Below are 57,671 nucleotides of genomic sequence, written 5' to 3'. Positions count from 1 at the left end.
CCCCCTCCACGGAAATATTCAATAGATGCAGGTCGCCAAGAAGTGCTGTTAAGACATTGACGTGATTCCTCTTCTGTAATTTCCCAGAATGGCTTCATCACCGGTTGTCCATTGCGTTGTTGTTCTCCTGTTCCATCAAGAGAGGCGGATCCTGAGTTAATCAAATGCAAGATTCCGTTAGCAGCCATCCCCTCTAATTCATAGCCTGTCACTCTCTTCACTGAATCAGGACTCCAATACGTACGAACATCTGCAAAAATCTGGGCTGTATTGGTCAATAGATACCCAAATAACATTCCAACGCCATTCAAGCTATCATTCTCAGTAGCAACAATAAAAGGTGATCTGATTCCGTTCCAATCAAATGAACTATTCAGAATTGCTTCCATGAAATCACCATTTGGAAAATGATCTGTCCATTGTCTCTGGCCTTGGAATCCAGAAACGATAGCATGATGCCCTAATGCTTCTTCACCGAAACCTAATTCGGCAAGCCGTGGGTTTCCAATCATTAAATCTCGTGCGATGATCGTCATCTTAATGACCGTTTCCCAATCTTGATCTTTCTGTTCGCGAGAAGTCTGCATCGCTTCAGGATTGTTGTCAACACCCTCCACACAGTACTCCTTCACCCAGGAAAGCGCTTTCTCAAATTCCAATGGATCAACGATATTTTCATCCATACGACGCACAAACTCACTCATATCAATATATTCATTTCTCATACCTAAATATTCCTGAAAGAAGCGTTCATCCACTATAGAACCTGCAATACCCATAGATACCGATCCCATCGACAAATAGGATTGTCCTCTCATCATAGCTACGGTTAAGCCAGCTCTTGCGAAACGTAGAAGTTTCTCTCTTACATCTTCAGGGATGTTATTGTCACCTTCATCTTGAACATCGTTACCGTATATGCCAAAGGCAGGTAATCCTTTCTGTGCATGAGCAGATAGAACAGCTGCTAGATAGACCGCTCCTGGACGACCTGTACCATTAAATCCCCATACAGCCTTTGGAATGGAGGAGTCCGTATCCATCGTCTCTGTTCCATAACACCAGCAAGGGGTTACCGTAATCGAACAACCTACCCCTTCTTTTCGAAACTTATCTGCTGCTTGAGATGCTTCTGTCACACCACCGATACAGGTATCAGCCACCACACACACAACGGGTTCACCATTTGGATACTTTAATTGTTCGGAAAGGAGCCTAGCCACTGACTTCGCAAGGTTCATAGTCTGGTCTTCAAGAGATTCTCTCACGCCTTTGCGCCTACCATCAATTGTAGGACGAATACCAATCTTCGGAAAATGATTGCCCCAACGTTGCTCCATTGACATATCCAACCATCCTTTTCCATTATTTGATTTTATTGTGGATAAACCCAAATTATCAATAAGCTTCTTTGGTGTCAATTGTTTTTTATTTACGGTGACTAGTACTATTTACAATGTATAGATTCGAACAGAAAAAGTTGCCCAGAACATATCTGGACAACTTTTTTTTGAATGAGCACTCAAAATAAGTTATTAACAACCTTATACACAAACTTGATATACTTATCCACAAAATAAGCAGAGTTATTAACAATAGTGTTAGCAACTTTTATTTTGTGCACAAAAAGTAGCTTGAGCATCATCCATTATATTTCCACCGATGTTGATACTTTTCAAGATTGGGGTGTAAATCATGTGGCTCTTCTGTTAGTAACAATCGAATCTTAACAATCCATTCCTCAAAGGACGAGAACGAAGCGAAGAGATTAGCCATCTCTGGTGTTATGTACAGAAAATAGGGTGCCTTATATTTCTCCGTTAACAATCGAAGAGCAGAATCCATGGGTGTATACTTCTTCCGCTTTCCTTCCCATCCTTCAATCACCACTTTCGAGTACCCTCGATCACGCTTCCAATCGTGTAACCGTTGCTCTCGCTTGTGAAATGCACTTACCGGTTCCTTCCGCATCCTTCTTACAGTCTCCTCATGTAGAGGATACAGCACAAGCTTATCAAATGAATATCGCTCTATACTATCCACTGCAAGGTCTAATTCACCATCCGTTGTATTCTCAAAAGTATCATAGTAAATCAATGTGCCCTTTTGTTTCTCCTCTGGCGGTTCGTAGCCATAGGTTACGGACTGAACATTCCGATGCATGTTTATTCCCTCCTATAGCGAGTTCGTTAGTGGTGTTTATTGCTTAAGATAAGTGTTCTTTACAGAAGGTTGCCAGCAATTCAAGTTCATCCTCTTCCAGATCGAATTCTACGTACTTCTCAGAAGTTCTCTCTAGAAGTTCATACTTCACGATCCCTGTCCGTGTCTCATCTACCGTAAAAATAACTCTTGCATTTAACCCGTTCTCCAAATAAAGTTCATCATCTTCCGGAACATCAATTTCGAGAATAAACTCATAACGCTCTCCGGTCAAAATCTTAAATGGATCCTTGATTAACTTCACTGTATAATTCGTAATCGTTAACATATCTTCATCCTTTCAAATCATTAAAGTAGGAACAATATCTCATCATACCATACTCTGGTTCGAATTGAATAATAGATGTATCCACATAGAAAGACTTTCGTATAGTATTTGTTATTTTTCTTAAAAAAAACCTTGTTTTTTAATCCATCTCCAAATTTTCTTCATCCGCTATACTTTGAATATCCTCCGAGCTGACATTCATATAACTATATCCATCTTTGTCTTGTTTCTTTAATGCCTTCTCTTTAAAAAATCTAGGGCTTCCTTCGCCCGCGTCCTCATCATAGATAAGCAAAATACCATCTGTTTTTCTAAATAACAAATCGTCTCTAGCTGTGAATTGCCAAATTCCTTCATAAGGTTGCTTACTTACCGCGGCATAATAGTCCACACCCTGCAAAATTTGATGATAATAATCCTTTTTGGTGTCTTTCCATTTCTCCTCTTGATTCAAAAAAGCTGTGATGATAGAACATTTCAAATGCGGATACTGTTCTTTCAACTCGATGACGACCTCACAAGCCCATAAGTCGACACCGTACTGCCCAGGTGTTATCACCCATTCGAGCCCATCCTCTATGAGAGGAACCAACTTGCGTTTAATAGCTTTCTTTATATATGGAATGCCTTTATGTTTTTGATCATAAATATTAAGTTCGTGTGCGCGATAGCCTGTAACGAGAAGATTCTTCATCTCTAGCTCCTTTTGAATTGCTCAAATTCCACTTTCATTCAATCCTTTTAGTATAGATTCCCACTTCCTCACTGTCCATGTTTACAATGCTATTTTAGAGAAAGAACCTAGCCATAAGCTAGCTAGGTTCTCTTGCGTTTCATCATTTTGGCTTGAAACACTCTCAATGATGCAAGTTCTTTGGATGTCAGTTGTGGTGCATAAGATTTGGGAGAATGTTTCGTTTTCACTTTTTTGACAGTTCCTAATCCATTTGGACGAGCTATTTGGGTTCCAAATACCTGCATAGCCCAATTCACTGGGAACGAAATGGATATTCGGCCGTCTGAACTCCCTGCAAAGTTCATGGCTGCCGCATAATTATCTACAGTTCTTAGCCATACGGAACCTGAATCTCCGGGAAGTGATACCGGATTCACCCCTCGAACCACCGTCTGATTCTTAAAGCTAAGAATCCCCAGCTCTCCGTAATCGATTTGAATATCTGTATTTATGGAATCAACGATTCCATGCACCAGGCCGGTTGTTCTTCCTACTTTTTTTAAACGATCACCTATCCGATAAGTTGTTACATACCCCGGTAGTACACCAACCGTTGCATAACTCGGACTTAACAAACTATTTCTTAAGGGTTTGGATAAGGCAATATCAACACGATTGCTTTTGTTTTTCTCTAACTTCACATATCGATATAGTTTACCTACGTTATCCCTGCCTATTTGACCCTCATCAGCTGCACCAGGTTGCAATGTCCGAGTCATCATACTTGAATTCGTCGGATTTAAAACATGATTATTACTAATAATATACCGTTGCTTTGCCTTGGGAACATCCGTAACAATTAAACCTACCGAACCCGAACCGCTCGGAGTTCCTATACTATAACCAGCCGGGATCGGGCGAATCCTCGCCTTATAATCCACATAGGCGGCATGCATCTTTCCTGATTTCACGAATCGAACAGGTACAGTTACAGATTTACCTTTTGCCTTCATCGTTAGCGTCGATGAGATTCCAAGGAACTTAGGCGTAATGGTATTGGTGTAGATAATGACAGCGGCACCCTTCTTAGGGTTCTTGGGATCATAATAGCCTACCCCTATACCATGTACTTTAGATTTACCTAACATTGTGCGGGACATACGCTTCTTCATCGCATGTGCCTCTAAAAAAGTAGCCAACATCCATCACCTTTTTCCATTTGATACGTTATTGTATTCGCGGAAAGACAATTGTTTATGGGCGGTTTATAGGATTAAGCAATTCAATGAGAAACAAAGAAATAAGGCAGTTTCCTCATCCGAGGGAACTGCCTTATTTGTGTCATGAGATATATTAAACAATTCTCATGATTTAGCTATAAACGTAAATGCGATCTGTCTTGATATACTAGTAGGGTTATAGAGAACGATAACCCATTGATTGTCATTTAATGAGTAATTCGCTGTAGCGTATGCTGGTAATGAGTTATTTCTGTCAATCCACCAGCCACCACTTACAGGTTTCAGACTCCCCCCACTAAATGTGAATGTGAAGAATGTGTTCGGTGTTATTGTTCTGTAATACACGAATCTAAAAAAACCATTTCCTAGATTCTGTGTTGCTTTCGCTTTATTCGCGATAACTCTAACTCTTCTATTCTTTGCATCTGTTTTTTTCATTACGATTACTTTTTTCATATCCTCACCTCCTGCTTACAATAAATGCTAAGTAACGAGGATTAGCTTGGATACAAGACCCTCTCCATTTACACAAATTAATAGAGTTGTCATAATTTTGTTTACTTTTGTTTACTATTCATTGAATCCGCTTTCAATTCATCTAAAATGCGTATTTGTTTTTTGTCACAGAATGTTCAATAATTAACAAAAGACACATAATGTTCACAATTTTCATATCAATACATGAGGAGATGATCTGTATGGTAACCCCTAAAAGTAAACGTGAAAGCCAAATTTTTCTGATCTTTGTAGGTATCGGAGTCTTTTATGCCGTGTTTTATAGTGTATTCATCCTCTATTCCATTCATGGACAATAATTTATTCATGATCATGTTTGGATTACGTACCCTTCATAATCTATCCTACTTATGTGTCGCAAGTGATCTCTATAAAAGAGGTTAACGAATAAGTTATATATTCACTAACCTCTTTTATAGAGGTTGTTCAAAAATTCATCTTTTGATCACGAAGTATACCAAGAAGCTTATTCGACATCGAATATTGAATTCAGCCGGTCCTTCCGGTGCTCACGTAGGTACTGCCTACGCTACGCTCCGCTCCTCACTCCCTATCTTCATCCAATCTTCTTGGTGCTGAAAATCCGACTTTTTGAACACGCACTTATAGAATCGTTTTTTTTAGTAAAATTAGAGCTACACTTCGTTTCTAACCCTTAGTATAATGAACATATCTTACACCATTGAGGAGTACATATGTCTGAATCTCAACGTACTGATTGTATGAAATGTTCCTTTTATTATGTCACCTGGGATCCACAATTGCCTAAAGGATGTTCAGCATTTGGTTTCAAAACAAAAGTCATGCCAAGCGCTGCTGTTCTTTCTTCTTCAGGTAAGCCCTGCATGAGCTTCGAACTCAAAGAAAGATTCCGATAATTAGGTTACACTTTAATCTCACACTAAAATTCAAGAGGACAATCCTATGATGGATTGTCCTCTTCTTACTTCCTTATACTGAAATTACATACGTTGTCCGCCATCAACTGTAACAGCAGCACCATTCATATAGCTAGCTTCATCTGAAGCAAGGAATGCAATGACATTAGCAACCTCTTCTGCCTGTGCCAAGCGATCCAAAGGATATGCGGGATAATACTGACGGTCCAATTTCGGCATAGTCTTAGCTGCTTCAATGACCAGATTCGTATGGACTGTTCCAGGACATACTGCGTTTATACGTACACCTAATGGACCATATTCAACGGCAGCAGTCTTGGTCAATCCAACGACACCATGTTTGCTCGCCGCATAGATACTGTTAAGTGGCGTACTAAACAAACCGCCAATGGAAGCTGTATTAACGATAGCCCCTTTTTTCTGTTCAACCATAATCGGCAATGCATATTTCATACCAAGAAATACACTTCTAAGGTTAATTCCAATAATGCGTTCAAAATCTTCTAGGGATTTCTCTGCCAATGGAGTCGCCTTTTCAACTACACCTGCATTGTTCACCAATACATCAATTCTTCCGTACGCTTCCATCGTCTTCGTAATATAATTTTTCACATCTGACTCGGAGGAAACATCGGTTTTCACGAAAATCCCTTCCCCACCAGCACTTTTAATTTTCTCTAACCCTTCCAACCCGGCTGTTTCATTAAAATCCACTAATACTACTTTATAACCCTGCGAAGAAAACTTCTGAACCGCAGCAAAACCAATTCCTCCTGCTGCACCTGTAATAATAGCAACTTTATCTGACATGTTTATCACCCTTTTTGGTTAGTATATCTCAAATTGAGAACGTACAATTCTAACATAAATAACACTTTTAGAAAATAATTTGTCTAAGAAGTGCTAATGCGTGAGCTACGCTCCCTGCGCAATCCTTCCCATAAGTAAGATCATCACAAATGGAAAAAAAGCCGAGGAATGCAGGTATTACCCTAAACATCACTCGACTTTCCTTTATCTTTTGGTGGAATTAGAATGTCTCTGCATTCTTTACCGCATGATCCCAACTTGGAAAATAGAATAATGCATTTCGCATTAACTCGGGGTCACTTTGCTTTACTTGTTTCTTACCTATTGTTTCTCCACTGGATTGAAGTTTCCTGATGCGCTCAATAACCTCGTCGGCTCCTAGCGTAACTTCCATTAGGTTTCACTCCTTTCCTATTCAATTCCTCCTCCCTAATTTCTCCATCTGTCTCTTATTCTATACGCTGTGCTTTATCCAATGACAGTAGCTATAAGCGCAATCGTATTAAAGGCACTATGAATAATCATGCTAGGAAAGACTGACTTAGTTCTCTCATATGTCCAGGCAAACAGCAGTCCTGATATAAATGTCACTGGCAAAACATTATACGTTGGTATATGTACAATCATAAATATGAAAGAACTAATGATCATACCTGTCCTCACACCATATTTACTTCTGAACCACCGATACAGAAATCCGCGATACAAAATTTCCTCATATATGGGTGAAATCACCCCTGCAGATACCCAAGCAATGAATATGTGCATTACCGTCATCTGTGTTCGTATACTTTCAGTTTTACTATTCTCAGACCCTACCCCTAATAGACTCATAACGATAAGAAGCCCAATAGAACCAACTACTAATGCTATCGTCCAACCAACTATTGGCCCCCAATAACGTTTGTGAAATGGGTTCACCCCTACTGCATTCCATGACGAACTTATGTTCTTACTTTATCCTGCTTCAGAGTAAATTGGAAGTCGTTCTCTTAAATAAGACTAATAAACATTTTCTTTGTTCGCGAGTGCAACCTTTTAAGAAATAAAGTGTCTATAAGAATGTAATAATCACAACTTAAGAAAGAGGGTTTATTATGAAAACAGCTTTATCTGTTTTATCACTTATATTATGTTTAGTTTTTTTTGGACAATCACAAGTGTCTGCTGCAAAGCCTCTTCAGTTGAATGTAAATGGAAGTTTGTTGGCGGATCTGCCTTCTCCTTTGGTTAAGAACAACGTTAGTTATGTACCTATTCGAACGGTGGAATCTTTAGGATATAAGGTGGTTTGGGATAGTGCTTCTAAAACGGTTTCTATAATCAACCGTACTACTTCAGATATGTTAGTTTTGAAAGTTGGGAGTAATATTGCAATTAAAAATAAAGAAGAGCTAAAATTGGCTACGCCACCTCTAATCAAAAGCAATACCATTTACGTTCCTCTCCGATTTATTAGCGAAAATTTTGGGGCGGTTGTAGACTGGGATGTTAAGAATAATGGAATTGTCGTAGTTACTCCAGATCCTAATGCACAAAAGCAAATAAAAAGCGGTGACTTGGCAAAAGCAAGGTTGGCTGTTATTCCTTTGCCTGAAGTCCAATTCTATATTTCTCCTGTAAGTCCCGAAGGATCTAGCTTTAGCTACATTTTTACGGAAAAAGATTATTCCAAGTTGTATTTCATTTGGAACAGCAGTATCTACTATTACGAGCTGAAAAATGGCTATATGAGCCTTGTTTGGGAAGGTCAACTAACGGTTCCAACTAAGGACAATTCCTCTAGCCCACTAGCTAAATATCTAAATGGCGGTATCAAAACGATTTGGGGAGAACAGCCAACGTTGACTAAGCGACTGGTCTTCTTTAATAGTGTAAACGCTCAGGGAGAAGGAGGATATGGGATTATTGATACGAATGGATCTGTAGTCTTCTCCCATACCGTTCAAGAACCTAAACAACTCAGTGACATTATCGTTAACTTTCCAGAAGAAAATAAATAAATAAAAAAGCCCCAGCAATGATGCCGGGGCTTTTTTTTGTGCTCTTACGACTTAACCAATTTAGCGGTAAAGGAGCCGCCACTATACTGATGGCTGCCATTCGCACTGGTGAGATAATTAAGTGGTGCAGGTGTGTTAGCATCGGATACCGCGGTTGGTTGATGGAATGCATCCAATGTCCCTGATGTCATAGCCACCCAGTTATTAGAGGCGTCTCTATAGTAAATGTTCGATACTGTCACGTTATCATGGAAAATTCTCCATGCTGTCAGTGGTGCAGCGGTTCCTGATGCTTGACCAGCTCCAATAACAACACGGCAGTCGTCCAGGGTACCACTGTACACTTTATCACCGATGTATACAGGAGTAGCAGAGCCGTTAATGTAAAAATTAAGTTTGTTAGTGGGTCTTAAAGCAAGGAAATAAATGGCTATCATAAAAATAATAGACATGATAAAACCTACTAATGTTCCTGAATACAGGTCATTTTGAAACCATTTTAACAGCATATTTTTCAATAGAAATTCAACGAAAAATGGGACCGCAACCAACACAATGATAAGAATACGAATTAATTCTCTAGCTGACCACGACGTCTGCTTGAAATACAGCTCTCTCCAATTCACTTCTATCCCTCCAGAATATGTATGTGATGTGATACACTCAGTTTAAAAGGTGACGTTACGTCACCTGCAAGCACTTTTTTCTCAGGAGGTATGATTATGACATATTATTCAACAGGAGAAGTATCCAAGAAATTAGGAATATCCGTACGAACCTTACGCTACTATGACCAAATCAGCTTAATCACACCTTCATTCAAGAACGACAACGGGAACAGACATTACAGTGATGAAGACATTCTCATTATAGAGAAGATTACCATTCTTAAGAATCTTGCTTTACCTCTGGAAGATATTAAGAAAGTGTTATCTAAAGTGACCATTAAGCAATTGTTAAATGTGCATAGAGATTCATTAAAGGACAAGATTCATGAGCTTGAAGCTTCCGTATTACATACCAACACCTTGCTCAACATTCTACACATGGATGGGGATCTAAACTGGGAGCAACTTATCCTGATCATCAAAAATAGTGAGGGTAGTGAACAGAAAAGGGACATTGCCTGGAGCTCTTATTTTAACGATGATGAGCAAGCACTAATGACCACTCGTCTCCCCAAAATGGAACAGAATGACGGACAAACAGCTAAATGGATCAATATTATTAGACGAATAGAACTATGTCTAAGCAACAACACAAGCCCTACTTCAGAAGATGGGCAGATTATCGCCGAAGATGTTCTTTTATTATCTGAAGAAACATTTGGAGGGGATCGAGAATTAGAAGAAAAGTTCTGGAATGTGCGTAGGTCGGCAGCAGACTCAGAATCTTTAAACTTATATCCTATTCGAGAAGATGTCATTACTTTTCTAGAAGACGCAATGCGCAAAGAAGCCGATGAAGCCCACCAAGTGGGATCACCAGCCTAATCTACCTCATATACTCAATTAAGACTATGCAGAAATAACATACCATGAACGTAACGACGAGAAAGAGATTGGAAACATGATGTATGAACAGAGGTTAAGGCTACATGGATCGCTGTTTGTAGTGCTTCCTTTTGTTCATTCGATAGATCCCCTTTATCCGCCACATAATCCTCAGCTACCTCATTAATCATCTGGTCCCACTTATATACAAAATCTGTTCGTTCGCCCCCGTAGTTACGGTAACGTTCATCCAGTTGCTCAAATAATTCAGCATACGACGAATAGAAATCAAGTGGCTGAACCAGATGGCTATCTTGATGATCCTGCCCAGAGACTTGAAATATAATTTGAAAGAACTTGCGCATCGTGTCGTAATCCAAGGTTGACCTAAGGTCCTCTATGATAAAAAATAGAGCAACTTGTTGCAGCGAGTACTTCTTCCCTTCTTCTGCATGCCCAATAAACTCCTTGAAATCGCGCTTCACCCAGTTCTGGACAGAGGTAATAGAGAAGTGGGTGTATTCAATTTGTGTACCTAAGGAAACAATATCATGAAGAGAAAACGTAGGTCGGTCATCTGATTTAATCATTTTCTCGATGATAGGTGGAAGCGCCGTCGAGATGAACGCCGACATTGAACTACCTTGTGCTAATTCCCGCTCATGATTTGCTCTCCAGACATCTTGAATGACAGCTCGTGGTGATTTTGCTTCTGTCTTACCTACTTGTAGTGAAAGTAATAAGGTTGCCATATCCTTGCGTGTAAACGTTAAAGTTTCCATATAAACACCTTTCTATCTGGAGTCGTTCATATGAACTCATCATAAAATGTTTATGTGATGGTGTCAAAATGATATACCCAACGAGAATGACTTCTTTTATTTTATAAACGAGTTAAAATCGTCACTCACAGTCTAATATAGGCTCAACAGTCATTTGATACGGAGAGAATTAAGACTTATAATCAATATAAGTTCATAAGAACTATTTAAATGAACGACTCAGACAATAAAAAAAGGAGCTTGATATGGTACTCAATTTGTTTTTAGTAGCTTTATTAATTATCCTTACTGCTTTCTTCGTCGCTACCGAGTTCGCGGTCATTAAACTTCGTCCTAGCAGAGTGGATCAAATGGTTATGGAAGGTAAGAAAAATGCTTTAGCTGTAAAAAAGGTAACAAGTAACTTAGACGGTTATTTATCAGCCTGTCAATTAGGGATTACGATTACAGCCTTGGGACTAGGATGGCTCGGAGAGCCTACTGTCGAGGAAATTCTATACCCTCTATTCCAACAACTAGGCATTGGAGAAAGTACAGGACATCTTTTATCTTTCATTATTGCATTTGTATCTATTACATTCCTTCACGTTGTTATTGGTGAACTTGCTCCAAAGACACTGGCTATTCAGAAAGCTGAGCAAATTGCGGTGATTACAGCACCCCTTATTATCATATTTAATAAAATCATGTATCCCTTCATCTGGGCATTAAACGGTTCCGCAAATGGTCTAGTGAAAATGTTCGGAATTAAACCAGCTAGTGAACATGAAGAAGCCCACTCGGAAGAAGAGATTCGTATTATTCTCTCCGAAAGTTATGAAAGTGGGAAAATCAATCATACGGAATATGGTTATGTGGATCGAATCTTTACCTTTGACGAATTACTTGCCAAGGAAATCATGGTCCCACGTCCAGATATGATCTGTTTAGATGCCAACAAGACACTTAAAGAAAATCTAGCTATTATTAAAATAGAACAATATACACGCTTCTTGGTAACCAAAGGAAGTAGAGATCATATTGTTGGATATGTGAACACAAAGAAGTTCTTCCTGAACTATGATAACAATCCTAATTTTGACTTCAACTCTTTAATCCAACCTGTCTTAACTGTTCCTGAGACGATGCCTATTAAATTATTATTACTGAAAATGCAAGAAGAACGGGTTCATATTGCACTCTTAGTCGATGAATACGGTGGGACTTCTGGATTAATCACCATTGAAGATATCCTTGAGGAGATTGTCGGTGAGATTCGAGATGAATTCGATGCGGATGAGAAGAAACCCATTGAACTGATCAGCGAGGATCGCTATATTATTCAAGGAAATACTTCTGTTGATGAAGTAAATCAGGTGCTAGGTGTAGCGATTAAGCATGTCGATGTTGATACCATTGGTGGGTGGTTATATACTATGATGCCTGACCTTGGAAAAGGTATCGAGTGGCGTTATGGGCAACTAACCTTCATCATTCGAGAAAAAGAAAAATATCGGGTTCGCAAGATAGAAGTTCTACGTCATTATGAAGATGAACTTACACTCGAAGAACAATTATAAAAGCTAGTTGGCTTCTTAATAAGCAAAGAATAAAACCATGTTTTCTATACATTAGAAAACATGGTTTTTTATAATCATCAACTAAAACACGCTACGCACTAATCCTCCATCAATTCTTAATGCAGAACCATTAATGGCTGAGGAAAGGGGACTACTTAAAAAGACAACGAGATTTGCTATTTCCTCAGGTCGAATAAGCCTTTGAATTATAGAAGTGGGGCGATTCTCACTCATAAATCGCTTCTCCGCTTCTTCGACTGTTAAATTGTCATGAGGATAAAGAGAATCTAACATCGTCATTACCCCTTCTGTTAAAGTCGACCCTGGCATAATCGTATTTACTGTCACATTCGTTCCCCGAGTCAGCTCAGCTAAACTGCGAGAGAGCGAGAGCTGCATCGTCTTAGTTGCACTATAATGAGCCATTTCCTGAGATGGCATAATCGCTGCCTCACTAGCAATAAAGATGATTCTCCCCTCATTATGAGGAATCATTTGTTGGAGGTAGTGCCTTGTAAGCCGAACACCACTCATGATATTAACTTCAAAAAATTTAAACCATTCTTCATCAGGGATATCGAAATATTCTGCAGGTTCAAATATTCCAAGATTGTTTATCAGAATATCTACCTCAGGATATTTCTTTATAAGCTCCTGACATCCTTGTTCTGTACCCAAATCTGCTACTGCCGATTGAAGAATCGCTTCCGGATATTGTCCTTGAATTTCATCAATCGTTTGCCTTACCTTCCCTTCATTGCGCCCATTAATAAGGACTGTTGCACCCTCCGCAACTAAAGATATAGCGATTGCTTTACCAATACCAGCTGTAGATCCAGTAACTAACGCCGTTTTCCCTTTTAAATTAAGTTCCATACAAGACCGCTCCTTAGAAATCGAAATTTTCTGGATCTGGACCTACTCGAAGGTTCTGGTTCAATCCATCGATTCGCTCCATATCTTCTTTAGTCAATTCAAAATCAAACACGGATGCATTCTCAATAATACGATGTTCCTTGGTCGATTTAGGAATCGTTACAATACCATTCTGTAAATCCCAGCGCAAAATCACTTGAGCAATCGATTTACCATACTTAGCACCAATTTCTTTTAAGTCTGGATGATCTAATAAGTGCCCTTGCATTAACGGAGACCATGCTTCGAATTGAATGCCATTGTTTTTACAAAATGCTTGTACATCTTTTTGTGTCAAACGTGGATGATGTTCTAATTGATCTACCATCGGCTTAATCTCCGCATCTTTCATTAACTCTTCAAGTTGATGAACAAGGAAGTTACTGACTCCGATTGCCTTTACACGTCCTGCTTTATAGAGGGTCTCCAATGCTCTCCAAGCTTCTTTGAATTTACTCTCTACTGGCCAGTGGATCAGATATAAATCTAAATATTCCAATCCCAGCTTTTGCAAGCTCGTCTCATAAGCGGCAATCGTTGACTCATAGCCTAGATCAGCATTCCACACTTTTGATGTAACGAATAACTCTTCTCTAGAAATCCCGGCTGCTTCCATTCCTTGGCGAATGCCACGACCTACACCTTCTTCATTCCCATAAATGGCTGCTGTATCAATACTTCTGTATCCATTCTTGATCGCTGTTTTCACCGCATGTTCAAGTTCTGGACCTTCTTCTACTTGAAATACTCCCAATCCAAACCAGGGCATTTTTATACCATTATGAAGTGTTGTTGTATCTTGCAGACTTTTTAGCATAATCCGTATTCCTCCTTGTCTTTCACTTTATTTATAATGGAGAGCTGGTCTCCATCTGAGGTTATTGCACTCGTGAGCTATAGTCATCAATGACTACAAATGCTATGATAAGTTAATTACAATAAAAAGAACAGTACGTACTTTAAAGTAATATAGGCACTTAAAAGTACCTATCTAATGGAGGAAGATCATGATCCAGAAAAAATACAACATCTCTGTTGAAGCAACACTTGAAGTCATCGGTGGGAAATGGAAATGTGTGATCTTATGTCATTTGACTCATGGCAAGAAACGTACAACAGAATTGAAAAAGTTGATGCCCAAGATCACACAAAAAATGCTGACCCAGCAACTACGCGAATTAGAGGCTGATGGCATCATTCATCGAATTAGTTATAATCAGGTTCCACCGAAAGTCGAATACGAACTGAGTGAATATGGACATAGTTTAGAAGCCATTCTTAGTTCCCTATGTAATTGGGGGGAGCAACATATCATTAGAGAATACGGTGATAAGTATGCTGTGCTAGAGGACAACATATTAAATAATTAGACCTTTCGATAATAGCCATGGTTGATATAAACACTATTATTTCCACCTAATTAGGGATTATCCACCACACCCAAGAGACTGGAGGTCTGTCAGCAGCAAGCTATCCAAAATTCGATACAGTTCATTCAGATCTTGTATTTCATAGGTAGGTACAATCCCAGTAGGGTTAGGTTTCAATCCAGGGTTGAACCAGCATGTATCTAGACCTGCTAGCTGCCCACCATGAATATCCGCGCTCAAGGAATCTCCGATAATCAAGGCATTTTCCACAGCAAAGTTAGGAATTCGTTCAAACACAACATTGAAATACTCCCTCATGGGTTTCTGAAACCCCGTATCTTCTGATACAAAAATGTCCTTAAATAGGGGGTGTAACCCGGAATCACGTAACCGTCGATCCTGAGTTCTGGAGACACCATTAGTTACAACATATAAATCATATTGCTGTTGTAGAACTGTTATCAGTTCAAGGGCTCCGTCAACAAGTTGATGTCCCTCTTCTAGGTAACTCCGATATTTATTCTCCAGCAATGCCCCCTCAACCTCTTGACCATATGCCTTAAAAAGAATGGAAAAGCGAGTATTGATTACCTCATGGCGACTAATCGTTCCTACTTCAAAGTCTCTCCAGAGTCCTTGATTTATTACTTTATAATGTGCTTCGATTTCGGCGCTTAGAGGCATTTGTTGATCCTCAAAAAGTAAACGTAACGCTAATTTCTCTGCTGCACCGAAATCTAATAATGTATCATCTACATCGAATAATAACGTTTGATATTTTCTCAAATTGATCTCTCCACTCTCTGCATCACACCGCCTAATTTAAATACAACAATCCCGCCAACAATGACGAGCACACCTATTAATTGCTTAGGAGTAAACGGTACCTTATCTAACCCTAACCATCCTAGAGAATCCCATAGTAAAGCAGATCCCAGCTGTGATGTTAGAACAATAGAGATGGCATACGTAGGACCGAGTGATTTCATTCCTTGCACCATACAGATAACGACGCCTACACCAATTAGACCACTGAACCAATACCATAGTTGCATATTGTCCAGTTCAAACATATGTTTTCCTTCAAAGATAAGACCAATCGTTAATGACGCTAGGAATCCCATACCTAATACTAACGTCGTTGTCGCCCAAGATCCCGCTCGTTCATTTACTTTATTATTGAAAATATTTTGTAAACTGACCAGTGAACCTCCGACCAGTGCCAAGATTAGTCCTAGAACCATATCTTTAACTCTCCCATTTGTTCATTTTTTATGACACGTTATTCGTAGATATTATGGCTCGACAACTTTCTCAATCCTTCTCTATTCTTAACTAGGATGAACCCTTTGCTACGCTCGATCAGACCATCGGTGCAGAACTGCCCAATAACCCGATTCAAATGTCTATAACTCGTTCCAATGAAGTTCGCTGCATCCTTAATATTGACTCTTCCTTGTTGCCCTTTATATAGATCATCGGACTCATCGAATGAAATAGACAATAAATAACTTGCCAATCTTACTTCCACCGGGTGGAGCAGATTAAAGCTCATTGAATTGTTTTTAAGATGAAATTTGCGCGTAATAATTTTTAATAAAAATTGTAATAGTGGCGAATAGTCGCTTCCGTACTTTTTCAACCAACGATGATGAATAGCAATCATATAAACAGTTGATACAGCTTCTACTGTGTTAATAATGTTAATATCCTGTACATATTCAATATCGCCTATAATTTCAAGCGCTGTCTTGAACGAAAGAATAAGTGTTCTGCCTTCTTCCGAAGTCGTAGACACTTTTACCTTTCCCTTAACAAGAACATACAGATACTCTGAAGGTTCCCCTTGTGAACAGATCCGTTCCCCATGTTCAAAACTAACTAACGTCAAATATGGCATCAGTTCTTCATTAAATACCGATTCTAATTCGTGAGCACGTAGATAAGATTCTAATTCCTCACGATCATTCATGACTTTCATTACACCGATTCACCACCAGTCTTTTCAACCTGTATAGTGTACTACCTATCACAGCCCCAGTATTATCACACCTGCTACCATCATACCAATTCCAATGAACTGTGGCAGCCTCATCTTGAGTTTCTCTACACCAAACCACCCATTAATATCTATTAAAAAGGTCAATCCCAACTGAGCGATCATTATAATCGATACGGTAAGGGTAACACCAATCTGCTGAATAGCCGTAACATTACTGAAAATAATGACTGCCGCAAAAGCTCCCCCGAACAAATACAATGGTTTTACTTGCTTGAACCGCTTCAACGAACTGTCGCGAACAAACATAAAAATAAGCATCGCTGCAACGAACCCCGTGAACTGTGTTAACGCCGCCGTTTGCCATGTACCAATATCTTGACTAATCCTAGCATTCGCTACACCTTGTAGGGTAATAAAAGCTCCAGCAAAAAATGCAAATATAATCCCTCTCATTGTCTCTTCCCCCAGATCCATTTCTCTCTATTTCATTAAATGTTATTTCCTAATCCTTTGGAAAGGACATATGTCCTCAAATGTGAAAGATGACGTTCTTCTTTGTTCATGGTATGTGAATACGGCTTCTTTTTACTTTTTAGAATCGAAAAAAGGTGACCCATGAAGATCTTATTGATAGATCCCTTGAGTCACCTTGATTTAAGTTTAGAGATATATTCCTCTTGAGATTACTAGAATGTTACGGTGTCGGCGTACCACCATTCGCATTAAGGGTTTCACCTGTAATATAACTTGACTCTTGGCTGGCCAAGAACACATAAGCAGGAGCCATTTCTGCTGGCTGTCCTGCACGGCCAAGTGGGGTGTTTCCACCGAAATCTGCTAGTTTCTCTGTTGGTTGACCTCCGACGACTTGAAGCGGCGTCCATACGGGACCAGGTGCCACAACGTTTACCCGAATGCCTTTGCTTGCTACTTGCTGTGCAAGGGCTTTGCTAAAAGTATTAATCGCCGATTTCGTTGTCGCATAATCTAGAAGGATTGGTGATGGTTTATAAGCCTGGATCGAAGAAGTATTAATGATCGAGCCACCCGGTTTCATATGTTTCACGCAAGCCTTACACAGCCAGAACAGTGAATACACATTAGTCTTGAAAGTGGCATCGAATTGCTCTGTGGTTAAATCCGCAATATCCTCCACGAACTATTGCTTACCGGCAACGTTGGCCAGAATATCAATGGATCCAAACTTCTCCACTGCCGTGGTAATCAATTGCTCGCAGTATTGTTCGTCCATGAGATCACCAGGCATAGCAATAGCGGTCCGACCCGCTTCTTCGATTAACTTAACTACCTCTTGAGCATCTTCCTCTTCCTCCGGCAAGTAGGAGAGCAACACATCTGCACCTTCCCGGGCAAAAGCAATCGCTGTCGCGCGACCAATCCCACTATCTGCTCCCGTAACTACTGCTTTTCGTCCCGTTAAACGTCCCGTACCCCGATAACTTGTCTCACCAGTATCTGGTACGGGATTCATTTTATGTTGGAGCCCTGGTTCAGGCTGTTTCTGCTTCCATTCAGGTGTTGCCTTCGGATATTGTGTAGTTGGGTCTTGCATTGTATATTGGTCTTGATCTGACATAAGCAATTCCTCCTCTAGATGAATGTAAAGTTTAGTAGTTGCCTTTAAAGATCTAACTCTTCTTTTTGTAACCCTAATCGGACATATTTAAACGGTTTACAACATTTTTTGATCATAATATAACCAAAAGGTTCATTCTAATTTGCCCTAATTGATTCGCTAATGAACCATCATCTATGTAACTTATCTTTTTTATGTATTGAAATATTAATACTGTTTATATCCAGATTCTGTTTCATATTTTGCTGATCTCTCTAATTGCTTTTACTTAGATCGTTTTTCCTCTCTATAATAAAATAGGGTCGCCCTAATCATAAATTAGGACGACCCATCATGTGTTTCTATTCTTTTGTCAGTTCCACAGTTTGTTACTGGTTATAAACTTTTATTTCACCAGTGTTCAGTGACATTATAGTTGGTATCCCGAAAATCCAGTAATATCAACGAAAATCATGATTATTGGCAATATCTTATTTTACATTATAGTTGGTGTCCAAGGTTAGAACGCATTTTCGTAAATCACATTATAGTTTGTTCCTCTGAATTGCATTATAGTTGGTAACCAATAGGCTTCTATATCATCTTTCATGTCAATTTACTCAACTAATTCTTATACTCAGACCCAAGATAGATAATTACTTGAAGATTAAATAAAAATGAAAAATCAATCTTGCTACTTCGTTATTGTTGTGAGTCCTAACCAACAACAATAACGAATAGACAGAATATTTCTATTTTTGTTTAATCACAAATTTTGTCGATTATTTGATTCAGGTTACCATTTCTCAAGCGTGAGAGCCGATAGGCCAAGGAGGTTAATAAATCGATACGACGAGCGACATCTAAATCGTTTTAGATAGCGGTATGCATTTTCTTCGAGCCAACTGCGTGTTTCGTTCTAGTTGACTGTATTTTATTACCACCATCCATTTCAGTGACGTAATTCTTTTGCTATTAAAATATTCCCATATTTTCTATTTCATTAAATTATATACTGTGTAATAGATCCTTGATTTCTGAAACTGAATCCATGTCACCCATTTCCAAATATATTTCCTCAGCATCTACTAGAGATTGTCTCATTTGTTGTAACTTGCCTATCTCTCCCATCAATAGTGCCTTATTAAACATACTGTCTGCACGTATTCTCAAGAAGGATGTATGTCTACTCTCTTCAATCACCTCGGAAAAAGTCACTTCCGCTTCAAAGTATTCATCTAATAGATGAAGTGTTCTAGCCATGGCGGATTTACCTTGCAGATAGAGATATGTCATATTTGATTTTTTAGTTGAAACCACCAGGTCTCTAAAAATATTCAATGCGGAACGATAATACTCATAATCCCCCGAAACATCACCAAGCTTTAAAAATGTATTTGCAACAGTCCCCATTCCAGCAGCAGAAATATCGTATACTTGATTGAATACTTCAGCTGATCTTATGCACGACTTATGTAACCTCTCGCTATATATCAACAAACTCTTTAAATCAGCATTGCGAAGATATAGCTCAACGAGATGGGTCAACGTATGAATAATATTCAATAGATCAGCTTGTTTCTCAAAGTATGCAAGAACATCCAGCAACAGTCCTTCTGCAACATCTGATTTCTGACTAGTTTGTATTAGAGCAAACGCCTTATTCCCTTTAGAAAACATTATGAATTGCTGATCCACTAATAATGTTTGTGCTTCATCGGACATAGCAATTGCTTCTTTATAATTTGAAATCATTACATAAAGCCCACCTAGACAAGTAATTATTTTTCCTTTTAGGTTTTCGTCGATACACTCCCCATCAAGCTCCAACAAACTTTGGGCATCTAAAAACCCCTGAATCGCTTGATCTATTTCATGATGAAAGTTACCACTTTGTGCTCTAGTAAAGTGTTTATTACTTTCTTCAATTAATATAGCAATTGCCTTATCTAACTTAGTATTTTGAGATATTTCTTTTATAAGGGTTCTTAGTTGATTGAAATTATGGCCAATCTCTATATTAGACTCTTCAATTATTTGCTGAACATTCTCAAATAAACTGGGTACAAGTCAGGATGTTTTAATAACTGAGTGTGAACCCAATTTAAATCAAAATAATCAACCTTAACTTGATATTCGTTCATTGCCCAATTAACAACATGTTTATCAAACCTCTCGAATTCTCCTTCGGAATTATTATGTGAGGGTTCTAAGTTAATATTACAAATGATAGTGAACTTAACTAACTTTCGATTGAAGTCGTTTAAACATTTTTGATATGCGTGACTTAAATTATTTTGAAGCGTTTTTACTTGGCTTTTGTCCAGGCGTTCCTTGAACTTTTTGAACTGGTAACCTTCTATACATCCATCTTCGGTGAATCTAAATGCATCCATGCCATTTCCTTTACCATTTGAATCATGAACCCTTTTTGTTGAGTATAATAATACGCATACTTGACTACAAAGATCTTCCCATTCATTTGAATTCAGTTTTTGATTTAATTCAGTTGCGGTTGGTGTTCGTCCCATTTTAGATCTATCTCCTTTCTCAATGGCACATCAATGTTTTGTAACCATTTAATTCAACCCATTTTGCATATCATTGAACCGTTAATCGCAGCATCGCTAACCCCATTCAAACCTTACACCATAATGATGACTTGCTTCCATTCTTGTCTTCTCCGAGAGCTTTTTAACATGCCCATGTTCTTCAATAAACCAACCATCTCCGGCAATTCCTTCATTACCCTTGGTAAATACGCCGCTATATACAAGTCCTCCATAGAATTTATCTACCATATTAGTGAAAAGCTGTTTTTCACCTCCTACAACTGCCTTCATGAAGGATGAACTCGGCCTTCTCTCACTAAAATTGTGTGACATTGATAAGATTACATCTCCCCGCTCCGTTAAAGAGATTTCACTGTCCAATTCGTCATATAAAATAAAGGAATAGATAAATTCATCTCTTAATAAAAATACAATTTTAATGAAGTTATAAAAATTCCCACAATTTAAAACTGTGAGTATCTAATTTGTTTATTTAGTATATCATCCTCACCAAATTCAATTTCGCCATTTTTCCAATTAGCTTTTAAATAAATTTTCCATTCATAAGCATTTTCCCTTATTTCGTCAAATTCCTGTGAATTTCTCTGACGCTCTTCATCTTCATTTTGTTCTTGCCATTCATCATAATCTGGTTCTTCATGCCAACTGTAATTCTCACTACTTTCATGAAGAGCAGAGCCTGTCCCATTATAAGGTTTACCTTCAAATAACTCTCCATTAAAACCTACTCCATGTTCACTATCAAAGCCTTTAATTATTCCCGTCCAAGGTTTCTCGTCTTTAAACTCACCCTCAAAAATGAGCTTTCTATTTTTAAAACTTCTGCCAGATACTTTAGTACCCATATCCCAAATACCTGAGAAAATCGGGTGGTTCCCCTCTGAATCCTGATATTTGGTACCTTCTCCGTGATATTCTCCATCTTTTATACAACCCTTGTATTTCAATAGAAAGCTATCAAAATAAATTTCTGTGTATCCGTTTATTACCACACCATTAGAAAAGACACCATTAAAAGCAGTTTCATAACCGTTCCCGTTATGATATTGCAAAATAGCTTCTTCTATTTCTCCGTCTTTATAGTCAATTTGATACATTAGAGTTCCATCTGAAAAGTAATTTATTTCTCTTATTGCATTATTTGATTGTTCGGTCTCAAGCGCTTTATAACCATCTTCTTTTAAAGAAGCAATTTGAATCTTTATTAAGATATTCTGATACTCAAAAGAAAGTAGTTTCTCTATTATCATAAAATCATATTGGAATAACGCTCTTGGAATTGCTTGGTGAAATACAACATCGACAAGTAATTTAATTTCTTTGTCAAGATCCTTTATTCGCTGTTCTGTTGTATCCGTTAACAAATTTTTGATAGATAGTATACTATTGTATAGCATTAGTATTTTATTGACTTCCGTTTTGGATAAAGTGTCCCGCAATATTGCAACATTTTTCAACCAATCAGCATTAATAAAAATATTTTGTGGCCTTGGAGTTTTATTTAAAAGAATACGACTTGTATATACTTTTTTCAAATTGTCTAGGGCTAGTGTCAAGTCGTAATAGACAATTAATGCACTTTCTCTTAGCGATTCTCGATCTCGTACCACTTCCATATTTTTAATTTCTTCAGCAAGAGTATTGCTTCGTTTACTGACTTTTAAAATTGCCCAACTAAATATACCAGTGACAATTAAAGTATACGTTAGGATTAAATATTCTAACGTTTGGGCTATACTAGGAAACCCACCTGGTTCGATATTAAGTTTGTTAATGTATTGATTAATTTGAAAAAACAACTTTTGATAGTCCTCAAATAAATAACTAATAGCTGTTAAAGTCAGAATCAATGGAAGCATGAAAAGAAAAGATACAACTAAATGCGCCTTATACTTTGTGATTATTTTCCATATGGTTTTCCGTTTTATTTTGCAATAATTCACCAAAAAGCCTCCAAGTATTATTAAATTGTAAAAAATACTGTTAGTCTATAGATAGATTTTTATTTCTTATATAAATCATTCTTGATTTTCAAAAGCCTATTTAGTTTATTAATAATGAATGTTGTTTCTTCACCTCTAACAAAAAATCTAGCATCATCAGCAAGTAACAAATTGCCATCTTTATCTATAAACTCACGTGTCGATGGATTGGTCGCAATTGTAACCTAATTTTTTCACTGGGTCACCGAACCATACAACAGGAGTAGATCTTTCAATCACTTCCCGTGCTAATAAGGTATCTAAGAGACATTTTTGATGATGTGTTGCTCGAATTACAAGCGATCTTGCCTCATTGAACCGCTCCCATTCGATTTATAAATATTCATGAAGTTTCCTCCAATTAGAAGTTCTTCCACCTCAAATTCACTATTACTTCACTAGACAATCTTCAATTAAAGTCAATCTCATATTAATCAGACTAAAGAGAGTCCTAATAGGCCTCATACAAGGCATCATCATCGATATGATCGATTTCGACTTTCACCACTTCATAATACCCGACCACCTTGGATTGTACACTCTCACTTTTAAATAGAGAACCGTCATCTTCACGATCAAAATCAATTTCAAATGAAACGATTATCTTACCTCTAACAGTTACATCAGCACTCTCTGTTACCGTGTAATCTTTAGAAATGAATAGCGATAAGGTGTAGTTACTTCCACATCAAATACCGCTTCGATCTCAACATAAGCCCCTTCAAGTGTAACTCTAGTGGAATGAAATCTTCTCGGGACCTTTGCATTACTCAATTCTAGATCCTCTAATATATATCTAAATGCTCAGCTAAGTCGCCACCATGAATTAGATAACTTGTAAGGTCATAATCTTCATCCAATAAATCAAGCAAATCATCTTTAGCCCGTAAAACTTCAATGATAATTTTATCAGCACTCATTTCAACTTCCGATTGTAAAGAATGCTTACCGTTAACAAATGCTAATTGCTTTATGAAATCGGATAAATTCATGAAAACAATTCCTTTGTTGTTATTTTCGGAAAATTCCTGTAGCAGTTCAATTCTAGCTTGTAAAGGCCTTTTGCTCCCTTTCTCCAACCTTAAATCCACTTGTCTTAGCATATCCAACAATCATAGGGGTCGGCTTATTCTGTTCATCATAACTCACAATAGTTAAGAAAAGCGTATCCTCACTTTGAATGCTGCCTGGTTTTCGTGGGAAATACGTGAGATCTAAAGTACGTCTACGTTCACCCTTCATTTGCTTATAATTATAATCATTAGGAATACGATCTTCACCAGTACCTTCAAACTTTAACCAGTAGCCAGTCACCTCATCATAATCATTAGAATTCTCAAGGATCGATTCAAACAAGTCAGGATGTACCATTTTCTTTAGAACGGCACCCTTTTTTGAAATATTAGAGTAGGTGACCTTTCTATTCCTTTGATTAGCGGCTAGATGAGGGACATGCTTCTTTTCTTCATCAATCCATTCTTGGGTAACAACCCCATTACCATCCAATTGAATCTGATCTAGCAAATCGTAGAAGTATTCATTTGCCTTTTCAGTTATTTCAGGCTCATCATCCATTATGACACAGACCTCGTGGTTAGATAAAAAGCCACCTTGTGTAAAGTTGGCTGAACCTATGATAACGGAGTGGGTATCAAACGAGTAAAGCTTGGAATGTAAATCGATTAAAGCATACATTTTCGCCTTTGCATGGAGTAAGCGTTCTAATCCGTAAATGCTGCTAACTCGCTCTACAAAATCCTCCCTATAAAATCTGGTAATAATGTTGCAATTAATGGTTGGATTCAATATTAGCCTATCTGCCAATAGAGTAGCGGTTTGCGTTCCAATGAATGGTGAAATAATATTTAATTCATTCTCAGTTTCATCTAATAATCCTTTAAAACGATCCAATAAATCATTAGATATAAACTTACCGCCATTAGTACCTCCTCTTAAAATGAAAACTTGTTATAATGATGCATCATTAAGTTCTAATAACTTGGATCTCGAGATTGGGTCTTCAGCAGGTATAATCAATACATTCTCTGTTTCTGCGTTTCTACTAACTTGTTGCTTTATAAGCGGACCTTTTTCGCTATATCCTTCATACTCAATTACCGCAATATCTTGATTTCTAAATTTTTTCAACATCATTTGGTAAAAACTATAATCATGGGTTGAGATAATAAATTGCTTATCATACTTTTCCATAAATAAACGAATTAAATCAATCAGTGATAAAACATTAATCTCATCCATGCTTTGAATTGGATCATCCATACCCATAAGTTGTAGACTGGACCACTGTTGGTGTAAGCCCATAGCCATAAAAAAAGATAGTGCTATCGAGTTAATTTGTGCTGAACTGAATATGTATGTTGCATTTGCCTGTGTTTGATTTTCAAGATATCCAGTTAAGACTAAAATCAGTAATCTGTAAGATTTATGCCTGTATTCTTTATTAAAATTAATTTGGTTATAAACTGGATGAGAATTAATCCGGGAGAAGATTTTCTGAATGGTATCGAATAATTCAGAAATCATTTTTTCATTTAATTGATCAACGGCTGGTTTAACATTGTTAATCAGATCTTTGATAGTGTCTTGATCTTCATGGGCTGTTTTTTTAAGTTGGTCTAAATGCGCTAGGTGATTCTGTTGCACACGCATTTCTTCGTGACGTGTTTTTAATAACAATTCTTCTTTAGCATTTTCTATTGCAGTTATCGATTTAATAATTACTGATTCTAGATGAATCAGCTTCTCTTTTTCACTCTGTACATTTTTCAAAGCATCTTGAATAAAACCCTTTATTTCCTCAACGCTCCACTGTTTAGCCTGCGAAGGCGCACCCGCAAGCAACAACTTACTTATAAAGGATTCAACAAAAGCTCGATTTTCCACAATAATTTCTTCTGTTTTTTTAATTTCTTGGGGTAAATCGGCTTTTTCCTCTGCTGTTAGTGCTATTAAATTTGCTGCGAATTGCTGCTCTAACTGTAGTAATTTGCCCATTTTATTTTCTACAGTTTCATTTAAACCAATTCTCAGTAAATCCTCATTGTATTCTTGATTGAATTTATTCCTCAATTCTATTTGAGCACTCAAATTCTGTATTTCTTTTTCCATTTTCAACATATGGTCTTTCTTATTCTGACATTCTTCTTCAGCGCTTTTCAGAATTGTTTTGATCTCTAAATAGGATTTTTCAATATCCAAATTTAATTCATTTAATTTAGTTTTCTCTTTTTCAAATTTATCTTTCATCTCTTTAATCTGTTGTTCCAATAAAGGCAGTTCATTATGAATTTGGGCTTGTTCCAATTGAATTCGTAGTTGTAATTGTGGCTTGTTAATCCCTTCTGTTCCACAAGCAGGGCAACTATTTATCTCCTCTTCTACGGATAGATAATCAGATAAGCTGCTAAGAAAATTTTTATATTTCTGATCTATACCATGTAACGCTAAAACGGATTCTTCTAAAAGTTTCAGTGAGCTACTCGTACTAGCATGGATACTCGCTACATCTACAATAGAAGATTGAGTTACACTAATAATTTTCAAGAGCTCCGATGTTTTAGATTTCCATATAAAATTCTCATGTGCAATTTGGACATCCTTGATTAAGTCATATTTATTATTCCTTAAATTTTCTATGCTCTCTGTAACTACTTTATTGAAGTTGTTAGAGATGTGCACCGAGGTTTTAATTTCCTCGATTGCCTGTTTAGTACTGTCGATTTCTATATTCTTATCTTTAATGAAAATAAGAGACTCCTCATATTGGTTGTTGCGATTTGTCAGACTAGAAACCAAATTAAGCATATTGTAATCATTACGGTGATTTTTTAATTTCTCCACTCTGCCTACTTCTATGTTTAATTTCTCCAAATCGGTTAGCCACTTTGATTTAATATCTTCTAGATCCTGAATACGCCGTTCCCTATTTTCTAAATCATATCTTCTCTGTTTTAGCGTCTCGGTTTCTTTCTCAATTAATGGTATTAAAGCGTTCCAATCCTCTTTTTCAAATAGGTCTTCAGGAGCTGAGAAATTGTCCTTATATTCGCTAAGGGCAACGCTCAAAAGCTTCTGATTTGGATCAGAAACTTTTTTACTCAGTTCATCAATGGACGCTTTTAATTCTGTCTTCTTTCGAGTACCTTCAGTAATTTGACCTTCTATTTGATGAACTCGATCGTTTATTTTTTTGATCAGTTCATTATATAAATCTTTATATTTCAAAAAATGCTCGGTTCCAAACAGCAACGAAAGAGAATCGTATCTATCACCGTCTTTCATTCCTCGAAGAAATTCATTTAATTTCTCTTGCCCCAAAATATGAGTGAGGTGTAGCCCACGGGAAACTTCAACTTTTTCAATCCAAGCTGTTTTTACTAATAGCCTTTTTAACAGATACTCCGCTTGCGCATCCATAAACTTGGTTCTTCCATCAATTGGCTTTGACCAATGAAGTTCCAGTTCATGTTTTCCATAATCCGTCATATCCTGAGGTCTGGCAGTACATGTTCTCTTTACTTTGTATATCTCCCCATTAGGGGCAATAAAATCTATTTCTACAAACGTCTCTTTTAACGGACTCGTATGCATATTCCTAATGAATCGGGTTCTGTTTCTTTCGTCAGTGGCTTGATTAAATCTGTGAATTTCTCCTGAAAGCACCCATTCAATAGCATCAAACACTGATGTTTTTCCATGCCCATTTGGTCCATACAGTAATATTACCTTCGCATCATTAAAACGGAAAATAGTTTCATCAGAAAATCCTCGGAACCCACATATTTTCAATGATCTTATCTTCAATTTAAATCATCCTTTTTAATTGAACTAAAAAAATCAATCAATTGATCAGCTGTTAACTTAGGGTTAAAGAAGTCTTTAGGCAACTTACTTAATGTTGATTTTTGCAGACACTCTCGGAATTCTTCAAAAAACTCGTTATCATTGAAAATAAGTAGTTCCTTATTACTGGTTAAATCAAGGACAAAGGGAATTCTATTTATGTAGGGAGCATCATTTTTTGTAATAACAATTTTCCTGAAATAGTGTCGGTCATTCTCAATCAATTTTCGATATGATGTTTCAATTTGATTTTGTGTGATGATAACTACAAGATAAACATCCCATTTAAGCATATGGAGCTCTTTAATCAAACGACTCTGCAATTTAACAGCTAATTCATCAGCAGCTTTTTCCCAGTTTTCTCTCAACTCAGCTTCGGTTTCAAACTGAACAAAGCCGTAAATCTGCTCAGGCGAAACACACACTGCATTAAGATAATTGAACTTAAGCTGATTTAGTTTAATAAATTCATTTTTCTCAAAGAATTCAATAAGTTCGTCAATCAAGATAGTTCATCTCCCTAACATGAAACTCTAATTCTTCTACGTTAGTTACGTGATTGTGCAAAGTTCTAATACAATCACCGCACAGAACCTTAGTTCCGTTTAAACTTTTATAATTGTTCTCTTCCAGCCCCTGAAAATATCCTTGTTCATTAACCTTAGTAAAATCAATCAAAATATCCTCAAAAGAAAACTCATTTTGGCATCTCCTGCATAAATTAGTTTTCTTGTTTTCACTACAATTGTCCAATATTAAAGGAAATGGGAATAGGGCTTCGCCACGACGAAGTTCTTTTTTCCCTGTCCCTGTTTTTGCCTTTTCTCGAAGAAGGTCTAATACAAGTTCAGGCATTCTCGCATGCCTTTTTGTTGAGAAGATAAGATATGCAAATAACTCTTCATTTTCTTCTAGACTCAAATTTGCATTTATATCATTATGGATAAAACTTAACTCTTTATATCCACATCTCAAGATGGTTATTAACTCCAGTAATTGCTCTATGCCTGAAACAGTACTCAATCCATTAAAGGGATGTCTATAGCCTTGAAAGAATGTCCGAAGTTTCTCTGCATCTATTTTCATAATACTTTCTATAGATTGAACTAAACTCTCCATTAAAACAGGATGTGTTTCTGGTGGAAAGTCCTCAATTAATCTCATAACGATTTCTTTTTCCGAATCATATTGGTTCTCAAAGATGGTCATCCCATCTACACTAAGGGCACTTGAACTTTCTATCTCGCTGTAACTTATATCTCGAATAGAAACGGATATATTCATTGACCTTAGTATCGGCAGGCAGCGTTTAATCGAAGTAGCGCCGATAATTCCTCCACCAGGTGGTTTATCTTTCATAATACCGACTATCGCACGGTTAACTACTATAGGTGATCCGGATGCTCCATGAGTTATAAATCTAGGATCCGTTATTATAGGAATTTCACAAGCTAAATCTAAATCAAAGTCACATTCCTCTCTCTCATCAAACACTTGTAATATGGTTCCTTGAAAGGGTTGCCCATTGTCTTTCTGAGTATCCGGGAATCCAAAGGCATGCCATTTCTCATTTAACTCAGGGCCTTGTATACTTAGTGGCAGTGTAGGAGAATATCCTACCCCTTCAGGTAACGACAAAATTGAAAAATCCGCCCCTACATAAGGCTCATTTGGAAAAATAACCGTCGCCTGTATTTCAATGTTATTTCCAAACATAATAAACACAGGTTTTAACTCGTTCGGATCTAAGTTATCGTCAATAACATGTCTGGCTGTAATCAACGTAGTTTCATTTACTAGAAAGCCCGTCCCATTCTCACTCCCACAACGTACTTTAGCAATAGATTTAAAATCATTTTGTTTCACTGATGCTCCCCCTAGTTATAGGTGTACTATTACACCCTCTTCAGTACTTGGGTAAAATACTTCATAATTAAATTCCTTCTTCAATTCTTCCTTATTCATTGAGATTGCCGAAGGAGATGGATAAGAAAAAAATAAAGTTCTTGTAAAAGTAGATTTTCTAGCAACTATTCTGGATAAGGTCTCCATGTCAGGATGCCCGTGACCTGAACCGCTAGTAGATATTAAGTAATTCTTTGAATCTATCATATTGAGGAGATCCATATTCGTATTAAATTGACTTCCATGATGAGAAACTTTAATTAAATCAAAGTAAGTCGGTACCTCTGTAGTAGAAAAAAGAGCTTTAAGTTGTCGAATCGTTATTGAGGGTGGACAATCTCCTAAAAAAAGCATTTTTTTATCTTTATGTTCTAAAATAAAAGTAATGGAACTAGCATTAATCTCATCACTATCTTCAATGAAGGGCGACATTGACAATTTCTTTATAGAACCTGTCGCGGATACATTCGTTCTACCTACACCGACTCCTTTGGGTTCCAGATATTCAGAAACATATTCTATAGCATCATCAAAACATGGATCTGATGTCAATGGCATCCTGGGAAAAGTTCGACGCAGTTCTTTTCTCCACACTCTTTCCAAGTCACTAAGTTCAATATCAGTAGGGGAAAGTACGGTGAGTTTAACAGATCCGTTACCGAGAAATACCGGAATTTCATTATATGAAACGGCATTACCACTATAAGATCCATTCCAGTTATACCCATTCAAATATAGATAACCTGCAAGCCTAGAACCTTGTTTTCCACTTATCGGAGTCCTACTATCAAAGTCTCGTTCAACGTAAACAACTTTTTTCTCAATGATTTCTTTCTCCGTCTTATTCAGTTGATGCTCATGCTGGCTAATGGATAAGTGTCGATAACTATTGTGCCAAATTTCCTTCACTTCAATTATATTAGGGGCTTCACAAGTCCCGTTATCTTCTAAAAAGGAAATTGCACCTGCAATATGATCCTGATCGATATGTGTAACAACCATTAAATCTAGGGATTCACCCAATGTATTCTTATTTAAAAGAACAGGTTTTACATAATTCTTATACGTATGGAGGTAAGCCAAATCTATAAGAATGTTTACATTTGACTCCCCAAAGCAACTAACTAGAAATGTATCACCATTTTTTGCCGGAAACATTTCAATTCTCGAAGTATATATTGGACTCACCCTTAATTTTAATTAATAGAATTAATTTAATGTTCTTGCAAGCAACTTTAATAATCTTATAGGTTCCTTATGGATGTTTTTCTTTCCAAACTCCATGGCTAAGAACAATTTGAATCTTCCTTTATCAGATTAGCCTTCTGTTCATTATCTCTAACAACACAATTATCCACTTGATTCATTTTACAATGAGGACAGATATGCATGACTTACAATGCCCCTGTCACCTTGCTCTATGGCTCCTCAAGCTGAATCTCGTATTTTTTTCACAAGAAATTAACAATTGGGTTTACTATAAGCGAAATTGCAAGTTATTAGATATCCGTTCCTTTGTTCATTCTTAACCTCAGGGTTAAACATCAGAAATATGATCATCGTGTTCTTACATTTCCAGGACTGATACTCCTTTCGAATATCTTCATCCCCTTTAAACTATTCAAGATATCCATAAGGAATCGTTTCTACAGACTCTTGATACTCCGGTTTATCTGTCATTCTATTTTCTCTCATCCAGGAAAAATAACTAGGCTATTTTGATACACTTCTTAAATAGCTCTACTCTTGTATTTTCAAATATCATTCCCATTACTAAACCTCACTTTTCGTACATTAACCAACGCTATTCTATTTCGACAAAAGATATGGAATACCTGCCAAAATACCTATAATTAGTAACAAAGTGAGTAGTTGAAGAGTCCTGTATGGTAAAATAAAAAAGGCATATCCTGTCATCTTCTCAGTTTAAAAGTATGACATTGAAGAATCCAATATAGAAAATCAAGGATGTTTAGATTTTGCGGCATAAAAATTATGAATCCCTCTGAAAAGGCATAACCAAAAGAACGGACGTGAAAACAAATGGATAGTATTAATACGAATGCAGGAGCACTGCCTTCGAACGCTGGTGATGACTTTCACCTCCTCTGGGCAGCACAAAAGTTGTTAGATATGCTTAGACCAAATTCTAATCTTGCTTCAATAACCGTAGAGGGACCGGCTTGGCAAGACTCTATTGTTGCCGATCTAGATGAGAGCAAACTATTTTCTATCGATTTAGCTGAGTATTATGGAGGTGAGACTCTACAAAGCGCAAATCACATTATCTTCTCACAATTAAAATATAGTACCTATATGGGTAATACCGCATGGACTACATCGACTTTATGCCACTCAGATAACAAAAAAAAGAATAATTCAATTATCCGTCGACTCGCCGATACATATGAAGAATACATCGAGAAGTATGCTTTTTCGAAAGATAAAATAACTTTAAAACTGGTCAGCAATCGACCAATTGCCGCAAGTTTAAAAAAAGGAATCGATGAAGCTAAAGAATTATTAATTGTCAACGAATTGAAAAATACAAATAGCCTACTAAACAATCTCTCTGAAGCATCCAAAGCAGAAATTAAAAAAATGTATGAAGAATCAAAACTCAAATCATTAGTATTTATGGGTTTTATTAAAGCTATTGATTTTGAGGATTGCGGAGCAGACATAAGAAGTATTCAGAAAGCTAAGATCATTCAGCAATTAGGTAATTGGGGTATCGATAGCCCGCAAAATAAATATAACGAAATAATAATGACCATACGCGAACGAATGATGCCCGGGCGAAATGCACAGGTACCTATGACAAAAGATTTTGTATGCTCTCTTTTTGGTGGAAATTACGCACGATTTTTCCCTGCTCCTACAAGCATCCCTGAAAAGAAATATGTTGAAAGAGAATGCACTCATGAGCTAATAAAAACTATAATGCAACAAGATAAAAAATCAATATTTGTTCATGCTACTGCTGGTATCGGTAAAACTACTCTTGTCAATAATCTTCAAAATCATCTTCCTGACGGTTCTGCTGTAGTATTTTATGATTGCTATGGTGGGGGAACTTACTTGCAGCCTGCTGATTCAAGATATGAATATGACACAGCGATTCTTCAAATTTGCAATAGTCTAGCCATAGAATGTAAAACAGATTTCTTGCTAGAACGTAGATTAAAGGAATCTGAATTTTGGCATGAATTATCTATACGAATGACACAAGCCGCTAAATATGTAAAATCATATGCAGAGGATGCCATTATTTTGTTAATCATTGATGCTGCAGATAATAGTGTATTCGCAGCCAAAAAAAATAATAAGTTCTCCTTTGTTCACAAGTTGTTACAGCAGTCACTACCAGAAGGGGTAAAAATACTACTAACTTATCGAACCGAACATTCACATTATTTTAACTTTCCTTATAATTCAGCATTCTTTGAAGTTCCGACATTTAACTTACAAGAGAGTACAGAACATGTTAAATCCTATTCACTCGAATTAGCCGAAGAGGTCTATTCAGAATTTCATCGCTTAAGTAAGGGTATTCCACGGGTTCAATCCTATGTATTAGCGGCAAAGCAAGAAACACCACATCAATTAGTCGACATGCTACTTCCCAATGGTAAAACTACTGAGGACTTACTTAGGGACATTCTTGAAGAACTTCGTCTGAGGTATGGGGAAGAAAATGATGTGATCTCTTTCAACTTTGGCGTTCTGATCAATATGCCGCGGCCAATACCAATGAAAGCTGCAACTAAAATTCTATGTTGTTCACATGATAATTTGCATAGTTTAAGTGTTGATTGCTCTTTTGGTCTTTACATCGAACATGATTACATTTTTTTCAGAGATGAAGATTTTGAAACATTCTTACGAGAAAAATACTGTGATAATTCTAAGGCAGTAAATACAATTGCAGATTATATGTATCAAAATCGACATCTTGATGCGTACTGTGCAAAACATGTGCATCGTTTTCTAGGTTTACTTAACGACGGATCAAAATTGTTAGATATTTCTTTAAATGAGTCCATAGATGAATCGATTATTGATGTTACAGAAGCAAGTAGAATTATGCTTTCACGCATTAAAAGCGCTTTAAGCCTTCCCTTGCTGAAAAACGAACAATTTAGAATGGAAACTTTCCAGTTAATATACAGAAGCATTGATTTCTCTAAAAATGATGAGGCTATTATCAAAATAATTGAAAACAACCCTGAACAAGCGTCTTTATATTGTGATAAAAATACTCTCTTAAAGACCTTTTCTACTGAAGGAAATGACTTTGATAGTTTAGGAAAAGCAGTACTTGTCTTTTCAATGGACTCAAATACAAACTCAAAAGCTCTATCTTACTTGGATAGTTATCGAGGTGCTCTCAATTATTATTATAGTAAGCAAGAGGAGGAAAGGCCTCCTTTTAAAGGTCCAAATGAAGACAATGTAATAAATATTACAGAATCGATTTTACGCCTTAAAAATGAAACTGACATGAAACGCTGGGTAACTGCTTGGACTAGTAAAAAATATCAAGCAGCCATACTTTTTAGAGTCTTAGTTCGATTAATTAACCGAGGTGAACTGAAATCTGTAACAAATATTTTAGAAATAGATTGGCCCTCTCACTGTAAGCTTTCAATAGTTGCGGCTCATTTAAAATGCAGAAAGACACCACCACTCGACTTAATTGAGTATCTCAATCGTCTGTTCAGTCGGGTACAAGTTATAGACTCAAACCTTATTGACCAAAATCATTTGATATTGTTTCTAGAGTATTTGTTTAGCCAAGGTGACAATGAAGTTGTTAACAATATACTTTCAAAATATCACATTGTCTCTCGTGTATCATATTTACCTTATATTCAAGGCGAAGATGAACTTCAATTAGATCTTAATATCCGATTAAATGTTTTAACAAAAACCTTGCAAGGTGAACCTATTAATTCGGATGATTTTGTAGATTATGATGGATTGAACAAAAAATTCAAACAAAGAGAAATTTCAGACCGTATTAATGATATTAAAAAGGTGTACGATCTTCTCCTTCCCGCTTATATATACCGTATTAAAGCGATAGGGGGGGATAACTTCGAAGAGACAAAATCTTTTTATAAAGATTGTTTAGGAAAAGTAGATCGCTTATTTTTGAGTGATAGGGATATAAATAAAACGGGTAGTATTCGACTTTGCTCATTGGCTTTAGCTGAAGGGATTTTGTATACTCCTGGCTTGAATTTTCATGACATCCATAATCATCTACTCGAAATTCTAAGTGCAACTAAAATATATCGAGAAACAAAGTTAGCATTGTCTGATTTATGCGCATATGATCTTCGTTCGCAACAATTCACTTTAGAAATCCTTAAATCTATATCAGATGAGCTGATTCAGCATCCTACTTCCGCTGCGGAAGCATCAGAGGTATATATTCAATGTGCTCAAATTGGGCAAAGGATTCAGACTAATGTTGGTCGGATTTATTTTGAAAAAGCACTCCACGCTGCTAAAGGCCTAGATTATGAGTCTTATAGAAAGCTTGAGCTTTTCAATATTCTGTCTGATATTGCTGCCAATAAAGGCTATTTGAATAATGTCGAGCTTTCTCATGAATTTATACGGTTAGCAGAGGATTCTTATCGAAAACTATGGGACTCGAAGAATTTCCCATATAAAGATTTATTTGAAACCGCAACAAGATTATGCCCTGTAAATATTTTTTCAGCAATGTGTCGATTGGATGATCGTGATGATTTTGATCATTTTTCACTGCCTGAGAGCGCATTTTATGTATTAAAAGAGATGTTAAGACTAGGGGTTTACCAACAAGATATGATAGCATCTTTAGCAACTATTTTATTACCAGAGCAACCCTCAGACTATATTGAATTAGCAAAAAAATTATTACTTAAACTTTCAGAAGCACCTGTGACAATTCAACAAAATGGATTAGAAATCTTAATCCATAACACATTGTATAATGTACCATTAACTTATAAGGTTACATTAGCAGAGGAGATTATAACTTATATTAAAAAACATCAACTTTTTAATATCAATAATAGTTCTATGATCGTATCGTTACATGATTTTATTAACTCTTTACCGGATCATGATAGAAAAAAACAATGGAAGACAACTGGAGAGAAAAACTTGCCCACTCCAGACAAACAATACACGGTGGATACGATTGCTATATCTGACGCACCACAATTGATTGAATGGCTGAAAAAATCAGATCGAAATAGCCAAGTTAATTTTGTAGATGCCTGGCTTGCTAACTCTTTACCGGAATCTTTTGTTTCTAATGCAAATATACTGTTAGAGTTATGTTTAGAAAGTTCTTATTTAATTGATAGTTCAGAAATTCTAATTACTTTTATTGTACATCTAAACAGGTGGAGTGTCTGGCCTGAAGTAGATGCTTGGAGGAATAATATAAATCTCCAAACGAAGATCTTTGTCGATAATATGTATAAGATATTGCATTATCCAGACTATTACGATAATTTGATCCAAATCTTTAGATGTCGACCAGAGAACATAAAATCCTTTTTTATAGAATATCTGATATTAGAAGATAATATTTCAAGTGAGAGTATAATCGAAATATTAAAAAAAATATCCACCTTACTCCCTTCTGATATAGCAACTAATACTTTGAAGTGGTGTATATCTACAGAAGTTCCATCTATTCATCCAATGTCTGGAGACCAACTATACTCTGAGAGTTTCTCACATAGTGATGATGATTTATTACCAATCAGCAAATTATTATGGCGTATGCTGGGACATCCAGATAAGAAATTACGATTAACAGCGGCACATATAGTTCAAAACATTTATTCATGTGGGTATTCAATTATTATGGATAACTTAATTACCCTGTACAAGTTACCATTTGATCAAAAGTACATGGACAGAAAGAACTTCTTCTTTTATGATTCAGCGAAACTCTATTTTTTGCTTGTATGCCTTCGAATTTTTTTAGAGGAACCTAACAAGGGTGTAAATTATTATGGCTTCTTTAAAGAAATTGCATGTTCAAAACAAATTATTCATGCGTTACAAAGACGCTTGGCAAAACAAATCAGTCTTAGAATTGCAGAGGAAATTTATCCTGAGGATATTCAAGAACTTCTAGCTTGTGATGAAATGAAGTGCGGTACAACAAAAAAGAAAGCTAGGTATGCTAGAGCAAGTTTATCATCGAAACAGCAGTTTCGATTTCGTTTTGATTATATGGATACACTACCCTATTGGTATAATGACTTGGCAAATATATTTATCCTCACTCAAGAGGAAGTAGCTAAAGACTGCGATAGTTATATTCATGAATTCAATATTAACAATAACAACACTCAAAAGTGGCGGGATGACTTCATTCGGTACAATAGATATCGAAATCGCAATACCCATAACAGTCATGGTAGCTTACCTGAAATTGAAACACTAGGGAAATATGCTGAATGGCATGCAATGTTTTATGTTGCTGATCTGTATAGGTGTACACTGCCTTATACCGAAGACACTTATTATGATTACCATCAGTGGCTTGATTCTTATCTCCCTGGGCATCAAGGATACTGGACAAATGAATACCGAGATCATATACCTTTAATTCCATTCTTATGGGAGTTCAAAAAATACAAAAACCCTGATAATGAACAAGAGTATATGATTCCACAGGGTTTAATTCAATCCTTAATCATAAATGAAGATTATATCTCTACTTATCTAAACTATCACTCATCTTTTGACCAGAGTAGCCAGAGCATCAATATTAAAAGTGCTTTAATAGATGAGATAAATATCGAAAAATTAATCGTCGAACTAAAAAAGAAACACGCATTTTTTGATGATTTCTATGAACCAGATCCTGAAGAGCGTATGTTTCGAAAAAAAGAAAATATTACAATTAAGACTATGCATGTTGATATTGGTTCATTTAGAGATGACCGACTTGATCAGCATGATCCCTTTGCAAAAGATGTGAATACAAATACCTTCACTTTTTCTGAAGACTTACTAAATTTTGTTGGTCAGAAACACTTAGATGAATCTTATCTTTCGCTTCCAGCCAAAAATTCTAAACTTCCTTTTCGTATAAAAAAATGGAGCGAGCCAAGCGAAGAAGGAGGATATACTAAACAGGGAACGTATGGATGTATTGCAGAAATTGATTTCAAATTGTGTATGGAGTTTCTTAAGAAAATTAAAAAAGCCATTGTTTTTGAATATCATGTAACCTTTGAGGATCAGAGTTACCAATTCTATGGAACACCAAGTAAGACTGCCAAAGAAAAGGGGATAATTGTAATAAGGTCAAATGGAAATATTGAGTCACATGTATTAGATTCAGACTCGGACGACTTAGTTGATTAAATGGTACTAGAAAATTGAATTATCACTGTAAATCTTCACCTTTTACCATGGGTGAAGGAAAAGATATCTGGCTAATTCCATTCATCTTAATACGATTAGCCAGATAGTAATAAATAATCAAATACCTTCTAGTGCTTTTAACTCGTTCAATATATCTTTCACAGGATCAGAACCTTCCGCTGCTTCTCGTACCAATTGAATATAGATTAACAAGTCCTTTGTTGTCTCGTCCTTACAAGCAGCAACATATCTCTCCAACTCCTCTGCATACTTCCGAAGTTCTTGAGCCTTAAACCAGTTTTTCATTTGATTCTCAATGTTTTGTGTTAAATGCTGTCTACGAAGATTGTATTCTTCAAGCCTCTTAAAGTCTTGCTTCTTCGCTTCTTCAATAGCGTAAAGACGCTCCTGCTCTTTTTTCCTAATTTCATATTCTCGCTCAGCAATGTATCTGGTTATACTTATGTCAATTGCATTTCTCATCAGTTCTGCTAAAATTTCACCTATTTGTTTTTCAAATGGCCTATCAAGAGTTTCAGAAAAACAAAGTGACTTGGCTATTTTATTTCTATTCGCATAGCCGAGAATCTCCTTGAAATCCATTTTAAGAAAGCCACTGGGGATCTTTTCATACATTGGTTTTAACCCAATCGTCACGCTTCTAGATTGCAGATTTGACAATAAAGAACGTCTTTTCACTTTGGTTTCAATCATCGAAAAGGAAAAATCATGACCAAATAGCCGCAAGCTAGTATTATCCTCTTCACCTGCATTCACATTTATCGTTCCGCCTAATTCAACTACCGCATCAATTAAGAAATTCATAATTTTGAATACCCTATTGGCTTGTTTGTCGGATATATTCATTGACAATACGGCTTTATTCCTGCGATATTCAACCTTCGAATGCCCTTGCAAAAACGGATCGAGATCGTTTCGAAATTTATGTTCTTCTTCGCGTGACTTTCTGTAAGCGAGCTCATTCTGATATGCGACAATAAGCGGATGTAGATACTTGCTCTGCCTCACAACTTGAAGATACTTGCACCATTCGCTGAATTTAGCCTTGGATTCTGGTGTCAATAGTTCAATTACGTCAAATTCTTTTAACTGATCAATAGAATAATTATTCATGTCCATTATTTCTATAAAACCATATCGCTCCACCGTCATTCCCCCTCCTGACCGGAAAAGGAGAATCCGCCTCTTAGCAGCTCATCAACTAGTTCCTCAAGCTCCATCTCTGAAGCCATTCCCTCGGGGACAAAATAACGACTCAGGTTATCATTTAGCAATGCTGAACAAGAGCTTAAGAAATCTGAATTCTTAGGATAATCATATTTATATAGATAGGCGTTTCCGTCTTTATATTGTTTATGAGAAAATCCCGTTCGGCTAGGGAACTTGGACAAATGAATGCCAACAATCGCAGTTCTTATCTCGCTAAGCCGATTAAAGTCTTCCTCGAAATCGCTGCTATAATTTTTCTGTTTAGTCAGCCTTGAAAGATCTAGGGTAAACTTTAATTTATACTTCATTTCTTTGACCACATTGTTGATGTTTACAACGTCCTCAACAGATTGCATCAGATATTTTGATTTCCCATTTTGCTTCTTCCGTGCATTAACCAAAGCAATTTTCATGGTCTTATATTTTTTCAGACTTTTCTCGAGAAAAGAATACTGCCTAAAAAATTCCTCTTCACCATAGGTTTGAGACCGTAAAGGGGATAACAACTCCAGTGTTTCAGGCAACCCATATTGGGAAAACGTTTCCGTTAAATTTTTCAAAATCACGTCAAGTCGTACAGTGTCTTTCCACAATAAATCATTCTCTTTTTCATAGCTCAGACGCAAAATGTACGCTTTATTCGGAGCACTCTTTAACAGCCCTGTTGTCGTTTCGATAAATATCATATTGCTCTTAATATCAATCGGGTACGTCATGCCCTTCGTTTTTACAGGCACTAACACATTAATACGTTTTACAATGCCTACTCTTCCAGTAGAGATGCATAAATTCAAATACTCAGGCCAGTATTCCTCATCGTTTGCATCCTCGAATACCCATACGTACATGATTAGCATTTCCAATTCGCCTTTACGTCCATTAATAAACGGACGATGCTCGTTCTCCATATACAGTCCCGCCATATTAAACGGGTTATCATTGTACCTATGATTGTATCTATTAATATAATAGAATTGCTCTGATTCCCTGTTATAAATTCGCTCTATGTATTCATCAAAAAAAGCACCTGTATAATTTTGAACAAACTCAAATAAATTTACGCCATAATTGCGGTATGTCTCCCTCACCCAGTCGATTAGGCTACTATCCAAATATTTAAATCCGGAAAGGGTTGGTTTATTTGTCTCCTTTACTTTTATCTCTTCTGCCAAAATGATCAATTGATCCCGATACTTTTCAATCTCTGTTCCTTTCATTTTTCCACTGTTACAGAACTTATAAATGGTATACTCATAATCCTCGACACTATAAAATAGATGAACGTACTTCCTCTCATACATCCATGATTTCAATATCCGATCTATCCGACTCCTTGTTTTTCTATAGTATTCAATAATAAAATCTTTGCTTTTAAGAAATGAACTCTCGATCTCCTGAGTGATTTTCAATGCGGACTGCTCTGTCTTAATGTTTTCATAATCGTATTCCTCCGGATTCAAATAATTATTGAAATACTCCATTACATACTTCAAGACAGTAGACATGTTTTCGGCGTGATTTTTAAAATCGAACTCATCTAACTTATCCTTTTTTTTCATTTTTGTTATGTACTGCTCAATTGTAAGCATTCCTTCTTCCTCACCTTCAGCTTAGTTGACATTCCAAAAAAAAGACTCCCGAAATCCAAGGATTCAAAGGAGTCTTTTTTTGAGGAAGTCCATGGATTCACTTAATAATAATCTTGTTGCACTGCCGCGACGAATGATTAAGATGCCTTCGTTTATTTCAGTAGTCTTTCTCAGAATTAAAAAACCTCTTGTACAAATTCATCCGGTATAGCCTCTTGTTCCAGACGTAAACCTGTTTGAGCCATCGTTTCCAGTAAGACGTGCCAATTGGCGTAGGATTCACTTTGCAGCAGATCATTGGCTTTCTGTCGATAACGATCCGGCTGTTCTCTACATACCTCTCCAAATTGTCTAAGAGTTCCCTCATCCATGAACAAAGGACAAATGTCAAAAGGACAGTCACGTTGTAGAAAACGATAAATCTGGATGCCACCCAAGTCTATATCCCCCCAGTGAAATATAGAGATGGAGGCGTTTTTAGTCTGCAATGTGTTCCACAAACCCCGTAAGAATAATTGAAGGACACCGTGCGGAAAACCGCCAGTATAGATAACCAATTCCCGTATAGGTTGCCGGACCCGAAGCCATTGATGGTAGCTGCTCAAATTCTCAATCATTACAATTTGTTCCACATTTATGTGGGTCCATTGAAATATTTTCAGAGTTTCGGGATACAAGGCCGTTCCATCTGGGAATAATTCTAATGATAATTTTGCTCCATTCAGAGTGAACTGCCCACCACCGCCCATCAGAACAGGTTTGGGGTGAGGTACAATGCCAATCAAATCCAGTTCTCCTTCCCCCAATTCTGAAGCTTCCCCCATTCCCTGCCTTACAATAGACATGATCCTTCGTTCGACATGTTTTTCGAAATACTTGCTGTTGCCGAACACTCGCATGCTAAGCATACGCTTTGGAATATCTCCTGATATAACCGGCAATTCCTGTAATACACGCACCGCATCCGCATAACTTTTTATATCGTTTATATCCATTCCTACCGAACGTTGCACTTCTAATGCCGCTACGGCCCCCAGGGACCATTTGGCTACCCAGTCCCAGGGATGATCGTTCAGTTCCCCAAGGATAGCTGTCAATTCAGCCAACTTGTCCCTTTTCGCTTGCCTGCCGACTTGTCCATATGCGAAATCTATCTTTTCCCATTCCATATACACTTTCTGTATGATATTGGATGATCGTTCCCGTTTTAGATTGACGATTCCTTCTGCTGTAAGTTCCTCCAATACTTGATGAATCCATTCACGCTTTCGAAAATTCATTTCGTCCTCATAGTCTGATTTAAACGGCTCATCATTCAATACAAGCTGTGGTCGTTGCTTGGTTGGTTCCCCCATAATAAAAGCCTTGCTTCGCTCATACTTATCTAGAAGTTGGTTCAGTAATCTGTATCTAAACTCTCCTTTAAATTCCTGTTCGTTCATTTCATGTCACCTCAAAATAATGTATCCTGCTGCCAATCCACCTGATCTTCTTCAGGTCTAATTAAATGGGCTTCTTCGTCTTCCCAACGGTCAATCATATCGACAAAACATCGATAATCCTGGTTGGTAACAATTAAGGTCGTTGTCACCTCAGGCGCCATATGTTGCATTTTTTCATCAGGTACTGCGGCTATTAACTGGAGATTCATCATTTTAATTAACTTGAGACTGGTCTGAATCCGTTGCTCATCCATTTTGTTGAATGCTTCGTCAAATACGACCAGTCTAAGGGTTCGTTCAGAACGATACAGATGATAGAACGAAGCCAGGATAGCCACATAAAACGGCGTTTGGGTTTCACCTCCGGACTTCTCCTTCAGCACTTGTGAGAAACGGTATTGATTGTCCCCTTGCCGAACAAGAATATCGTAATCTAAATATCGACGGTAATCCGTGAATTCTTCCATATCCTCCGCTTCGTTTTGTACAAGCTGCTTAAATAATTCTTGTAACGCATCAGCCCGTTCATCATCCGTTACATCAAACAAGGTCCCCCGCTCCATTAACCTTGGATCCATCACGGCATCGTAATATCTGCGGTATTTTTCGCTGGGTACAACCTGAAAATTATATTTGTCAGTTGAAAAAGGAAAGTGATCGAGCGCATAGTTTAGCTCTCTGAATTCTCTTTTTGCCATCTCTATAGCTTCCCGTAGTTTAAAGACAAAATGAGATTTGAACTCTTCTTCAGAAACCTGAAGCGCCGCCTCCACCTTCTTCAGGTAATCAGGAATATCTAAACCTTCCACTTGCTTAAGTAGATGGTCGTAGACCTCGTTATGATCTGCATTAATTTCGGATATAAATGTATATTCCACGTTATAATCGGCTCTTTGCCTCGCCAACTGCTGAGCTTCTTCATCACGCTTTGTTTCGTTACCTTTGCGATTTCCTTCCCAATTATTTAGCTTAGAATCCGTGACATTCGATGAACGGTTTGCCTCTTCCAACCGTGCCAGCGCCTGCTGGAAACGTTCTGGGAATGTAGCCTTCCACTGATCCACGCTAGCCTCTTTATCTGTTACAATATTGACTTGCAAATTTTTTTTTGTTTCTGCTTCTTTGTATCCTGCTTCAAGAGAACCTATATTCTGTTTATGACTTCCCCACTTTTCCTCCCAGCTTTTCTCCGCTTCTTTCCAATGTTCGATCTGCTTACGCAACAGATCCGCTTCACTTAAATCTATAGTTTTTCGTTCTTCTTGCCAGCGTTGTAGTTCTTTCAAACAATCTTTCACCAGTCGGGGAAGCTTTAACTGATCAGCTAGCACACCCAACAAGGATGGCTTTCCCTTCAGTTGCTCCAACCAGGCTTGCAATTGCTCCAAATCAGCAGAAAGCATGTCTCTCTCCCTCCGCAAATCCGAAAGTTCCTCTCGTTTCAGTTCCAATTGGCGGATGACAGCCTGTGTTCCGATATAGGGAGGAGAATACAGTCGCTCAGGAATTTGCCGGGCCACCAGATTGCTGTAGCCCATACAACTTGCTGTAATCGCAGTACGATGACGCAGCAAGTCCTGCTCATCGACGGCCTTCATCACTTTGCCTAGCAGATGTTCCAGATGAGCTTGGACAACAGGATGAGCCGCCTCCGCCGACTCTGCGAGAGAGCCCTTTTGTGCCGTGTTCAAATATTTCCGTTCTGCTTCGGTATTAACCAAGCCGATACCCTCAATCCGACGACTGCGCTTCTCTCGCTCATATATTGCCAAAGCTTCCCGGAATACGGATGGTTCAACCAGAAGATCGAATCTCTGAGTGTTTAAATAACCTTCAATCGCATTGCGCCATGTTTCATCTGTCAGTTCCATCTCTTCACAGAATATCCAGACTGGTGAACGAGATCCAAGACGCTCTTCTAGTAGTGACTTAAGCGCCAATACCTCATCATTATAAGGGCGCTTGCGCTGCTCTAGGTTGCGAATGGCTCCTTCTGTATCCTTGATTTTTTGTTCTAAATCTTTCAAACGATCGCTGGAACGTGTCCGTGTCTCGGACATCCGTTCCTGAATCTCCTCCAGTTGCTCTCCTATTTTCTGAAGTATTTCTTTTTCCAGTTCAATATCATGATCATTACCGGCAAGATTCGACGCCAACCCGCTAATAAAATCTGCCGCTCGCTGCAATTGTTCACTCTCATTATCTAGATGTTTCCAAATCCCGTTTCCGATCCACATCCCCAGATTTGCGATATGTTCGGCCTGCTTTTGTATACAACGCTGCCAAACGGCAAGCTGCTGCTCCAGCTTTTCCGAACGCTTCTCTCCGTCCTCTATATTCTGGTCCAACTCATTTTTCCTTTTTTCTTCACTGTTCTCATATAGCTTGCGGGAAAAACCTTCTTTTTGCTGGGTTGCCTCTTCCTTCTTCTGTTTTGCAAGTTCCAAATCGTTGCGGGCATGTTCCAGTTTACGGATCATCCCCTTTAACTCCAAGACCAGCTGTTCAAGTATCTCTTGTTCCTTAAGCACACGCAGTGAGCGGATCACATAATCCTGTTCAACGACAAGATGCCGATATTTTTCTACATTTTGAAATCGCTCACGAATTTGGCCCAGCTTGTCCTTGCGCTTTTGAAGTTCCTGTAACTCCAATCGATAACGCTCATGCACAGCAAAGTTTTCTTTCATCAAGCCGAGCTGCAGCTCCTGACGATCCAAGATATTCTGATAAACAAAATCACGAATATTCTGAATGGGTTTAAAAGACAACGCCCGGGTAAAGGTCTGAAAAAAACGCTCATGTACATGCCCCATCCGGGAAAGCAACGCTTTCTGATATTGTGATTTATTCTGCTCAAACACAGATTTAATGCCGCTGAACCCTTGATAATATCCTCTCAATTCATCGCGGTTACGTAATCTTCCATCGGGCTTAATCAGTTCCAGCATATCCAAGGTCATTGGAGCCAAAATAAAAAACTCTTCAGCGTGTTCCATATTGGAAAACACATCTGATACCATGCCGACTACGAATGACTCTCGCTTTTCTTGATCCTCAAATTCGGCAAGCAAATAGGTGTTGAAATCCCCGTCCCTTACATATCCTCGTTCCTCACTGCCAATCTTGCCCTTCAAATAATTTAACAGAGTGCGCTTGGCATCCTCATGAGCGGCCGGATTAAACTTAATCATCTTCTGGTTGGCAACAAACAATACTTGTAAAGCGTCAATAATGGTTGATTTCCCCGCAGCATTTTTACCGGTAATCAAGGTTTGCTTACCGAATTCCATAACCTCATCAGAAAAGTAATGCCAGTTAATCAAGCGAAGCTTCTTTAACCATTTCATCCAATATCCCCTTTTCTTCCCCCACTCTGTATTGTTCAATTCGACTCTCAAGAGTATCTATTTGTTCCAAGTCAATAGCGTATAGCCAGGTGTGGTATAGTACGATTCTACAATCGTCAGAACGAATATCTGTGTCAAGAACCTCAGTGAGCTGGTATCTGGCACAGAGCTTAATAACTTGATCCAACTTAGTTTTACCTAACCAAGGCAAACGAAAGGTTTCGTATTTCGTACGAATTTCATGAATCGTTGTCGTAGGGAAGGCACTTATGGTAAGTCCCTGCCTTTTTTCCTGATAGATCAACCGTAGAATGAGTAGCCAAATGCTCATCTCCCGATCCAGAGAGCGTCTAAACGAGCTGTCTGGCGATTGCAAAAAAATGCATTCGTGTCTCTCATCCACAATCATCTCCCAGTCCAGCATTTGAAGATAATGTTCGATAGCTCCCTTATGACGACGGACCACAGCATAGCCATCACGGTCTTTTTCTCGGACGAGAAAATTGACCGCCAAAAGTCGGTTAAGCACAGCCTTAATTTTTTGACGTTCTTGTTCGCTGATCTCTTCCCACATTAAGTTCACTCCCTCCAGAAATTCGTGGTCTGATCATATGGTTGTAGAAACGGTAGGGACCCGCGTGTATAATCAGACGATCTTTACTGCGTTCAATTTGGTAGGGAGATCCACCATCCTGACCATATAAATAAATATACGTCAAGAGCAGTACTTCCTCCACATTCTGAGGTGCCAGTTCCGCAATCTCCATACTATCTTTATTCTGTAAGCGAGAAAAAACGAAATCTTCCACTTTCTTACGCGTAATGGCCTTGCGCATTCGCTCGATTCGCTCCTCGCGCAATTGTTTTCGTACTTCTTCTGAGATCGGTAATACATGATGTTCTTCCGACTGGTGCGGAAACCTTTTTTTTCTGACTGGGAGAAGCGACCCCTCGTTTAAAACCCGAATTAGCTGCAATCGTGAAAGTGGAATGATAGCTTCATCTGATAAAGGGAACGATGCATCCCCCAGTGCTTCCAGTATAGACGCCAGCTTTTGGTCAATTCCTTGGTGATGCTGGCTCAAATATCGTGCCCGGTCATAGGAAGAGCGTAAGTACTGATTATGACGAAGATCAATCCGGTAAAAGGTATCATCAAGACCTAAGTATATGGCCTCAATATCCCGTAAAGACTGCCTCAGATGCGTCTCCGCTTCTTCAGAACTCTCATATAGCCCGCCTGAAATCCCATCCAGTATGGCCTGCCCCATCCAAACATCGTCCAGTTGCCAGCGCTGCACAATATCGAGGATTTGATGACGATACCTGGATACGTGATCTGAAGTCTTCAACCGATGGTAACTGTTCTCGACAATATCCTTTTGATAATGATCAAAGTGGTGATCAAGTACTTCATGAATAGATTTTTTACTGACCACCTGTTCCATATGATGTTTCATATTGTTGTAAAGAGTAAACAGTTCCCGATCGAACTGAATGGTATTAGACAGCGCTTCCCGTACAGCCATAGCAGGACGCTCCCTTGATTCTTCACCGGATAACATACCGTAGGTTGCAAAAGCATAACGCTGGTACTCTATAGCCCTCCCCTCACATAGTTCCTGAATGAGTGATAGCATCCGTATGGTATAATGAGGTAATACGATGTATACCTCATATCGATCGCGTGTTTCTAGTTCAATCCAGCCTAACGCTTCCAACCTTCGTATCAAGCTGTTTGCCTTTCCACGCGATACTTCTTCTATGAATATTTGTTCAAGAGCAGTTGTTGGGGATACTTCTTCCCATTCCAATTGCGCACCCAGCGCTTCCCACGATTCAATCAGTTCCTGATACAGATCCCGCATCAATTCAATTCTAATACCAAAACGCTCACGTTTAGCTTGTTCATATAAAAGTTGAACAGCCTCTACGTTTAATTGCTTATTGGTCCCCGATAATAATCGAAAAAAGGACTCTGGCATTACCTCAAACAGCTTCACCAAGAATCCTCCTTGTATGTCTATTTCCTGTCATTAACATCATTCGACGAAAAAAACAAAATACCCTCTCTGATTTTGTAATCATTTGTAAAATTATATGAAACGCTTAGCTTTTTATGTAAATCGGTGTCCAAATCAATAAAGTCTAACCATTACGTTCTGCCCCATCTAATCCCAAAAAAATCCTTATCCCACAAGATTTTTCGCATCACTTCCTCATCCCTTTGTTAGAGCAAAGGATTAGTTTATGACAAAACATCTCTTAAAAGTTGCAGATCACCTATTCCACGCTCTACACAACTCCCCACCACTATCCCCTCTCGTAATTCACTACATTAAACAAGTAAAATAATGACGTAAGATCAGCGAAACCAACAGAAAAACATTAGAACAATCGAGGGAAATCAGTAAAAAAGAGCAATAATAATTTGATGTGAAACCGTAGAAAAAGCTGGGATTTCGCATTATTCTTAAAAAATAAGGAAAGAACGAGAAAAAAGCCGAGCGAGAATCAGGACAAATCCTGAAATTCGTTCGGCTTGGCATCAATCTATTATTGCTCAGCGGTACTCTTTGTGTGACTGTTGTAATCTTTCTAATTGGAGGGCACATACGTTCCTGTGAAATATAGTTTGATCTCCCTCTCCCCTGCTCAAAACGCACACTCACCACGCCCCGCAAGGTATCTCGACCTCACAGGTCCCTCACCGTCCGAATCAATTTTTGCATCATGTTTGACTAATACCAGGGGGAAGATCCGGAAGGCCATATGGATTAGATTTAAAAAGTTAGAGTCTGAATCGGGAGAAAGCAACATCCATCATGACCAAGTAGAGCATTATTAATAAGGATTCGTCCGTAGGGAAGATGCTTTTACCTTTCGTACCTTGCGTAATTCCAATCAAAGTAATTATCCTACAACATCTTTCGCTGAATTTCTTGTAAAATCAATTTTTCATACTTTGCACCAAATTGCTCCTTTAGACCTGCAAGTCTTTTAACTTCCCAGGCTAGGACATTAGATTGTCTCTGTACTAAATAACATACTACTTTTTTGATTCTTCTAATCTGGAATTGTTCTAGAGATTCAATCGACTCATTAATTGCCTTCTGTGTATCTGGTAATTTATTAATGGATCTCGTTAAAAGTGATTGTATTCTAAGCCTTCTTCCAATCTCGGTTTTTGTTACACGAATCATCTTAGGTTCTATACATGTAATTTCATTGGCCATCAATACTATTTGAGGAGCTATTTCAGCATCTCGTTTTTCCCAATCAACTCTATGGAGCTTAGACTTCAATGTCGCAGTAGTCCTGACTCGTATCTCAGCTCTTACTTTGCTTATTTTGTTTTCGTTAGAGATCTCTATCAGGTTAGCCATCATAGATGGTATCGATTCCCCTAGAAAACCTAAAACTAAAATATGTCTTAAAGGATGACATGTAACTCTTGGTGAACGTAAGAGTTTATGAAACCAAGTATGCTCATCTCCTATGCCAACATAACTGTTAACATCTTGTAGAAATTTTTCACTGTAAAAATTGATAAACTGAGTTATCAACTCACCCCATCTAATTCTCCCATTTGCCGTCGTCAGATTTCTATCTTTGAGTTTCATAACATAATATTTTCTTAAGTATTCAAGCCCGAATGCCTCAACTTTTGAATTGAGGAGGGTTTGCGATTGCTGTGCCATAAATAATTGTTTTTCTATAGCTATATCAGCCTTATTATTGTTGTTATTAGGCTTATCTCTGAATTTAAGGTATTCATTAAGTGTGATCATTTCAAACTTATGTCTAGGGTTACTTTCTATGTTTGATTCTTCTAGATAATTGCCATGTTTACAGCATACAGTTACTCCATCTACTTGGTGTGACCTGTGCCAATATGCTTCCCCATATTTGTCATCATCTTCACTTATACAATCTCGGCAGAAACTCAAAAAAGGATGTCTTTTGATTTCACTTGCAGTTATACCTAAGGCCATGTAAATAGAGGTGCCCTTTCCAGTTGCCATAATTCCTTTAAGTTTTTTAGTTCGTTCATAAGGTAAAAAAGGAGCGTAGTACGGTAGAAATGTGTGATTGTTAATTATATCTTTAGGTTTTAATATATGTGGTATTGGAAGTCGTTCACAAAAAAAATTTAAATTCGCTGGAAATAGCATTGTTGAGCATACATTTGGTGATCCAAACATATCTACCATTGAAATTCTTGGATTATCGTTTCCTGAAATCCGATGATAACGTGCCATAATGCTATATAATAGTTCATCATCAAACATAGAAGGAAAAAAAATCATTTGTCTCACTCCTGCAAGTGGTTTTCGGACACTATGATTATTTTTCCCTTCAAATTATAATTCAAACTCATTAGCAAAATTAAAAAGAAATCAATTTTATATCAATTAATTTTATTTTTCATATTTCAACCCCACCATCTATTTAAGTCACATTGTAGTCTATAGCGATGAGTATCAGAAAAATTTCACTCAATCCCAATGCTCGAATGAGTTCCCATCGTTTAAAAGTTACCCTCGTTTTCTTCAATTCTACCGCTGATATTTATTTTCCTTTTGATATTCACTTTTAATAAAGTAGGAAGTTACCAAATCTCCGTCCTAGCACTGCTTTCGATAATACTGCTGAAGAGATTCGCTCAGCAGCAATTGACTTATCCTGATAAAATTTTTGAGAGTGTATATTCCAATCATCAATTTAGATAAGGTTCTATCTATTTCAAACTTCTCGATTAAGCTGCTCTAGTAATACCTCGATTTTAGTCCTTGTTTGATCCCCACATTGATTATATTTCTTGTAATTATTAGAAACTGCTCTAAGGGTTACGGTCCGATAACCTTTGTCCCTTAACTTCTTAAATATTCGATTAAGACCTCTGATTAAATATGAGTCTAAATCTTCTACCGATTGTTGTAATACCTTAGAACTCTTCGGTAATCGTTCTTTTAATGAGGTTAGCCTTGATTTTTCCATAGGATTTAATTGGTTTAATATTGTGTATTTTCCAATTTGATGGGTGCAAGTAAGTCTTAATTGAGTAGATATATTGCTTATTTTTTCAGCCAACAAAATATCAAATTCCGTAAAGTTTATTTTTTCTTTAACTTTTCGTTGTCTTGGAAAGTGTTCATCTAGCCACTCCTGATCATTTCGATATAACCAGTGATATTCTCTTGAATGCGAACGAATCATTGTCAATCGCTTTATTGTCTGTTTCTCGCTTGCTGTCTCTAGTAGTACACTCCGAAATAAATATTTGTTATCGATATCCCCTGTAGCAGCCATCTCTTTCATAGCTAGTGAAGTGTCGTGGGGAACCATCCCTTCCGTTGGGGATATATGCTGATAATTTAGTTGCTTAATGCAAGTCTGCAATGCAACTCTCGTAAAGCCAGTCTCTTTTTCAATTTGAGAAATCGAATATCCAGCATAATAAAGACTCTTTACTTTTTCTTGCCATAAATGGCCCATACTAACGATCAAAGGTTTTCGTGATTCATCCATTCCCGGCTTCCACAATCGTGAGTATGTATAACCGCATAGTGGACAAACGAATTCGACTGAAACCGTAGAACCACCCGATCCCTTGGATTTACGAATGCAGGAATTAATAATCTTCCGTTTATAACCTGTGCATACTGTGCTGAAGCATTCCCAAGGACCATTACCAAAAGGGATCGGAACCGCAATAGAGTAATGATAGTGAAGAAACTCATCAACTGAATGAAAGAGATACTGGATTAGCATGGTATAGAACATGATATGAGATTTCATGTGATTCAACAATAGGAACCGAGAGAGAAAATGCCTTGATACTAATAGAGACTTGTTTAACCCTACTACTTCTAACTGCTCTGATGAATATTGGGATGCTATTTCAGTTAAAAATTCCAACCGCATGATACGCCCACGGTAATGTATATATTTAAGTTCCCACAATCTCATCATCAGCTTTAGATGGATGACTTCAGCATTAAGCTCCTCAGAGCATTCCCGTAATTTGCATAAATCCCGCATTATATTATTTTTGAACTGAATAATAGAATCTCTCATATCAATTAGTGTACTTTTCATATTTGCTTTACACATTTTACACTCTGGCTGAGAAATAAGTTCTTCAGCATAGTCTTTACTCAAAGGATGATTACATTGCGGGCATTTATTAATAAGTTTTGAGTAGTGGACAGGGCAATAATCAACAACCGATAACTGGTGAATTCGGTGTGCATAGCATATTCCGAATTTTTTCTCATCGACCTTCAGACATTCAGGACAATAACGAATATGATTTGTGAATAATCCTGCTATATAGAAAATGACTGTATGATACAATTCCTCTTCTCCAAACTTCATAAGAGAAATCATTTTTTCTTTATTTTCTTTTGTAAGAAAACAGAATATCAAACCTGCCCATGTATGCTTTTCAATTAAGTTATTAAGATGAATCGAATGTCCAACCGGTAGTCTACTATAAAGCACTGCCAAATTCATCGGAAACATAGGATTTTTATGTGATCTTGTACCGAAAAGTTCTTCCTTTGTATCTGGTAAAATAGTATAGGGTGACATGAGGTGATAACGATACACAATACTTCGAAAATCTTCGTCAGGTAAGGGTTCGGGAAAGAATACTAATTGAGCCATACAATACCTCATTTCAGAGTTTTTTCGTATTCAAGAGATGATATCGTGTAACTCGTCTATACCTCTTAAATAACCTTTTTCTTCAAGAGCCTCTTCTGTAGTTAAACCTTTACTATGCCCAAGTTGAACAACATATCGAATATCATCAGGCTCCATCGCAGGCTTAATTTTTGTTGCTCCCTTTATTTTCGGTACACCATCAACTGATTTTTTATTATTTATTTTAGTTGCTATCCCGGTATCTTCTCCTTTATCCACAATAATTTTTGCGATCTGACCAAACATTGAGGTAATATCCCCCATTCCAGAGCTAGCATTATATACTCCATTAGCTAAAGCTTCCGCAACTGTTGGATTTTGACCAAGTTGAAGAGCAAATTCAGTCAAATTCCCCAAAACTTCTTCTTTCTTCTTCTGTTGAAGGACACGTGCATGATCTTCTACCAAACTTCCATGTATGTGAACTCGATGACTGGCATCTTTAATGTATCCGTTCAACGGTACCCAATCCGGTTTGACATCATCCAAATCCTTATAGGCCTTGGGATCTCCAGAACGAATTCTTTTAAATATTGGAAGCACTAAACTTAGGCTAACTTCGGCCACTTCTCGAATACGAGCTGATATTATACGCTCATCACCGCCATTTACAATCGTTTTTGACTGAACTTGGATAAATAACTTGACTGCAAAGTCCGGAATCCCCATTGAATAATAATGCATTGTCTTTTTTATCTCTGGAGTTATTTCAGTATACGTTTTGGTATACTGAAGATCCCATAAATTCTCGATAAATTCATTCCATTCCCAACTATCCTCAAGCATAAGGCCTGAAATATTCTCCGCGAAACCATTGGGGATGCCCCTTCTGGTATTTGCCAATGAGTCTTTAAACAAATATAACGCCTTACACGAACCTATAAGTATGGTGGGCACTCCTAGCGTATTCACAAATTGGGTGATGAAATCAATCATGTTTTCTTCACCGCCAGAGTAAGCCTTCTGTATCTTTTGGATCTCATCGATAACCAATATACCCAAATTAATTTGAGCTGCCACTTTAATAAGTCTCAATACATGCTTATCAATTGTTCCTGGTTTCTCTCCAAACTTTTCATAATAATCCGTTCCCAATATCTTATCTACTTCTGCATAAAAACTTTTGCAAAAAGTTCCTACCGACTTGTTATATGGACATTCGACCTTCAACCATACTAACTGTGTATGTGATAAGACCCTCCCTTGATATTCGGCATGATGAATTACCTGAGGAAACAACTGTATTAGCATTCGCTCGTATAATTGCGATTTTCCAAATCCATTAATCGCAATTTCAACTAAACTTTGGGCAGTTTGAATATTTCCTGCTAAATTAGCTCCATTTTCATCAGAACCAGTTTTAAAAATTTCATCCCAACCAATTGCAAATTGACGATTATACATCGCATGCATAGGATTTCGTGATTGATAACCCATTTTGATCATCGTATATAAATTTCGATATTTATCATAGTGAGACGGTAGGGGCAACCAAAAGTCTGGCCTTATTTGCTGAACAAACTCAAGACGATCTTCTGCGCACAATCGGTTATATTTTTTGTCCATGGGAGGTTCAGACGAAAGGTTATCAATAAATGTCTCCAAATCTACTCGATTTGGCAATGACTCAATATACGGGTTACCTTGATTTTTGGGATTGATTTGTTCTTTATATTCGGCAAGGATGTGTGTGCCTTTCGATCCAAAAAAACTACTATTGATCTGACTCACCCCTTCTTCTTCTTTCTCTATTTTTTTTCGAAAAGATAGACTGAATCTCGTTATCATTCGAATGATCTATTGTATGTTCCTGCTCTTCTGAAGGAAACACGATTATATTTTTCTGGAGAGTTTGCTTGTCCGCAGTTGACCTAGTAACCATACTATTTACATTGCTCATGGCACTCATAGCTCCCCACGTTTTACTGTCAGCATCCCTAACTTCACGTTTATTTTGTTTTCTAGCATAATAACTCCTGTCTTTATTCGCTGCTTTAGTCTCCCTCGTTACCTTTTTATCAAGATCATCACTGAATGCGTGAAGTTCAGCATTATGCTGCTTCTCTGCTTTTTCTTGCAATTTATTCTGATCATTTCGATATGCAAAAATTTTCTCAACTTCATCAAAGTGTAAGTCCTCAAACTCTTTCGATCTTCCTGTCAGCAAACACGTTATCAGACCCTTTTTATGCTTCAGATAGATACTGCTACAGTTCCTAGGATCAAAACTAACTTCTATTTCTGTTTTACCATCAATACCATTCCCATTTCCATCGAACCAGCCCTCTTCCAGTCCAAGACTGCAAGTGTAATTAAGATCTCTAAACTCAATTCCAAAACGGGATACTTTCGCACGCTCTCTTGGCAATAAGTTGTAACGGAGTTCATTTCTACTTTTTTCATGCAGTAATCTTTTTCCCTTAGCCCAATTCCATACTTTTAAAGGGGTAAGTTCTACTTGGTCAGAGAACATCTCCTTGCTTGGAATATAGTCCCTACTCAAAGCGCTTTTGTTATAATTTATAAAGTATACAATCAGAAAACGGTTGAATTCTTCAATAGTCCAAGCCGATTCTCGGGCCGGATCATCATCTCCTCGCACAATTTGCTTTGCCTCTGTTGATCCAGATAGTAACTGTCTGATCATCTCATTACTGATATGAAAATTCACTTCTACAAATGGCTTCAAATCACCGCGATAAGACGGAGCATTTAGTACATCGACCTGGAGGTTTACAAATCTCTCTGAGAATTGTGCCTTTAGCTCTCCACGATCACCAACTAAATATTTTGGTAAGTAGTGGCATGGCCACTCTTCTTCACTAATATCAATACCAAAACGCGCACAATTCTCCACTTTACTAGTAGCTGCATTCTCAATCGCTATCATTGCCTCGAACCATGATTCTGAAGCCAGGCTTACGTGGTAACCCACAACCATCCTGCTGAATACATCAATCACTACATACAACGTGGGTTTTCCCAGAATTGTCTTTCTGTCAAAGGAAACCAAAATAATATCTGATCGTGTTGCATCCACTTCAAATACAGCTCCTACACAAGAGGCTCTTTCAGAGGCATTACCCTGCATAGGTCGAACATCCATCGTTGCTCTGCGTTTTCCATGTTTATTAGAATAACGACCAGAGGCAGTAGTGTTGTTTTTATACCAATAACGAAATTGACGCAAGCTGGGACTTCTATCTACATCTACTATGGGAACCCTCACACCATATTTTCTATAAAATCCTCGTTGGTAGAATGTTTCACACATTCTTTCATGCGTTTTTGTAATGTTCATCCCCTTACGTTTATGAAAAATCCGTATAGCGGATAAAAAATTTTCTATGTCCTCATCAGTCACCATATGTCTATTCGTGGATACAGGTCCAGGTTTATTCTCGTAAACTCTCTGCTTTCCAGGTACACCACAATCAAAGTAGTTATCTAGTAATCCATTCATTGACTTACCATAAAACCAATACTTTTTCAAATAATCTCGAATCACCTTCTTCGGTTTTCCAGAAGATAAATGTGCTTCATCTAAGAGTTCCCCCCTACTTTTAGATATGTAAATGTCCGGTTCTTGTACTACTAAATCCTTAATAATTTCCCACCTACGATTTCGATTCTCCTTATATTTGTCCAAATATTGATCATCAGGAGATAACAACCGCATGTCTATTTCTAGTTCTGTAACTCTGCTCTTCTTATCCCCTATTTCATTAACTAATTCATCGTATCTCATAAAATACGGGTAAGACATATTTCGATGATCATCAATATTTAAAACAACAATATTTTCCATTAATTCATCAATCCATAACACACGAAGTACTTCTACTGGTTCAAAATCATCGTTAAATCTTTCAATAATGGAATTTACAACAACAAACATGTTCCACCTCCTAATATCTAAGCTAAATTGATTGATTTCCCCGTTTTTTCAATCTCGTAAATAGTTAATGGCTTACTTTCCCTAACAACCCGCTTATTCATATCAGTTCCCCACTTTTTTATAGCCAGCATATGTTGCAAAATAAACATGCAAGTACCTTTCTCTAATTTATATGTCTGGTCAGTACGTAAGCATAGATTTGTTAGTGGGGTTTGTCCCTCATCTTGTAAAAATATCTCAAGCAATCCTTCTGATACAAACGATACAAGTTCCTCATTCACCCCTGGCCGGGTATTCAGGTACTTTCCTTCCGCCATCCATTCCACGTTCTTCACAAGAATATCTGGTATTTTGTTTTCCGTAATAATACACCAGTCCACACCTTGCTCAGCAAAGTATAATCTCTCAATTTCAAAAAGTTCCAGAGTACGATCATTCAATTTTTCACAAGGTTTTATAGTTCGAATAACGTCACGAAAACCCGTTTCTGTTTTTAATGTAATTCTAAAGTCAGTTGTCATTATTACAGAATTCCCGTCAATATTTGGATGAGTTATACCAAGTTGTTCAGCGATCTCTATTGTTTTTTGAATAGGTAAGAGTGGCCACTGCTCACGAATATCAACTACCCCATCAAGCCATTCACAGTAAAAAAGATATTTTCGTTCGTGTTCCGATAAAGTATGGTGAATGCGACCTGTTTTCCAACCTTTATGTCGTGTTATCCATCCCTCCGATGCAACTTTATTATCATGCGCCTGAATGAAAGGAGTATAGTCTTCTCCTTCACCCTGTCCTCGCCCCTTTTTTAGATAGTTATTTTGCAACTTCTCTTTTCTTTGACCGCGTCTAGACATTATTATCCTTCTTTCCTTGTCCATATTTCGCCCTATAGCGAGCTGACTCGTTCATAGGAAAGCCCTTAAACGACCGATGGCTCCGTCCCCTTTTTAAAAAAGGGACGGAGCCATCATACTTATCAATTATTGAGCTTAACGATGTGTCTTTTTGACAATCCATGCTGATCTCTGGGTTAACCGTTATTACATGAAATAGTTCGGGTCTATTCTCTTCAATTACATCAGTGAGAACTTCTATTGTACGGTCTAACGTCATCTTTGGGATATTCACTCCCATAACTTTGGCGTATTTCTCCATAATGGTTTGTCCACCCTCATTAAATATGTTAACCACATTTTAACATGGATATAATTACCATGCAATCCTGTCTGTTAGTGGTGCAAATAAAAACCGGCTGCCCAAGCCAAGCGCTATTCCACTATCGGTAGCAATAGGTAAGCCTTTGATGCGATCTCCAGCTTTTCCCCTGCTCCACACGGAGCGTGCTAGTTTCCCAGCACTCCGCGTTCCCTCTAACAGAATGTACTAGATCATAAGTTC

Annotated in this window: 45 protein-coding genes and 1 pseudogene (1 of these 46 running past the window's edge); 6 read left to right on the top strand and 40 right to left on the bottom strand. The window is 37.6% G+C overall.

Annotated elements, in window-relative coordinates; genetic code table 11:
• The 6 genes from AC1D7X_RS17985 to AC1D7X_RS17960 all read right to left on the bottom strand — a co-directional run.
• Positions 1–1,346, bottom strand: the 5' portion of a protein-coding gene (locus AC1D7X_RS17985; RefSeq protein WP_495475831.1) for an L-fucose isomerase. 442 nt of this gene lie to the left of the window's left edge; only the first 1,346 of its 1,788 coding nucleotides appear in the window; its start codon is at positions 1,344–1,346; the stop codon falls past the left edge of the window.
• 295 nt (positions 1,347–1,641) lie between these two features.
• Positions 1,642–2,163: a hypothetical protein gene (locus AC1D7X_RS17980; RefSeq protein WP_495458124.1), complete on the bottom strand. Its 522-nt coding sequence runs from the start codon at positions 2,161–2,163 to the stop codon at positions 1,642–1,644.
• 43 nt (positions 2,164–2,206) lie between these two features.
• Positions 2,207–2,491 (bottom strand): DUF6509 family protein, encoded by a 285-nt coding sequence (locus AC1D7X_RS17975; protein WP_495458125.1) that lies wholly within the window; start codon positions 2,489–2,491, stop codon positions 2,207–2,209.
• Positions 2,492–2,630: 139 nt separating this feature from the next.
• A complete protein-coding gene (locus tag AC1D7X_RS17970) occupies positions 2,631–3,185 on the bottom strand; it encodes an SLOG family protein (protein WP_495458126.1) in 555 nt (184 codons plus the stop codon).
• A 122-nt stretch (positions 3,186–3,307) separates the two neighbouring features.
• Positions 3,308–4,369, bottom strand: a complete 1,062-nt coding sequence (locus AC1D7X_RS17965) for a hypothetical protein (protein ID WP_495475830.1) — start codon at positions 4,367–4,369, stop codon at positions 3,308–3,310.
• A 162-nt stretch (positions 4,370–4,531) separates the two neighbouring features.
• The gene (locus AC1D7X_RS17960) at positions 4,532–4,864 is read right to left on the bottom strand and encodes a hypothetical protein (RefSeq protein ID WP_495475829.1); all 333 of its coding nucleotides are present in this window, start codon (positions 4,862–4,864) and stop codon (positions 4,532–4,534) included.
• A 755-nt stretch (positions 4,865–5,619) separates the two neighbouring features.
• Between AC1D7X_RS17960 and AC1D7X_RS17955 the strand changes: the two genes are divergently transcribed.
• A complete protein-coding gene (locus AC1D7X_RS17955; protein ID WP_495458129.1) occupies positions 5,620–5,802 on the top strand; it encodes a uracil-DNA glycosylase in 183 nt (60 codons plus the stop codon).
• Between the two features lie 84 nt (positions 5,803–5,886).
• On the opposite strand, the gene AC1D7X_RS17950 is transcribed toward AC1D7X_RS17955, so the two are convergent.
• The 3 genes from AC1D7X_RS17950 to AC1D7X_RS17940 form a co-directional block, all read right to left on the bottom strand.
• On the bottom strand, positions 5,887–6,633 hold the full coding sequence (locus tag AC1D7X_RS17950; RefSeq protein ID WP_495475828.1) for an SDR family NAD(P)-dependent oxidoreductase: 747 nt from the start codon (positions 6,631–6,633) through the stop codon (positions 5,887–5,889).
• Between the two features lie 220 nt (positions 6,634–6,853).
• Positions 6,854–7,027, bottom strand: coding sequence for a hypothetical protein (locus AC1D7X_RS17945; RefSeq protein WP_495458131.1), 174 nt, complete (start codon positions 7,025–7,027; stop codon positions 6,854–6,856).
• 74 nt (positions 7,028–7,101) lie between these two features.
• Entirely contained in the window at positions 7,102–7,554 is a 453-nt protein-coding gene (locus AC1D7X_RS17940; protein WP_495475827.1) for a CPBP family intramembrane glutamic endopeptidase, read from the bottom strand.
• A gap of 176 nt (positions 7,555–7,730) precedes the next feature.
• On the opposite strand from AC1D7X_RS17940, the gene AC1D7X_RS17935 reads away from it, so the two are divergent.
• Positions 7,731–8,636 (top strand): copper amine oxidase N-terminal domain-containing protein, encoded by a 906-nt coding sequence (locus AC1D7X_RS17935; protein WP_495458133.1) that lies wholly within the window; start codon positions 7,731–7,733, stop codon positions 8,634–8,636.
• 44 nt (positions 8,637–8,680) lie between these two features.
• Here the strand turns inward: AC1D7X_RS17935 and AC1D7X_RS17930 are convergent, their stop codons facing one another.
• Positions 8,681–9,262 carry a hypothetical protein gene (locus tag AC1D7X_RS17930; RefSeq protein ID WP_495458134.1) on the bottom strand — a complete coding sequence of 194 codons (582 nt, stop codon included), beginning with the start codon at positions 9,260–9,262 and terminating at the stop codon, positions 8,681–8,683.
• 96 nt (positions 9,263–9,358) lie between these two features.
• Between AC1D7X_RS17930 and AC1D7X_RS17925 the strand changes: the two genes are divergently transcribed.
• Complete coding sequence (locus AC1D7X_RS17925; RefSeq protein ID WP_495475826.1) at positions 9,359–10,129, top strand: MerR family transcriptional regulator; 771 nt, start codon at positions 9,359–9,361, stop codon at positions 10,127–10,129.
• Positions 10,130–10,143: 14 nt separating this feature from the next.
• Here the strand turns inward: AC1D7X_RS17925 and AC1D7X_RS17920 are convergent, their stop codons facing one another.
• On the bottom strand, positions 10,144–10,911 hold the full coding sequence (locus AC1D7X_RS17920; RefSeq protein ID WP_495458136.1) for a DUF1836 domain-containing protein: 768 nt from the start codon (positions 10,909–10,911) through the stop codon (positions 10,144–10,146).
• A 245-nt stretch (positions 10,912–11,156) separates the two neighbouring features.
• Here AC1D7X_RS17920 and AC1D7X_RS17915 point away from each other — a divergent pair, with 245 nt between their 5' ends.
• Positions 11,157–12,470, top strand: a complete 1,314-nt coding sequence (locus tag AC1D7X_RS17915; protein WP_495458137.1) for a hemolysin family protein — start codon at positions 11,157–11,159, stop codon at positions 12,468–12,470.
• Positions 12,471–12,551: 81 nt separating this feature from the next.
• Here the strand turns inward: AC1D7X_RS17915 and AC1D7X_RS17910 are convergent, their stop codons facing one another.
• Together AC1D7X_RS17910 and AC1D7X_RS17905 are read right to left on the bottom strand one after the other, a co-directional pair.
• Positions 12,552–13,346 (bottom strand): SDR family NAD(P)-dependent oxidoreductase, encoded by a 795-nt coding sequence (locus AC1D7X_RS17910; RefSeq protein ID WP_495458138.1) that lies wholly within the window; start codon positions 13,344–13,346, stop codon positions 12,552–12,554.
• A gap of 13 nt (positions 13,347–13,359) precedes the next feature.
• Positions 13,360–14,202 (bottom strand): aldo/keto reductase, encoded by an 843-nt coding sequence (locus tag AC1D7X_RS17905; protein ID WP_495458139.1) that lies wholly within the window; start codon positions 14,200–14,202, stop codon positions 13,360–13,362.
• A gap of 190 nt (positions 14,203–14,392) precedes the next feature.
• On the opposite strand from AC1D7X_RS17905, the gene AC1D7X_RS17900 reads away from it, so the two are divergent.
• Positions 14,393–14,755: a winged helix-turn-helix transcriptional regulator gene (locus AC1D7X_RS17900; RefSeq protein ID WP_495458140.1), complete on the top strand. Its 363-nt coding sequence runs from the start codon at positions 14,393–14,395 to the stop codon at positions 14,753–14,755.
• A gap of 57 nt (positions 14,756–14,812) precedes the next feature.
• Here AC1D7X_RS17900 and AC1D7X_RS17895 read toward each other — a convergent pair whose 3' ends face one another.
• The 16 genes and pseudogenes from AC1D7X_RS17895 to AC1D7X_RS17820 form a co-directional block, all read right to left on the bottom strand.
• Positions 14,813–15,541, bottom strand: coding sequence for a YjjG family noncanonical pyrimidine nucleotidase (locus AC1D7X_RS17895; protein WP_495475825.1), 729 nt, complete (start codon positions 15,539–15,541; stop codon positions 14,813–14,815).
• Complete coding sequence (locus tag AC1D7X_RS17890) at positions 15,538–15,999, bottom strand: DMT family transporter (RefSeq protein WP_495458142.1); 462 nt, start codon at positions 15,997–15,999, stop codon at positions 15,538–15,540. The genes AC1D7X_RS17895 and AC1D7X_RS17890 overlap by 4 nt, the downstream gene beginning before the upstream one ends.
• Positions 16,000–16,037: 38 nt before the next feature.
• A complete protein-coding gene (locus AC1D7X_RS17885) occupies positions 16,038–16,736 on the bottom strand; it encodes a Crp/Fnr family transcriptional regulator (RefSeq protein WP_495458143.1) in 699 nt (232 codons plus the stop codon).
• Positions 16,737–16,784: 48 nt separating this feature from the next.
• Positions 16,785–17,210 carry a DMT family transporter gene (locus AC1D7X_RS17880; RefSeq protein ID WP_495458144.1) on the bottom strand — a complete coding sequence of 142 codons (426 nt, stop codon included), beginning with the start codon at positions 17,208–17,210 and terminating at the stop codon, positions 16,785–16,787.
• Positions 17,211–17,451: 241 nt separating this feature from the next.
• A pseudogene (locus AC1D7X_RS17875) lies at positions 17,452–18,354 on the bottom strand (SDR family oxidoreductase).
• 987 nt (positions 18,355–19,341) lie between these two features.
• Positions 19,342–20,088, bottom strand: coding sequence for a hypothetical protein (locus AC1D7X_RS17870; protein WP_495475824.1), 747 nt, complete (start codon positions 20,086–20,088; stop codon positions 19,342–19,344).
• A gap of 278 nt (positions 20,089–20,366) precedes the next feature.
• On the bottom strand, positions 20,367–20,864 hold the full coding sequence (locus AC1D7X_RS17865) for a hypothetical protein (RefSeq protein ID WP_495475823.1): 498 nt from the start codon (positions 20,862–20,864) through the stop codon (positions 20,367–20,369).
• A gap of 96 nt (positions 20,865–20,960) precedes the next feature.
• Positions 20,961–21,218: a hypothetical protein gene (locus AC1D7X_RS17860; protein WP_495475822.1), complete on the bottom strand. Its 258-nt coding sequence runs from the start codon at positions 21,216–21,218 to the stop codon at positions 20,961–20,963.
• Between the two features lie 131 nt (positions 21,219–21,349).
• Positions 21,350–22,849, bottom strand: a complete 1,500-nt coding sequence (locus AC1D7X_RS17855) for an MORN repeat-containing protein (protein WP_495475821.1) — start codon at positions 22,847–22,849, stop codon at positions 21,350–21,352.
• A gap of 675 nt (positions 22,850–23,524) precedes the next feature.
• Positions 23,525–23,662, bottom strand: coding sequence for a hypothetical protein (locus tag AC1D7X_RS17850; RefSeq protein WP_495475820.1), 138 nt, complete (start codon positions 23,660–23,662; stop codon positions 23,525–23,527).
• 11 nt (positions 23,663–23,673) lie between these two features.
• The gene (locus AC1D7X_RS17845; protein ID WP_495475819.1) at positions 23,674–23,880 is read right to left on the bottom strand and encodes a hypothetical protein; all 207 of its coding nucleotides are present in this window, start codon (positions 23,878–23,880) and stop codon (positions 23,674–23,676) included.
• A gap of 52 nt (positions 23,881–23,932) precedes the next feature.
• Entirely contained in the window at positions 23,933–24,799 is an 867-nt protein-coding gene (locus AC1D7X_RS17840) for a phospholipase D family protein (RefSeq protein WP_495475818.1), read from the bottom strand.
• A 57-nt stretch (positions 24,800–24,856) separates the two neighbouring features.
• Positions 24,857–27,712, bottom strand: a complete 2,856-nt coding sequence (locus tag AC1D7X_RS17835; RefSeq protein WP_495475817.1) for an AAA family ATPase — start codon at positions 27,710–27,712, stop codon at positions 24,857–24,859.
• A complete protein-coding gene (locus AC1D7X_RS17830; protein WP_495475816.1) occupies positions 27,709–28,257 on the bottom strand; it encodes an ABC-three component system middle component 1 in 549 nt (182 codons plus the stop codon). Before AC1D7X_RS17830 ends, AC1D7X_RS17835 begins: the two co-directional genes overlap by 4 nt.
• Complete coding sequence (locus AC1D7X_RS17825) at positions 28,250–29,617, bottom strand: ABC-three component system protein (RefSeq protein WP_495475815.1); 1,368 nt, start codon at positions 29,615–29,617, stop codon at positions 28,250–28,252. The genes AC1D7X_RS17830 and AC1D7X_RS17825 overlap by 8 nt, the downstream gene beginning before the upstream one ends.
• Positions 29,618–29,632: 15 nt before the next feature.
• Positions 29,633–30,814, bottom strand: a complete 1,182-nt coding sequence (locus tag AC1D7X_RS17820) for a ComEC/Rec2 family competence protein (protein ID WP_495475814.1) — start codon at positions 30,812–30,814, stop codon at positions 29,633–29,635.
• Between the two features lie 885 nt (positions 30,815–31,699).
• Between AC1D7X_RS17820 and AC1D7X_RS17815 the strand changes: the two genes are divergently transcribed.
• Positions 31,700–38,050: an AAA family ATPase gene (locus tag AC1D7X_RS17815; protein WP_495475813.1), complete on the top strand. Its 6,351-nt coding sequence runs from the start codon at positions 31,700–31,702 to the stop codon at positions 38,048–38,050.
• A gap of 117 nt (positions 38,051–38,167) precedes the next feature.
• Here the strand turns inward: AC1D7X_RS17815 and AC1D7X_RS17810 are convergent, their stop codons facing one another.
• From AC1D7X_RS17810 to AC1D7X_RS17760, 11 genes are all read right to left on the bottom strand, one after another.
• A complete protein-coding gene (locus AC1D7X_RS17810; protein WP_495475812.1) occupies positions 38,168–39,217 on the bottom strand; it encodes a hypothetical protein in 1,050 nt (349 codons plus the stop codon).
• A gap of 2 nt (positions 39,218–39,219) precedes the next feature.
• The gene (locus AC1D7X_RS17805) at positions 39,220–40,869 is read right to left on the bottom strand and encodes a hypothetical protein (protein WP_495475811.1); all 1,650 of its coding nucleotides are present in this window, start codon (positions 40,867–40,869) and stop codon (positions 39,220–39,222) included.
• A gap of 176 nt (positions 40,870–41,045) precedes the next feature.
• Positions 41,046–42,311: a Wadjet anti-phage system protein JetD domain-containing protein gene (locus AC1D7X_RS17800; RefSeq protein ID WP_495475810.1), complete on the bottom strand. Its 1,266-nt coding sequence runs from the start codon at positions 42,309–42,311 to the stop codon at positions 41,046–41,048.
• An 11-nt stretch (positions 42,312–42,322) separates the two neighbouring features.
• Positions 42,323–45,661 (bottom strand): ATP-binding protein, encoded by a 3,339-nt coding sequence (locus tag AC1D7X_RS17795; protein WP_495475809.1) that lies wholly within the window; start codon positions 45,659–45,661, stop codon positions 42,323–42,325.
• Positions 45,630–46,235: a DUF4194 domain-containing protein gene (locus tag AC1D7X_RS17790; RefSeq protein ID WP_495475808.1), complete on the bottom strand. Its 606-nt coding sequence runs from the start codon at positions 46,233–46,235 to the stop codon at positions 45,630–45,632. Before AC1D7X_RS17790 ends, AC1D7X_RS17795 begins: the two co-directional genes overlap by 32 nt.
• Complete coding sequence (locus AC1D7X_RS17785) at positions 46,195–47,664, bottom strand: Wadjet anti-phage system protein JetA family protein (protein ID WP_495475807.1); 1,470 nt, start codon at positions 47,662–47,664, stop codon at positions 46,195–46,197. Before AC1D7X_RS17785 ends, AC1D7X_RS17790 begins: the two co-directional genes overlap by 41 nt.
• 915 nt (positions 47,665–48,579) lie before the next feature.
• The gene (locus AC1D7X_RS17780) at positions 48,580–49,971 is read right to left on the bottom strand and encodes a TniQ family protein (protein ID WP_495475806.1); all 1,392 of its coding nucleotides are present in this window, start codon (positions 49,969–49,971) and stop codon (positions 48,580–48,582) included.
• Between the two features lie 436 nt (positions 49,972–50,407).
• Complete coding sequence (locus AC1D7X_RS17775; protein ID WP_495475805.1) at positions 50,408–52,333, bottom strand: TnsD family Tn7-like transposition protein; 1,926 nt, start codon at positions 52,331–52,333, stop codon at positions 50,408–50,410.
• A 30-nt stretch (positions 52,334–52,363) separates the two neighbouring features.
• Positions 52,364–54,103 (bottom strand): AAA family ATPase, encoded by a 1,740-nt coding sequence (locus AC1D7X_RS17770; RefSeq protein WP_495475804.1) that lies wholly within the window; start codon positions 54,101–54,103, stop codon positions 52,364–52,366.
• Entirely contained in the window at positions 54,087–56,270 is a 2,184-nt protein-coding gene (locus tag AC1D7X_RS17765) for a TnsB C-terminal domain-containing protein (RefSeq protein WP_495475803.1), read from the bottom strand. Before AC1D7X_RS17765 ends, AC1D7X_RS17770 begins: the two co-directional genes overlap by 17 nt.
• Before the next feature lie 17 nt (positions 56,271–56,287).
• Complete coding sequence (locus tag AC1D7X_RS17760; protein ID WP_495475802.1) at positions 56,288–57,127, bottom strand: TnsA endonuclease N-terminal domain-containing protein; 840 nt, start codon at positions 57,125–57,127, stop codon at positions 56,288–56,290.
• Between the last annotated feature and the right edge of the window lie 544 nt (positions 57,128–57,671).

Source organism: Paenibacillus sp. Y568 (genome assembly GCF_059445545.1).
This window is presented reverse-complemented; position numbering and strand designations above follow the sequence as displayed.

Excerpts from the sequence above, each read along its gene's own strand:
- AC1D7X_RS17960 (WP_495475829.1), bottom strand. The coding sequence starts at position 4,864 with ATGAAAAAAGTAATCGTAATGAAAAAAACAGATGCAAAGAATAGAAGA.
- AC1D7X_RS17780 (WP_495475806.1), bottom strand. The coding sequence starts at position 49,971 with ATGATTTTTTTTCCTTCTATGTTTGATGATGAACTATTATATAGCATT.
- AC1D7X_RS17910 (WP_495458138.1), bottom strand. The coding sequence starts at position 13,346 with ATGGAACTTAATTTAAAAGGGAAAACGGCGTTAGTTACTGGATCTACA.
- AC1D7X_RS17885 (WP_495458143.1), bottom strand. The coding sequence starts at position 16,736 with ATGAAAGTCATGAATGATCGTGAGGAATTAGAATCTTATCTACGTGCT.
- AC1D7X_RS17795 (WP_495475809.1), bottom strand. The coding sequence starts at position 45,661 with ATGAAATGGTTAAAGAAGCTTCGCTTGATTAACTGGCATTACTTTTCT.
- AC1D7X_RS17820 (WP_495475814.1), bottom strand. The coding sequence starts at position 30,814 with ATGTTTCCGGCAAAAAATGGTGATACATTTCTAGTTAGTTGCTTTGGG.
- AC1D7X_RS17865 (WP_495475823.1), bottom strand. The coding sequence starts at position 20,864 with ATGGGACGAACACCAACCGCAACTGAATTAAATCAAAAACTGAATTCA.
- AC1D7X_RS17955 (WP_495458129.1), top strand. The coding sequence starts at position 5,620 with ATGTCTGAATCTCAACGTACTGATTGTATGAAATGTTCCTTTTATTAT.
- AC1D7X_RS17980 (WP_495458124.1), bottom strand. The coding sequence starts at position 2,163 with ATGCATCGGAATGTTCAGTCCGTAACCTATGGCTACGAACCGCCAGAG.
- AC1D7X_RS17815 (WP_495475813.1), top strand. The coding sequence starts at position 31,700 with ATGGATAGTATTAATACGAATGCAGGAGCACTGCCTTCGAACGCTGGT.
- AC1D7X_RS17965 (WP_495475830.1), bottom strand. The coding sequence starts at position 4,369 with ATGTTGGCTACTTTTTTAGAGGCACATGCGATGAAGAAGCGTATGTCC.
- AC1D7X_RS17805 (WP_495475811.1), bottom strand. The coding sequence starts at position 40,869 with ATGCTTACAATTGAGCAGTACATAACAAAAATGAAAAAAAAGGATAAG.
- AC1D7X_RS17870 (WP_495475824.1), bottom strand. The coding sequence starts at position 20,088 with ATGATTTCAAATTATAAAGAAGCAATTGCTATGTCCGATGAAGCACAA.
- AC1D7X_RS17925 (WP_495475826.1), top strand. The coding sequence starts at position 9,359 with ATGACATATTATTCAACAGGAGAAGTATCCAAGAAATTAGGAATATCC.
- AC1D7X_RS17920 (WP_495458136.1), bottom strand. The coding sequence starts at position 10,911 with ATGGAAACTTTAACGTTTACACGCAAGGATATGGCAACCTTATTACTT.
- AC1D7X_RS17765 (WP_495475803.1), bottom strand. The coding sequence starts at position 56,270 with ATGTTTGTTGTTGTAAATTCCATTATTGAAAGATTTAACGATGATTTT.
- AC1D7X_RS17760 (WP_495475802.1), bottom strand. The coding sequence starts at position 57,127 with ATGTCTAGACGCGGTCAAAGAAAAGAGAAGTTGCAAAATAACTATCTA.
- AC1D7X_RS17790 (WP_495475808.1), bottom strand. The coding sequence starts at position 46,235 with ATGTGGGAAGAGATCAGCGAACAAGAACGTCAAAAAATTAAGGCTGTG.
- AC1D7X_RS17975 (WP_495458125.1), bottom strand. The coding sequence starts at position 2,491 with ATGTTAACGATTACGAATTATACAGTGAAGTTAATCAAGGATCCATTT.
- AC1D7X_RS17775 (WP_495475805.1), bottom strand. The coding sequence starts at position 52,333 with ATGGCTCAATTAGTATTCTTTCCCGAACCCTTACCTGACGAAGATTTT.
- AC1D7X_RS17950 (WP_495475828.1), bottom strand. The coding sequence starts at position 6,633 with ATGTCAGATAAAGTTGCTATTATTACAGGTGCAGCAGGAGGAATTGGT.
- AC1D7X_RS17905 (WP_495458139.1), bottom strand. The coding sequence starts at position 14,202 with ATGCTAAAAAGTCTGCAAGATACAACAACACTTCATAATGGTATAAAA.
- AC1D7X_RS17915 (WP_495458137.1), top strand. The coding sequence starts at position 11,157 with ATGGTACTCAATTTGTTTTTAGTAGCTTTATTAATTATCCTTACTGCT.
- AC1D7X_RS17970 (WP_495458126.1), bottom strand. The coding sequence starts at position 3,185 with ATGAAGAATCTTCTCGTTACAGGCTATCGCGCACACGAACTTAATATT.
- AC1D7X_RS17860 (WP_495475822.1), bottom strand. The coding sequence starts at position 21,218 with ATGTCACACAATTTTAGTGAGAGAAGGCCGAGTTCATCCTTCATGAAG.
- AC1D7X_RS17845 (WP_495475819.1), bottom strand. The coding sequence starts at position 23,880 with ATGAATTTATCCGATTTCATAAAGCAATTAGCATTTGTTAACGGTAAG.
- AC1D7X_RS17900 (WP_495458140.1), top strand. The coding sequence starts at position 14,393 with ATGATCCAGAAAAAATACAACATCTCTGTTGAAGCAACACTTGAAGTC.
- AC1D7X_RS17800 (WP_495475810.1), bottom strand. The coding sequence starts at position 42,311 with ATGAACGAACAGGAATTTAAAGGAGAGTTTAGATACAGATTACTGAAC.
- AC1D7X_RS17935 (WP_495458133.1), top strand. The coding sequence starts at position 7,731 with ATGAAAACAGCTTTATCTGTTTTATCACTTATATTATGTTTAGTTTTT.
- AC1D7X_RS17880 (WP_495458144.1), bottom strand. The coding sequence starts at position 17,210 with ATGAGAGGGATTATATTTGCATTTTTTGCTGGAGCTTTTATTACCCTA.
- AC1D7X_RS17890 (WP_495458142.1), bottom strand. The coding sequence starts at position 15,999 with ATGGTTCTAGGACTAATCTTGGCACTGGTCGGAGGTTCACTGGTCAGT.
- AC1D7X_RS17945 (WP_495458131.1), bottom strand. The coding sequence starts at position 7,027 with ATGGAAGTTACGCTAGGAGCCGACGAGGTTATTGAGCGCATCAGGAAA.